Origin of the sequence: Croceicoccus mobilis (genome assembly GCF_001661965.1) — a bacterium.
GTDB lineage: Bacteria > Pseudomonadota > Alphaproteobacteria > Sphingomonadales > Sphingomonadaceae > Croceicoccus > Croceicoccus mobilis.
In genome coordinates this window covers 113,835-162,096 of sequence record NZ_LYWZ01000021.1, presented here as the reverse complement: position 1 = coordinate 162,096, position 48,262 = coordinate 113,835, and the positions used below count along the sequence as shown (strand labels likewise).

Sequence of the window (48,262 nt, the reverse complement as noted above, 5' to 3'; positions counted from 1 at the left end):
TGAAGCGTCCCGGATTTTCCGGAGGCAGTTTCAATTGAGTCATGCGACCATATCGAGGTTCCCTCTAGCTGCATAGTAATTGGCTTCGGCCTCAGCGGGTGGGATGTGCCCGATGGGGCCGAACAGACGCTGGTTGTTGAACCAATCGACCCAGCGTAGCGTTGCCATTTCCACGGCCGACACGCTTGGCCATGATCGCTGCCGCCAGATCACTTCCGCCTTGTAGAGGCCGTTGATCGTCTCGGCCAAAGCGTTGTCGTAACTGTCGCCAACGCTGCCAACGGACGGGACGAGGTTGGCCTCTGCCAAGCGCTGGGTGTAGTTCATGGCCAGATATTGGACGCCCCTGTCGCTGTGATGGATCAGGCCGTCATCAGGGCCAGGCCTGCGCGCATGGATCGCCTGTTCCAGAGCATCGAGCACGAAGCCGGCGGTCGCCGACGTGCTGACCTTCCAGCCCACGATCCGGCGGGCATAGGCATCGATCACAAATGCCACGTAGACGAACCCGGCCCAGGTGTGGACATAGGTAAAGTCGACCACCCACAAAGCGTTCGGCCGGCTGACGCGGAACTCGCGGTTGACCTTGTCGAGCGGGCACGGCGCCTTGGGGTTGCTGACGGTCGTGACCGTCGTCTTGCCTCGTCGCACGCCTGCCAGCGACATGGTGCGCATCAACCGTTCCACGGTGCACTTGGCCACAGCGATGCCCTCGCGGCGTAACTGGTGCCAGACCTTGCGGGAACCGTAGAGGCCAAAGTTGTTGTCATGGACACGCCTGATCTCTTCCTTGATCTCATCATCGCGCCGGGCACGGGCCGGACGCCTGGTAGGATCTGCAAGCCGGGCAGCATGCTCGTGGTAGGAGGACGGGGCGATCGCCAGTTCACGGCAGATCGGCTCGATACCCAGTTCCTCACGGTGCGTGTCGATAAACGACATCACCATTTGCCGTGGCGGTCGAGCTCCGCCTGAGCAAAATATGCGGATGCCTTGCGGAGTATCTCGTTGGCCCGGCGCAACTCCTTCACTTCGCGTTCCAGCGCCTTGACCCGGTCCCGGTCGCTGGCGGCCTGCGCCGCTGGTCCCGCTCGTCGGCTCGCCTCCTCACGGCACCAGCGGCGCAGCGTCTCGGTCGTGCAGCCAACCTTCCCGGCAATCGAAGACAACGCTGCCCATTCCGACGGGTAATCCCCCCGGTGCTCATCCACCATTCGCACCGCGCGGTCACGAAACTCTGGCGAAAACTTGTTCCTTGTAGCGCTCATTCTGGCTCCTTCTCACAAATAGGAGCCTCCGGAAAACCCGGGACGCTTCACTTCAGTGTTGAGGCTCACATCATTTCAGCTCTTTGGGTCAATTTTGTCGGCCATAAGTTCGATGCATGCCTTTCTTCGCACGCGCTTGCCGCACGCGTCCGGCGTTATCGAGAAGGCAAAGATCGAAAATGGATCGGAGACTATCACCGAGAAGCTCTAGGCTCGTTTGAGCCATACTTTGAGCCATATCGAAAATGGCGGGATGATGGTCTCAAAGCTATGCGCGATGCGGTTGATAGGGAGCAGCCAATCATCGCGATGACCCTCGACGTCGGCAGCTTCTATCACAACATCGACCCCAGCTTCTTTGTTCACCCGGAATTTCTCGAGGATCTGGGTGTTGAACTGAGTGCGTTTGAGTTGAGCTTTAGCCAAGTTATCAGTTCCGCGTTGAGCGCGTGGTCAGCCCTCTGCTGTGAGCAACTGAAAATATTAGATTGTCCGCTTGATGAAAATCACCAAGGTGGAATTCCTATAGGACTATCTGTAGTTAGAGTGATTTCGAATGTTCTACTTACTTTTCTAGATCGCCAGGTCGAGCAACAGCTGGGTCCGGTTTACTATGCCCGCTATGTAGACGACCTTTTCTTGGTCCTGCATGACAGCAAGGAAATCCGATCAACTCACGACCTTTGGAAATTCATTGTTAGACGAATTCCTGCCTTCAAGCGTACAGCTGACGGCAACGTCATTTTGGACTTGCCAAAATGGGGTGGGGCCACAACGATCACGCTGCAGGCTGCAAAGCAGAAAACTTTCTTTCTTAGTGGTCGGTCAGGAGCCGACCTGCTCGATCACATCGCAGCGCAAATCCGGGAAGTGTCGAGTGAGCGAAGGACCATGCCGCTTCCGGAGCAAATCGAACGGTCAGAAGCCGCACGCGCGCTTGCGGCAAGTGAAGCATCAGACGATGCTGACAGCTTGCGACGGGCAGATGGGCTAACCTTACGCCGACTAGGTTGGTCCGTTCTCCTACGTGCAGTCAATACGTTGGCACGCGACCTTCGGCCTGAAGAATGGAAATCTCAGCGGGAAGACTTCTATGAATTCGCTCACGAACATGTAATTCGTCCGGACAAGGTGCTTGAGCAAATTGATCATTTGCCGCGCCTTTTGTCGTTCGCTGTATCGCTCGGTGATTGGGCATCGGCGCGTAGAGTATATCAGGAAACGATCTCTGCTATCTTCAAACTTCAGGAAGCGACAGGCTCTGCTACGATGCGGATCAACGGCATCAAGGCTAATTCTGTCCCCGCTAAAGTTTGGAAAGACACGCGTTCTCAAGTCCAGCGCTTCTTTCGCGAAGCGCTAATTCGTGCGTTTCCAATATCCACCGGGCCTATCAGGCAACGGGCTCTGATTGGCTTGCTAAAGGATCTAGAGCTGGACGCGAAAGAGCTGGTCGATCTAGCCCTTAAAGCAAGAGAGGCAGATTGGGCGCGCACTCCGTATCGTGAACATCTCCGGACCGATGCAATTGGACAGCCGCCAGAGAAGTCGAGTGACGCAATTTTGGCAGATAGATATCCGTATTCTGATCTCTTACGCCAGTTTTTAGCCCGTACTGAGAAAACAGTAGAGGGGACGGCCCCAAGACGCGTGGCGTCGGTGGCGATCACGTCCGCCGATGATCGGTCACAAAATTCTATCCTCCCCTTTCTCTTTCCCACGCGACCTTACACGCCGGAGGAGATCGCACTTTACTTGCCCGAGGAGTGTGTTTTTGCCGAGCCAACAACCGCTGCGCATGCATGGGCAGATTACACGCGCGCAGTGCGTGGGGTCTGGGTGCGGAGCAACCTAGCGGATGAGTTGGAACCGTTGGAGAAAGGCGATAACGGAGAGGGTTTGCCAGTCGCTCCTTTTGAAAGCTCTGACAACGTTAAGCCTCCGCCAATTGTATTGAAACGTTCGGCACCTCTTCGCCCTGTGAGGCTGGGGCTGACGAGTTTCGAGGTTACTGACGAATGTTGGGAAAAAGGAGCCGCTGACGCACCAGATTTGTCGCTTAGTCGGTACCGTCAATTAGCTAGGATAGTGAATACCGCGATTGGAGCCTTCCCAAAGCCTGATTATTTGCTCTTGCCAGAACTTTCGGTGCCTGAATGTTGGATTAACACCATAGCAGGTCGATTGCGGTCGAATGGCATTAGTCTGATTGCTGGGTTGGACTACACGCACCATTCTAACAAGAGGGTAGATAGTTCAGCGGTTCTGGTGCTTTCTGATGATAGGTTAGGCTATCCGTCATCCGTTCAAATTCGTCAGCGCAAGACCCTGCCTGCTCCTCATGAGGAGGAACTTTTGTATACCAGCCACGGTCTGCAATGGGCGGAAGGGGCTGATAATAAGCGGGTCTACCAGCACAATGACCTTCATTTCGGAATTCTGGTTTGTAGCGAACTTTTGAACATGGGATATCGCGCGAATTTTCAGGGCCAAGTGGACTGTCTTATCACGCTCTCATGGAACAAAGATTTGGAGAGTTTCTCGGCGTTGATCGATGCTGCGGCTCTCGATGTTCATGCCTACATGGCGCTTGTGAATAATCGTCGTTTTGGCGACAGTCGGCTGCGTCGACCTGCGAAGCTATCGCGCGAACGTGACGTATGTCGGGTGCGCGGCGGATTGAATGACCAGTTGGTGGTTGTTGAAATCAATCCAAAGAAGCTACGACGCCAACAAAGCCGGGATAAGCGTTGGCCTCGTTCTACAGACGCTTACAAACCCGCTCCCGAGGGCTACAATATCTCCGAAACACGCAAGTGTATCCCTGATTGATAGGGTCTTAGGGTGTCAGGCAAACGCTATGCCTAGTTCTTATGAATTATCGGATCAGGTAAGTGCAACCCGTTGCATTTTTCTTCAAAACTGATGGCCTTAAGTGTCGTCACTTTTCGCATAGAAGTAAGGCTAAATGTCTCGAATTGGATTTTTTCCATTTCCCTATGCAGGAATTCGACGCGCCCCCTTAGAGCCGTACCCAGAGGCCACATTTCTGGTTGCCCACCCGCCCAAGGCCATAGCGAGGTCCTCGGATATTCCAACTTCGCGGCATGCGTCGCGAAAGCCGTGTCGGAAGCTATGAAAAACTAGTGATGGTTGATGGAGCCCTACACCTTTCTTGAAGCGGCCGAACCACTTTGAGAAATTGTGGGCGTAATCATCCTTGGAGCCGGGAAGCAAGTCGGGGAAGAGCCGGTCCGTGTCTGTGTTTTCAACAAACTCAAGGAAGCCAGATGCCAACAACTCGCTGTGCAAGGGCAACTGCCGTTCACTGGCATCGGTCTTCAAGTTTTTATCGTCAACGCGCAAGCCGGTGTCTGGGTTAAAAACGGAGAAGTCAATGAATGGGATTTCTTCTACACCGCGCACATCAGCCTTTTGAAGTTGGCAAAGCTCGCCAGCGCGTGCGCCGGAATAAAGAGCGAGCGCAGGTACCCAAAACTTCGTAGGGTTAGTCTCCTTAAAGCTGTGCAGGGCATCAAAGAGGAGCGTGAGTTCATCGGGAGTGAAGCCCCTGCGTTTAACGTTTGCACGTCGAGCAGGAGCAAGATCACGAAGGTAAAGTTTGACGCCCCAATTCTGCCCCTCGGCCCAGCGAAGCATGGCCAGAAGGTTTTGCAGGTATGAATTTACGGTGTTGGGGGCGAGGCCTGCTAGGTTCGTCCCCCTTGCGTGTTCAACGGCTTTCAACACCGAAAGCTTTGGGAAGCGCTTCATCGAGTTCGGCGGCAACGCTTCGAGTGTTTTCCTAATCGCGATGACCTTGGCGCGGTCGATGTCTCGGACCGCCATATCGGGACCCCAGACTTCCCGCAGAGTACGGAACAGGAGATCGTATTTGCGCTCAGTGCTTTCCTTGCCGTGTTGCAGTTCGCGTTCAGCTTGGAAAGCCGCAATAAGGTGCTCAAGGGTTTTGGGAGCGGAGCTACCGGCTTGGCCCATCTTGTCCCCCGAGGGGTTAAACAGAGGGTCGTAAGCGGCCCTGCGCTTGCCTTCTGCCTCATCCAGCAAAAGCTGCTCTTCAATACGAAGGCCCCGATCAACAATATCAATAAGCCTACGGTAGATTTGGCTCGAACGGTCCACGAGAGGGTATTCCACCGATGTGGTGAATTTCCCCATCTTCACTGGCGCACTTCGAACTCCGGCTTCTACCAAGAGCCGGTCAACCATTCTTGCGACGCTATCTGGCGTCGATTGCCGGTCAATTTCGCGGAGGTCGGAAATTTCCTGTGATGTAGGTAAAAAGCTGTCATCGAAGCTGCGAGCCGCCTCGCGCCTTTCCCACCATTGCCGCACCAGTTCTTCAAGGTCGGCTTTCGTCAAAGCGTCTAGATCACCGGTCAAGCGAACACGCTCAATGCGGGTGGAACCTGCCAGCCGGGCCTCTAGCCTCTCAAATTCGCCTTCAATCTCACCAAGTGCCTTGCGGTAGGCCTTGAGAGCGGCCTTTTGGTCCTTGGTCTCCAGACTTTTTCTTTTTGCACGCGTGCCCGCTAGCGGGATGAGGTGCTTTGGGACCGGCACACGAATGTACCATACGCCATTCGTTTTGCGCTGCTCCAGCCAGCGAACTTTTCCCATCTCGTCATCCATGTTGTCACAGCCAAGTGTCACAGTCTGACGAGAAAAGCCTTTGCACTTCAAATATGTACGCGTTTCCGCCGTTTGCGGAAGGGGGTGGTGGGCCCGGCAGGATTCGAACCCGCGACCTAGCCGTTATGAGCGGCCAGCTCTAACCGCTGAGCTACAGGCCCATCGCGGCCAAGCGGTTAGCCGCCACTTTCGCAGATGGCAAGCGAAGGAATGAAGATGTTCGCTTCTCAGGCAGCGGTTTCATGCAAATCGGGCGATTCATCCTGCGTCCGAGGCAGGCGGATGACGACCTGCTCGTCATCATGCGACAGCGCACCACCTGCTGCGCGCGCCTCTGCCGCGACCAGCCGCAGGGCGAAACCCGCACCCAACATGCCCAGAACCGGATCGCCGCGCTCGCTGCGACCGACCTCTGCGTTGAAAAGGGCTGTGCCGCGCAGGCTGGCGGGCAGGGTTACGGCCAGCTCGACCTGCCCATTGGCTGTCAGGTCCATGTAAAGCGTCTCGCCCGGCTGCGCTGCTGCCGACAAGGTGGCAAGAAGGCGCCAGAACATGCCCTCGGCCTCTACCTCGGCCACGGGGATCGCAACATCGGCGCCGGGCGCCGAAAGCACGAAATGGGCGCCGCTGCCCTGATCGATCGCCGCGAACTGGTCGGCCAGCTGACCGAGGAGATCGGCAAGCGCGGTCTCTCCGCCCGGCATCGCCATCTTGCCCCCGCGCATGCGGACCAGCCGCTCGACCTCTTCCAGCCCTGCCAGCAGGCGCGCGCTTTCGGCGGCAATGTCGGCAGCCTGCGCGCGATAACGGTTGGGAACGGGTCCGAACAATTGCTGCTGGATAATCTCCGCAAAGCCCTGCAGCGCGCCCAGCGGCGTGCGCAGCTCGTGCAGGGCCTGCCGTACCTCGTCGCCGCGCGGATCGCTCTCGTCACGCTTGGCGGGCTGGCGGGTGATGCGGGCATGGTGACCGAGAAACCGGCCGACGGTGTCGAAACGCGGCACCGCGTCCAGCCGCCAGCCACCGCTGATCGCGGGCGAGGCGGTGATCGTCACTGCGCCGCCGCGCACGACCTGCTGGCGGCGCAGCTTGGCGGCGGAGCGTTCGTCGATCAGCGCGGACGCATCCTCTGCCGGGGAAAGGCCGAGGCCTTTGAGCATGGGCGCGAAATGGCCGGCCCAGCTGATCCGCATGTCGCTGTCGATCCTGAGGTCGATTATGGCGGCCGTGACGGTGGGCTCGATCTCGCGGACAGGCTCGGCGGGCTTGTCCTCCGGCCCGCGGGTGGCGCGGTGCTCGCGATATTCCTCGATCCGCTGCACAAGGCCGGCAATGTCGCCGGGACGGGTATCGCCGCGCGGCGCGGCGCGCCAGCCAAAGGCATGGGTGCGAACCGCAGGCGCGCGTGCTGCGGGCAGGGTGCCGCCTTCGGCGCTGACATGCGAAGGCTCAGGAGCCGGCGCGGGCGCAGGGGTAGGCATGTCGTCGGCGGTCAAGATTTCCTCGGCAAGTTCATCGCCGCCATCATGCGCGAATTCTTGGCCCCGTGTCACTGCCGGGGGCGGAGCCGGTTCGTATTCGGACAGGTCGGCCGGTTCATCCGCTTCAGCCACACCGGGGCGCCGCGCGTTGAGCCGCAAAAGCTCTGCCCGGCGGCGCAGCCCATTGGCCAGCATGGGTACGATCGCATCCCAGCCATGGCTATCGAGATCGGCGGCGTTGAGCGCAGCTTCGGCCACGCGTTCGTCGCCCTCGCACAGCTGGGCGACCAGGGTCGCGGCGCGCAGACGCACACCCGGTTCGCCCAGGATCGCGACGCGTTCGGCCACCGGCAGGCGGCGGGAAAGAACGGAGATGCGCAGGAAGGCAGAGGCGATCAGCTGTCCGTCGGCCACCGCTCCGCCCGATCCGAGTAGGTCGACGAGCTGGCGAAACTGCGCCAGCGCGGCCCTCTCGCCATCGACGGACACGGCAAGCACCGTGCGCAAGCGATCGTCCAGCGTCATCAAGCCCCCATTGAACAGGCAGTCCGGCGGTTCCGGCCTGCGCCAAAACGGCCCTGGGCAGCGATGAAACGCATGGCCAATGCCGTCTTTGCAGGGGGTAAACAAAGTCCTAACGTTACAAAAGTGCGCCGGCGAGCACGTAGCAATCTGGAACAGACTTCACATAAATGGCATGGCGCCGAAAAAATTGCCGGGATAGAGGGTAAAAACTTTGTTATGTGTCGGGGCAGCCGTCCCCCAATGCGACAAGAGAGGTCGCGCCCCGCAAGAAGACGGTAAAGGAAGAACGCCTTATGATTCTGGATGAAATAGACCGTCACCTGCTGGCGGAACTGCAATCTGAGGGCCGCATCACCAACGTCGAACTGGCCAGCCGAGTCGGGCTGACAGCGCCGCCGTGCCTGCGCCGCGTGCGCGCGTTGGAAGAAGCGGGCATCATTCGCGGCTATCACGCAGAGCTTGATCCCGCTTCGCTGGGCTTCACGATCACCGTTTTTGCGATGGTGAGCCTGAAGAGCCAGGCCGAGGAAGCCTTGCGCACGTTCGAGGAGCACATGGGCACGCTGCCCGAAGTTCGCGAATGTCACATGCTCAATGGCGAGATCGATTTCATGCTGAAGATCGTAAGCCACGATCTGCAGAGCTTTCAGGAATTCCTGACCAGCAAGCTGACGCCTGCGCCGAACGTCGCCAGCGTCAAGACATCGCTGGTGATCCGCACGGCCAAGAGCCAGCCCGGCGTTCCGATCAAGGCGCGCTGAGCTGTCATCAGCTGGTGGGCGGACCATTCGCCCATCGGAACCTTCTACGGACGAGTCTCGTTAACGTCACATCAGGCAAGTATTTTCGTCTGGCCTTAACCGACTGGGGACAAGTCTAGCTGATGCAGCCAGTAAACCGGACCAGCCCAAATCTGCCCAGGCCGCTGATCGCGGGGGTGGCGGGCATGGTCTGCCTTGCGGCTTATTCCCCGGTATCTGCACAATCCGCCCCGACAGGCGCACTGCCCGATCCAGCCGCAAGGCAGGCGGCGGGGCTGCAGCCTGCGGGGGCGCTTGCTCTCGATTTCGACGTTACCGCCACCGACCGTAGCGCCGGCCTGCGCCCGCTTGCCGACGGGCCGGAGCTAACCGTTGCGGGCCTTGGCGGCGGGCGGAAGAAGGCGGGCAAGCTCGCGCAGCTTCTGGTCAATTGGGAGTTCTGATCGCCAGGGCTGCGGAGCGCGCTTCGGCGCGGTCGCGGACCACGGCCAGTATGTTTTCCTGCACATCCCCCAGCAGCACATCGCCCCACCAGCCGATATAGCCCGGCATTCGCGTGCGCATGCGATAGGAAGTGGCACGGCGCAGCCTGACCCTGTTTTTACCCACCGGTTTGAGCGTATATCCACCGCTATCTATCTTCAGCGTCGCGCCATCGGGTGAGATGTGGCGATCGGTATGGGCCTGAACCGAGTCGTCGGGGAAGGCAAAGTGCCATGTGATGGCGCGGCCTGCGTCGATCCGGGTAATCGATTCTTCGAAGCGGATGTCACTGCCCCATCGCGCCAGACGAACAAGATCTCCATCGCGGCGCACCAGCCGCGCCGAACTGGGGCGCGGCACTCCAAGAATGTCTTGCGTCAGGTTCGCCTTGCCTTCGTCAGGTGAAATCGCGGGCACGCTGACGAGCATGGGCCATATTGTCCGGGGATCGGCATCGACAATGACTTCGCGCACGACTTCGCGGTCTTGCCATTCGGGCGGATAGGCTGCGTCATAGCCGATCACCACCAATGGCAGCAGCAACCATCCCGCGGCATAGCTACGCCCCTGAAGGCGCGCTTCATGCTTGCGCCGAAGTCTTGCATTGAGGTGAGACACGAGTGCGCCGGTCATGGCGGCCGGAACCCACAGCGGCAGCGCCATGGCGAGGCAGATGGCGCCCTCGCCGAAAACGACATAACCGATCACGCTGAGCGCGATCAGGAAAAGCGTGGGGTAGAGATAGCAGCCCAGCATCGATTGCGTGCCGTCAGGGTCGACCAGATCGGCGGTTAACCCACCCATCGCGGCCGGCACCAGCAGCAACATTCCGAGACCGGCCCAGCTGGCACCGGCTCCGTCACTGACGCTAAAGCCGACCAGAAGGGCGACGAGAAGAAGAAGGAAAATAGCGCTGAGCGGGATGCGCCGTTGGCCGGGGAGAAAGGGTGTCAGGCCGTCCTGCGTCTCACCGGGGCGTTCGTTGTTCCCATTTTCAACCGCCATTGCAATGCGCCCCCATCCGCGCCCCGCCGTGCCCGCCGCATAAGGCAGGGTTTCGATCCAAGGGGCAGGCTGAGGCTAGTGGCGATGGGGTGGGTGGGCAAGCCAATGGGGCATTTGTAAGGCGGCATGTCCCCAGCCGCCAGCGGCGGGGGCGTTGGTCGCCCCCGCGCACTATGCCACGGCATCAGGCCGCGTTCTTGATCTCGACCAGTGTCAGGCCAAAGGTCAGGTCCTGTCCCGCCAGCGGGTGGTTGCCGTCGGCAACGACCTTGTCGTCCTCGACCTGCACGATGGTCAGGTTGACGGTCGAACCGTCCTGCTGCTGGGCGGCCAGCTGCATGCCCGGCTGCGGAGCGGGATCCGCGGGCAGCTGCGCGCGCGGAATTTCGATGATCATCTGTTCCTGACGCGGACCGAAAGCGTTTTCGGAATCGACCGTCACGGTCTTTTCGCCGCCGACTTCCATGCCCTGCAGCGCGTCCTCGATCTGCGGCATCACTTCGCCGCCGCCGATGGTGAGCGTCTGGGGACCATTTTCCTGGGTGCCGCCCACCACATTCCCGTCCTGCGTGCGCACGACGAAGTCGATGGATACGGTGTCACCGGTTTTTGCAATTGCCATTAATTTTTCCTGTGCTCGGGGGTGAGGGCGCGCGCAAAAGGCGCGCCGCGTGAAAAAGGCGCGATCAGAGGGATGCGCCGATGATTTGCCCCGATTGTCGCAAGTCGGGGCCCGTTCGTCAAACGAAGCGGGCCCCGGCAGGAAATAAGACAATTTCTTAAAGAGTTGGCGTAAAAATCAGACGTCTCTTTGCGCCAGCCACTCTTCCAGCCACTTGATCGAATAATCGCCGGACAGGAAGTCTTCCTGACGGACCAGTTCCTCGTGCAGCGGGATCGAGGTTTTCACGCCTTCGATCACCATCTCCTCCAGCGCGCGGCGCAGGCGCATGATGCAGCCTTCGCGGGTGCGGCCATAGACGATCAGCTTGGCGATCATGGAATCGTAATAGGGCGGAATGCGATAGCTGGCATAGATCCCGCTATCGACGCGAACATGCATGCCGCCCGCCGCGTGATAGCTGGTCACCTCACCCGGCGAAGGGGCGAAGGTGAAAGGGTCTTCAGCATTGATGCGACACTCGATCGCGTGGCCGGTGAAGCGCAGGTCTTCCTGCGCGACCGACAGCGGCTTGCCCTCTGCGATGCGGATCTGTTCGCGCACGAGGTCGAGACCGGTGATGGCCTCGGTTACGGGATGCTCCACCTGCAGGCGGGTGTTCATCTCGATGAAGTAGAACTCGCCGTTTTCCCACAGGAACTCGATCGTGCCCGCGCCGCGATAGCCCATGTCGGCCATGGCCTTCGAACAGATCTCGCCCATGCGCTCACGCTCTTCGGCGCTGATCACGGGGGAGGGAGCTTCCTCCAGCACCTTCTGGTGACGGCGCTGCAGCGAGCAGTCGCGTTCGCCCAGATGGATGGCATTGCCATTGCCGTCGCCGAACACCTGGAATTCGATGTGGCGCGGATTGCCGAGATATTTCTCGATATAGACGGTGTCGTCGCCAAAGGCCGATTTCGCTTCCGAACGCGCCGCGCTCATCTGCGAGGGGAGCTCTTCGGCATTCTTCACGACCTTCATGCCGCGGCCGCCGCCGCCGCTCGCCGCCTTGACCAGCACGGGATAGCCGATCTCCTCAGCCAGCTTCAGTGCTTCCTCGGCGCTTTCGACCGCGCCATCGCTGCCCGGAACGAGGGGGAGGCCCAGCGCGCCTGCGGTGCGCTTGGCTTCGACCTTGTCGCCCATGGTGCGGATATGCTCGGGCTTAGGCCCGATCCACGCGATGTCATGCGCCTCGACGATCTCGGCAAAGCGGGCGTTTTCGGACAGGAAACCGTAGCCGGGGTGGATAGCATCCGCGCCCGAGATTTCCGCTGCCGAAATGATCGCCGCGATGTTGAGATAGCTGTCGGTCGCTGACGGCGGGCCGATGCAGACCGAATGGTCGGCAAGGCGCACATGCATCGCGTCGGCGTCGGCGGTGGAGTGCACCGCGACGGTCTCGATCCCCATTTCCTGCGCGGCGCGGTGAACGCGCAGCGCAATCTCGCCGCGATTGGCAATCAGGATACGCTTGATGGCCATTATGCTGCTCGCGTCACTCGATCACGACGAGCGGCTGGTCGAATTCGACCGGCTCGGCATTGCTGATCAGGATCTGCGTCACCGTGCCCGAACGGGGCGCGGGGATGGCGTTCATCACCTTCATCGCTTCCACGATGACCAGCGTGTCGCCTGCCTTAACCTGCTGACCGACCTTGATGTAATCGGGCGCGCCGGGTTCGGGCGCCAGATAGGCCGTGCCGACCATCGGCGATTTAACCGCATCGGCATTCACGGCAGCAGCGGCAGGAGCAGCCTCAGCCGCGGCAGGCGCTGCTGCGGGAGCGGGAGCCGCCATCACCGGAGCAGCCGCAGCCACGCTGGCAATGCCACCAGCGCGCGAAACGCGAATCTTGCGTTCACCATCCTCGACCTCGATCTCGGTCAGGCCGGTTTCGCCGAGCAATTCGGCAAGTTCGCGCACCAGCGCGCTATCGACATTCATGCCGGATTTGTTCGATCGCTTGCGATCGTTCTGGATCATGTCGCCCATCAAACCCTCTTGGGAAATTCACAATGGGACGGGCCTATGCGCTTGTGATTGATCGAGGGCAAGGGGGGGCGGTCCGATTATTGGGAGAAGTTCGCCCCGTCCCCGGTTTCATTAGGGACTATTTCCTAACGATCTGTGCCCTTTGCCTTCCCCCACTGGCGCGCCACCGTATAGCCGAGATAACCGGTGCCGAAGAGCGCGTAGAGCGGTTCGGGCAGCGCGGCGAGATAGCTCGTCATGCCACGTCCGATGGCGTCTGCCGTTTCCGGGCGAAACGCGGAGATCACGCCCATGGGAATCGCAAACAGGATCAGCGAATACATGACATAGAGGAAGGCAGGACGCGCGCGGCTGGTCCACGGGTCCTTCGATTGCGCTTCGGTGACGATGGCCGACAGGCGTGCCTCGATCGTCTTCAGTTCCTGGCTGTTCTGAAGCTGGAGAAGCTCGAGCTTGGCTCGCTCGCGCGCGGCCTTGTCGGGGATGACCTTGTCGAGGATCGAGGTGATCGGACCGATGAGTGATTCGAGAATGGACATGGGGCTGGGAATCCTTCGCAGGCGGAATTGCGCGCGAGGGTGTGGCATTCTGGTTCGATGTAGGAAAATTAAAGAACCGTACCGGTTATAGGTCAGGCAGGCGCTGATCGGCGAAACCCCATCCCGTCAGCGCCTTCGTCCGCGATCGTTTCAGCAGTCTGTCTGCATCCGAAATCGAAAAAGGATGCGCATCCTCCATGTCCTTTAACTCCCCCCATCCGATGGGCACGGCCACCGGCGCACCGCTGCGGGCGCGCGCGGAGTAGGGGAGCACGGCGGTCGATCCGCGCTGGTTCCTGAGCCAGTCGATAAAGATCTTGCCCTTGCGCTTGGCCTTGCTCATCGTCGCGGTAAAGCGTTCGGGTTCGGCCATCGCCATGGCTTCGGCGAAGCGGCGCGCGAAATCCTTGTGCGCGTCCCAGCCGTGACCGGTGCGCAGCGGCACCACCACATGCACGCCCTTGCCGCCTGAAAGCATGGCAAAGCTGGTAAGGCCGAGTTCGGCGAGGCGATCCCGTATGTCGCTGGCGGCCTGCTTCACGCTATCGAAATCGAGCCCCTCATCGGGGTCGAGGTCGAATATCATCCGGTCAGGCTTCTCCACATCGCCCGACCGCGATGCCCACCCGTGGAATTCGATGGTGCCCATCTGGACGCATTGCAGGATGCCGGTGGTATCGCGAACGAAGAGATAATCCTCGGTCCCACCGTCTTTCTCCTTGATCGGCACGTGGTGCACCGCATCGCCCAGACCGCCGCTGTCGTGCTTCTGGAAAAAACACTTCTTCGCGCGCCCCTGCGGGCAGCGGACAAGGCTCACGGGGCGCTCTGCGGCAAAGGGCAGCATCAACGGGGCGATGGCCGTGTAGTAATCGGCCAGCTCGCCCTTGGTCTGGCCGCTGTCTGGGAAGACGACGCGTTCGCGGCTGGAAATCTCAACGATGCTGTCCGCCGGGGGCTTGCTTGCCTTTTCGGGTTTCACCTCGCCCGCATCCTTATCGCCACGCAGGCCAAGGAAACTGCCATGGCGCACGCGGCCGTCCGCCGTGAATTCTGCAAAGGCGACTTCGGCGACCAGCTTTGGCGTCAGCCAGACCGCGCCACGCGCATCGGCGCGCTCGACGTCCACGGGCGGGGTCTTGCGTTTGATCCTGCCGAACTTCGCGGCGAGGTCATCCAGCGTGTCGGCATCGAACCCGGTGCCGACCTTGCCCTTATAGGCCAGTTCGCCATCTTCCTCTTGCGCCAGCAGGATCGAGGCGAAGGGCCGCCCCTTGGCGCTGGATCTGGCAAAGCCGACGATCACGAATTCCTGCCGCCGCGTGCACTTGACCTTTACCCACGCCTTTGACCGGGTGGAGCGGTAGGGCGCGTCAATCTTCTTCGAGATGATGCCTTCCTGCCCAGCCTTGCACATCTGCTCATACAGCTTTTCACCCGCGCCGATAACGTGATCGGCGACATGGATCGGCGTGTTGGCATCGCGCAGCAGTGCCTCCAGCCTTTCCTTGCGCTCGATATTCGTGTGCTTCGTCAGGTCCTCGCCATCAAGTTCGAGGAGGTCGAAGGCGTGGAAACCCAATGCGTCTTTCTCTCCCTGCGATCCATGGCCGCGCTTCAGCACCTGCTGCAAGGACGAGAAATCGGGATTGCCGTTTGCGTCATAGGCGACGATTTCCCCGTCGATCAGGCAGGGCGGCAAGTCCAGGCCCTGCAAGGCCTTGGCAAGGGGGCCGAATTTCTCGGTCCAGTCCTTGCCGCTGCGAGTCCAGACCGTGACCTTGTCACCAGCGCAGGCGATCATGGCGCGATAGCCGTCGAACTTGATCTCGTGCATCCAGCCGTTTCCGGCGGGCACGCTGTCGACCAGCATGGCCAGTTGCGGCTTGCGGAATTTCGGTTGTTTCGCCGTGGCCTTGCGCTTTGGCTTGGCCGTCTTGCTCTCAGGCCCGGCGGCCTCTTTCATCTTTGCCGCGAAATCGCCGCCTTCGTCCGCCGCGATCTCCGCCATGGAGCGGCCCGTTTGCACGCTGGTCAGCGCCTGCTCCACCAGCGAGTCACCGGCTTCGGCGTATTCGTCCGAGATCTTGCGCAGCAGCCAGTTCTCGCGCTTCTCCTTGCCGCGCGGTTTCAGGCGGATCAGCAGCCATTCGCCCTTCATCCGCTCGCCGCTCAGCGTAAAGTGGAGATGGCCTTCCTTGATGTCGTCGGCGCTCTTGCCTTCGATCGGGGCCCATGTTCCGCTGTCCCACAGCATCACCGTGCCGCCGCCATATTCCTTTGCGGGGATGGTGCCCTCGAAATCGGCATAGGAGAGCGGATGATCTTCCGTGCGCACCGCCAGCCGCTTGATGTCTGGATCGGGTGAGGGGCCTTTGGTCACGGCCCAGCTTTTCAGCACGCCGTCCATCTCCAGCCGCAAATCCCAATGCAGGCGGGTCGCATCATGCTTTTGCACGATGAAGCGATTGCTGCCCTTTTTGCTCGCCTTGCCTTTCGGCGCGCCCTTGGGTGCGCCTCTGGGTTCTGGCGTCTTCGCGAAATCGCGCTTGGAATTATACTCGGCGAGAAGGTCGGCCACGGATCAGGCGCTCTTCTTTCGGCTGGTGGATTTCTTGGCGGGCGCCTTCTTTTTCCCGCCCTTGCCATCGACCGATTCCTTCAGCGCCGCCATCAGGTCGATCACGTTCGATTTGCCGCTCGGCGCAGGCTCGTCGACATCCTCGATTACCTTCTTGCCTTTCGACTTGGCCTTCTTGTCGATGATCTCCTTGATCGCATCGACATAGCGGTCATGAAATTCGCTCGCGTCAAAGGGGGCGGATTTCTTCTCGATCAGCTGGGTCGCCAGATCGAGCAGTTCCTTGTCCGGCTTGTCATCCGGGATCTCGGTGAAATAGCTTTGTGCTTTGCGCACCTCATCGGCATAGCGCAAAGTCTCCAGCACCAGCCCCTTGCCGCATGGCTTGATCGACACCAGCTTCTCGCTCCCGCGCACAGACAGCTGACCAAGGCCCACTTTCTTCGCCTTGCGCAAAGCGTCGCGCAGCACGATGAAAGCCTCATCCGCCAGATCGTCGGCGGGGACCACGAAATAGGGCTTTTCGAAATAGAACACGTCGATTTCATGCGCGTCGACGAATTGCACCAGCTCCAGCGTCTTGCGGCTTTCTACCTTGGCGGCCTCGATCTCTTCATCGTCGAGCAGGACGTAATTGCCTTTCGACAGCTCGTATCCCTTCACGATCTCGTCGCGGTCGACCGGGCCGATACCTTGCACCACTTTTTCATAATTGATCGGCTTGCCCGACGGTTCGTGGATCTGGCGAAAGCTGATCGATGCCCCCGATTTCGTCGCCGGATATATCTCCACCGGTATCGACACCAGCGCGAGCCTGATCTGACCTTGCCAATAGGCGCGTGCCGCCATTGCATTTCCCCTTTCAACTGGTGAAAAGCGCTTGAAACCGCATGCCGGTTCCACGCGTTGGCGAAGCCATTGGGATAAGAGGATTTGAATCATGGCCATAGCCATCCGCGCCTTGACCGGGGGGGAATTGCTGCAGGCCGTCGAAGCGCTGGCGGCGCTGCGCATCGCGGTCTTTGCGGAATACCCCTATCTCTATGATGGCGATCCCGCTTACGAGGCGCGCTACGTCCGCGAATTCATCGCCGAACCGGGCAGCGTGCTGGTCGCCGCTCTGGACGGCGACGACATCGTCGGCGTGGCTACCGCATCGCCGATGTCCTCGCAAAAGGAAGAATTTCGCAGACCTTTTGAAGAGCGCGGGATCGCAACCGCCAATCTGTTTTATTTCGGCGAAAGCGTGCTGCTGCCCGAATATCGCGGACAGGGCGTGGGTCATTCCTTTTTCGACGCCCGCGAAGGGCACGCGAGGGCAGCGGGGGCGGACAGCACCTGTTTCGCATCGGTCATCAGGCCAGCCGACCATCCGGCGCGGCCTGCCGATTATCGCCCGCATGACCGGTTCTGGACCAATCGTGGCTATGCCCCGGTAGAGGGGCTTACGACTGAGCTTTCGTGGAAGGACCGGGGCGAGGCGCAGGAGACTGCCAAGCCGATGCAATATTGGATGAAACGCTTTTAGCGCTGGGCAGAGGGATCACGCATCTGCCACCGGATCGTGCGGCTGGATCCGGCGGGAACGTCGATCCGCATCGCCTGATTGCCGCGATAGGTTTCGATTTTTCTGCTGGCCCTGCGGATCTCCACCACGCTGGCAGGTGACAGGACAAGCTGGAAGCTGATGGCCGAAGCGGTGGGGTTGGTGATCACTGCCTCCTGCGATGCCCATTTGCCGGCAGCCAGAAGTTCGTCGAAACGCTCCATCGCTTCTTCCCGGTCATCGCCAACGGGGCGGCAATCGACCAGCACCGGGGTCTGAAGCGCCAGCATGATCTCCACGTCCTCTCCCGTGGCAAAATCGCGCATCTGGTCTTCCGCTACCAGAAGCGGGCCAAAGCGGCTGGGCTCGAATACGGCCACCTGTCCTTCAGGCAAGGCCCGGCCAAGGCCGTTCGCCTCAAGGTTCTTCGCCTCCAGCCGGAGCATGGCGGGCGTTTCCGCCTCCCGGTCGCAGGTGGCGAAATGCACCATGCGGCCCTTCACCGCGCCCAGATCCAGGAATTTTACCTGCTTTTGCCCCTGCGCCGAGACATCGACCGGCACGGGCACGCGATAAAGCTTGAGATCGCCCAGTGCCTCCTCGCTCGCCTCCATGTCGGCGACTTCGTCCATCGCGAACCCATTCGCCGATTTGCGCTGCGCGGTGACGACGATGGATTCGGCCATCATCGCGGCTGGAGCAGGTGGCGGCACGCGGAGGCCGCCGCCATCATCATAGACCGTCGGCTGCGTGCCGGTCGCCGTGCTGCCCAGCGGATAGCATGTGAGGCGCAGCGGCTTTGCATCGGGCGCATCGGCAAGCTGTTCGTAATCGCTGGTCACATTGACCCGGCCCGCCACGGTCATCAGCTCGGCGCCCGGAAAGCTCTGCCCATTGCTATTGGCGACCGTCAGCCATGCCATCAGCTTTAGCGTGCGCTCTTTCTCGCGGCTCGCCCGGTCGAAAGTGGCGACGTAATTCGCCTGCCAGTCGAAATCGGTGGCGAGATAGGTGAGCGTCACCGTGTAGGTGCCGCCGCGCGGCGAAACCGTATCGACGCTATAGACTGGCTGCGGCGACAGACCGGCAGGAACGCGGTCGAAGGTCAGCTTTTCAGGCAGGCCTGCGCATCGCACCGCCTCATACCCATCTCGGGTTTTAAGCACGAGCCCGCCATCGGCGCGTGTCTTCACGACCGCGCTTTCGCTGACCGCTTCGCCCGTGCCGGGATTGGTGCGAGTAATCGTGACACGGTTGCCCAATGTCCCATCCACCAGCGAAGCGGGCGAGAGCACGGCGGCATTGCGGTTCTTTTCGATCGTGCCGCCGGGAAGGCCGGTGACGATGGCCGATACCGCGACCATGCTTTCGGCCACGCCTTCGAACCGGACGCGCGACGGCCCGGCAGGCAGCGTTACCGTGCGCGTTTCCGAAATCATCGCGAAGCCGCCCGCCCAGTCGGGATCGATGGGCCCGCCCATCCGGTCCTCGTCGCGATAGATCGTGACTGCAATGTCGGTGGGTGCGGAGGCATCGACGGCGGCGCGCGCCATCTCCTGCGCATCGGCGGGACCGGGCCGGGGCACGACACCCGCAATCCATGCGCCCACGCCAAGAAGCGCCGCCAGATGCAGCCCCGGCCTGAAGATCCTTTGCAGCACCGCGCCGCCCCGGATCAGTACCGCGTCTCGTAAGTGACGCTCAGCACCGTTTCGCCATTGGCGGGGACGGGCACGCTCCACACACGCTGGTCGAGGTTTTGCTGCTCGCCCTTGATGGTTTCATTGACCACGCGGAAATCGCGGCTGATCCACCCGCGGTCCAAACCCGCCTGCGTTACCTCGACCTCGACCGGCGTGTCCTTGGCGTTGGTGACCTTGTAGCGCATGGTCGTGCGCCAGAAGGTCTGGGCGCGCTGCACATCGATCTGGCGGACGTTGTCGCCCTCGATCACGCGGTACCGGGCGGAGCGGACATAATCCTCGGAATCGATTCTCGTGCGCGCCGTCACGGCAGCCTCCACCGCAACGTCGAAGGCATCGCCCAGCTTCAGGCTCATGGTGCTGCCCATCGGTGTGTGGCCGATCTGGTCTTCGCCGATGAATTGCGGGGTGCCGCCGGCATCGCGTTGATAGAACCGCACGGTTCCGGCAGGCAGGGCATCGCCCAGACCGCCATCGCGGGACGATGAAAAGGCGAGACGGCTCTCCGCCTTTACCGGCTGGCTGTCGCTTTGCAGCCAGTTCACCGTGCGGGCATAGATTTTCTGCGCGGGCACGCCCTGTACATCCATGAAGCTGACCTGCTTGGTCTGCGCATTGGCGATCGTGGTGCGCGCCGCCAGCGGGTAGAGGTAATAATCGGCGAGCTGCTCGCGGCCCGCGCTTTCCGTCCCGATGCTGCGCACCTGTCCGCGTGTCGGCGCGGGGCGATAACCGCCATTGCTCGCGCCAGCGGGCGATCCCGCCACCAGCACCGTGTTCGCGTCTTCGAACGTCGTGCCCGTATTGTTGGTCAGCGTGACCCAGCCCTGCATGTCGATCGTGCCCGCCACTTCGTCGTAAAGAGAGACGTAATCCGCCTGCCAGCCCAGCCCCCGCGTGAGATAGCGGATTGAGGCCGGGCGTGTTCCGGCGCGGGAGGAATCGACGGTGACGGACAGGGTGGGGCGGGCCCGCAGCCCATTGGGCACGCGGTCGAAAACGGCGCGCACGGGCAGGCCGTCATCGCGCAGCACCTCGATCCTGTCGCCGATCTGCACGACTACGCCGCCCGCGACCGAAAGCACCTTGGCGCGCTCGCGCGTTTCCTTGCCGGTGGCGGGATTGGTGCGGACCAGCGTGATCGTCTCGCCCACCGCCTTTTCCATCAGCTTTGCGGGGGTGAGGAGGTCAAAATCGAAATTCTGCTCGACGATACCGGTGCCGTCTGCGGCAAAGCTCAGCGTTTCGGGGCGGATGCGGCTGGAGACATCGGGGAATTCGATACGGGTGCGGCCGCGCGGGAAGGGCAGCTGGCGCACGTCCTGCACCAGCGCGGTATCGCCATTGTAGATCGTGACGGAGACATCGCCCTGCTGGCTCTTGCCGGTGGGGTCGGATGCCGCGCCCGGCGCGGGTGCGCTTTGGGCATAGGCGGCAGCGGCGATGGTGGCGCTGGCCGCGCAGGCGATGGCGAACTGGCTGGCGAAACGCTTCATATCTCTCCCCCGGTTTGGGCCGGGCGAAGACACGCGGCGACCCAAGACGCTTTCACGCATCAAACGTGACGAAGCGTTCCTAAATCGCGCCTGAATAACAAGAAATGATGACCGATTATGGGCGAGGCGCCTGAAATCAGACGGCAAATGTCATGGTTTGACGATGCCGCCCTTCAGGATCGACTGTGCGACCGAGGCGATATCGTCGGTCGTGCGCCCTTCCGACCAGATCGCGTATTTCAGGCCGAGAAACACGTTCATTCCCATGATCGCCCAGCCATGCGCTTCGTCGAGATCGGGGCGGAATTCGCCCTTTTTCATGCCGGTTTTCAATCGTTCGTTGATGCGCTGGGCGGCCGATTCGTAATGCTGGCGAAACGAGGCGGGATCGACGAATTCGGCCTCGTCGATGATGCGGTAGATTTCCTGATGCTCCCGCGCGAAATCGAGGAAGGCGGAGAAGGCGGCGCGCTCTGCGCCCAATGCATCCTGCGCCGGGTCCAGCCTCTCGCGCGCCTCAGTCCCGACGCGGGCCGACAGGTCACTTACCAACGCTCGGAACAGCGAATCCTTGCTGTCGAAATAAGTGTAGAAACTGCCCAGCGCCATGCCTGCGCGGCTGGTGATGCCGCTGATCGACGCTTCGTGGAAACCCTTCTCGCCAAACTCCAGCGCCGCGGCATCCAGCAGCTTGCGCAGGGACCGGCGCCCCCTTTCGGTGCGGGGCTGCTTGCCACCCGGAAAGGGCGGAAAGGCGGTGTCGGCTGGTTGGCTCATGCCCCATGGCTAGACCCGGAAATCGCCATTGGCAAAAAATAAAAGTTGAAAGCCGGTTCGGGTTTCAATATTGGTCGCGTCAATAACAAGGTTCACATGGGAGAATTTCGGATGCTCAAGGCACAGCTGCGCCTTTCCACCGCGTGCAAGCTCATTCTGTCCACCGGCACTGTTTTCGCTGCCACCGCTTTCGCCCCGCAGGCGATGGCGCAGGATTCCGACATCGATGCCGATGCCGTCGCGCAGCCCAACGTGGCTGACGCAGGCGATGGCGTGGAAGAAATCGTCGTCACCGCGCGTCGCCGCGAAGAGCGCCTGATCGACGTTCCGATCTCGCTGACCGCGATCGGCGGCGAAGCGCTGTCGAAGCAGGGCACGCAGAGCCTCGAACAGGTGGGCGAGCAGGTCCCGAACCTCACGCTCGAAGTGTCGCGCGGGACCAACACCACGCTCACCGCCTTCATCCGCGGCGTGGGTCAGCAGGACCCGGTCGCCGGCTTCGAAGCGGGCGTTGGCCTTTATGTCGACGATGTCTATCTGAACCGTCCGCAGGCCGCCGTGCTCGACGTCTATGATGTCGAACGCATCGAAGTTCTGCGTGGGCCGCAGGGCACGCTTTATGGCCGCAACACCATCGGCGGCGCGATCAAATATGTGACCGCCCGCCTGCCCGACGAAACGCAGGTCAAGGTGCGCGGCACCTATGGCTCCTATGACCAGGCCGACCTGATCGTCTCCGCCGCCACCCCGGTCAGCGATGCGCTGCGCGTGGGCGTTGCGGGCGCGCGGCTGTCGCGCGGCGGCTATGGGAAGAACCTCAACCTCGACGGGGTCGAGAACTACAACAAGGACGTCTGGGCCGCGCGCGGAACGGTCGAATATGAAAACGGCCCGCTCTTCATCCGCCTTGCAGGCGATTATGTGAAGGACAATTCCGATCCGCGTCAGGGCCATCGTTTCCTGCCTGGCAATCCCGCCCTCAGCGATGCGCCGGTGCTGAACAATGTTTACAACACCCGCGCCGGCCTCAACGTGACCAAGCAGGAGGTCGAGGCCTATGGCGGCTCGCTCAACATCGCCTATGAGATTTCGGACACGATCACGCTGAAGTCGATCACCGGCTATCGCAAGGACGAGTCCACCTCGCCGATCGACTTCGATTCACTGCCTGTGGTCGATCTTGACGTGCCTGCGATCTACAAGAACGACCAGCTCTCCGAAGAACTGCAGTTCCTGTATGAAGGCGATCGCCTGTCGGGCGTTCTGGGTGCCTATTACCTCGATGCGAATGCCTTTACCGCCTTCGATGTGGCGATCTGGCAGACGGGCGACCTGATCGGCCTGCCGGGCCTTACCGCGCAGACGCTGGGCGATGTCAACACGAAGACCTGGTCGATATTCGGCGATTTCACCTATGAGCTGACCGACCAGTTCAGCCTGTCGCTGGGTGGCCGCTATACCAATGACAAGCGCTCCTCGCGCGTGCTGCGTACGACTTATATCCTGAACTATTCGGACCTGTTCGCCGATGGCGGCGTGCCCATCGCGGTTACCTCCGATTTCGACGGCAGCGACACGTTCAAGGAATTCACCCCGCGTGCCTCGATCAGCTTCAAGCCGAACCGCGACCACAATATCTACTTCACCTATTCGAAGGGCTTCAAGGGTGGCGGCTTCGACCCGCGCGGCTACACCACCAATGCGCCTGATGCCGATGGCGATGGCACGGTGAGCGAGGACGAGATCTTCAACTTCATGCGCTTCAAGCCGGAGACGGTGGACAGCTTTGAACTGGGGTGGAAGGCATCGCTGCTGCAGAACCGCCTCAACGTCAGCCTTGCCGGTTTCATGAGCGATTACAAGAACATCCAGATCCCGGGTTCAAAGGGCTATGACGTCGACGGCGACGGCATCACCGAGACCTTTATCGGCGTGACCACCAATGCCGCCGCGGCCACGATCAACGGTATCGAGTTCGAAGCCAATGCCCTGGTCGGCCGGGATTTCGCCGGGATGGGCAGCCGCTTCAACGTTAATATGGCGCTGGGCTATGTCGATGCGAAATATGACGAATATTTCGATGGCGACACCGATATCTCTGGCATTGCCGCGATCCAGAACACGCCCGAATTCACGGCGAACTGGGGCTTCGACATGGGTATCCCGGCGGCATCGGGCATGGTCGACCTGATCGGTTCGATCTCGCTGCGTTCGGACAGCCAGCAGTTCGAATTCGCGACACCGTTCCTTGATCAGGACGGTTTCTTCCTCGCCAATGCGAGCCTTGTCTATACGGCGGATTCGGATGCCTTCCAGGTCGGGCTGCATGCGAAGAACATCTTTGACAAGCGTTACGTCGTGGCGGGTTATGACTTCGTCTACAACACGCAGCTGGGTCTCGAGAACAACGTGACCGGCTTCTACGGTGATCCGCGCCGCGTGTTCGTCACTGCCGAGGTCCGCTTCTGATCCCGCCGGGATCGGAACGCAGGATCATTCGCAGATGACCGACTACCGCGAACACCGCTTCCGCAGCGCGGATGGGGGGCTGGAGCTGTTCGCCCGGGATTATCCCGGTGCGAACGGCTCCTCGCCGACCCTCTTGCTGATGCATGCGCTCACCCGCAACAGCGCGGATTTCGAGCCCATGATCGACTGGCTGGCGGGGACCTACAGGCTGGTCGTGCCCGATGTGCGCGGGCGCGGCCTGTCGGGCCGGGACCCGGAGCCGATGAATTATCGCCCCGATGTCTATGCCGCCGACATGTTCGCGCTGATGGACGATTTGGGAATCAAAAGCGCCGGATTGATCGGCACCTCCATGGGCGGGCTTATCGCCATGGCCATGACCGCCATCGCCGAGGGCGGCGAATTCGGGCAGCGCATCGGCCCGGTCGTGCTCAATGACGTTGGCGCGCATATCGAACCCGACGCGCTGGAACGGATCGGCAGCTATGTCGGTAAGAGCAAGGGTTTCGCCGGTTGGGACGAGGCCGCCGCGACCGTTCGGCGCATCAATGGTCCTGTCTTCCCCGATTTCACCGACAAGGACTGGATGGATTTCGCACGCCGCACCTGTCAGGAGACAGGCGATGGTGTTGCCTATGCCTATGACCCGGCCATCGCCGTTCCCTTTGCGGGGGAGAGCGAGAAGGTCGACCTCTGGCCGATCTGGCAGGCGATGGGCACGCGCCCTGTGCTGGTGGTGAGGGGGGAGATGAGCGATCTCCTTTCCGCCGAAACCGTGGCCGAGATGGGGCGGTGCCACGAAGGGCCGTTCGCCCATGTCGATGTTCCGCAGCGCGGTCATACGCCGCTGCTGGACGAACCGGCGGCAAGGGCTGCGATCGAGACATTTCTGAAAGAGCATTATCCCGCATGAGCACGACAATCGCCAGCGCCGCCAAGCCGTCGAAGCCCAATGTGGTGCTGGCGATGTTGCTCGTCGTCTATATCTTCAATTTCGTCGACCGGCAGATCGTGTCGATCCTGGCAGGGCCGATCCAGGCGGATCTCGACCTGTCGGATGCGCAGATGGGGCTTTTGGGCGGGCTGGCCTTTGCGATCTTCTATTCTGTGCTGGCGGTGCCGCTGGCGACACTGGCCGACCGCACCAGCCGCAGCTGGGTAATCACCATATCGCTGGTGTTGTGGAGCGGCTTTACGGCCGCTTGCGGGCTTGCGTCCGGGTTCTGGCAGATCTTCCTCGCGCGGTTGGGCGTCGGGGTGGGCGAAGCTGGCGGCGTCGCACCTTCTTACGCGCTGATCGGGGATTACTTCCCGTCGAAACGCCGCGCCTTTGCGCTGTCGATCTATTCGCTCGGCATTCCGCTGGGGTCTGCGGTCGGGGTGATGGCGGGCGGCTATATCGCGGCCGCGGTCGACTGGCGCGCGGCGTTTCTGGTTGTTGGCCTGTGCGGCGTGCTGATCGCGCCGGTGTTCCGCCTGCTCGTGCGTGACAATCGCCCCGTGGCAGCCCCGGGTGAAGATGCGCCCGAACAGCCGCGCCTTGCCGTGACGGCGGGCGTGCTGGCGAAGAAACCGGCATTCTGGTTTCTGTCCTTTGGCGCGGCCTCGTCATCGATGTGCGGCTATGGCCTCGCCTTCTGGCTACCCAGCCTCCTTCAGCGCAGCTTCGGTCTCACGCTGATAGAGGCAGCCTGGTTTTTTGGCGCGGTATTGCTGATAGGCGGCGTGGCGGGAATGCTGCTGGGCGGCTGGGTCGCGGATCGCCTCGGCGGCAGGGACCGGGCATGGTTCGCCTGGGTCCCGGCGATTTCCTTCATTGTCGGCGCGCCGCTGTTTGCCGCTGGCATCATGAGCGGCAGCGTCACGCTGGCATTCGCGCTTTTCATCGTGCCGCAGGCGCTGGTCTATGTCTGGCTGGGTCCGGTACTTTCCGCCGTGCAGCACCTGGTCGCGCCGGCTGGCCGTGCGACCGCTTCGGCGCTCTTTCTCCTCATCAACAATCTGCTGGGTCTTGGCGGAGGCATCTACGCGCTGGGCCAGCTCTCCACGCTGCTTCAGCCGGTTTATGGCGATGAAGCCCTGCGCTGGTCGATGTTCTTCGCGCTCGCGCTCTATCTGGTGGCTGGCGTGCTGATGCTGTTCGCGGGCAAGCACCTGCGCAGCGGCTGGGTCGAGGAAGCGGCTTAAACGGTCTCGATACCGGGGACGCTGATAGAGCGCCCGCCGCCGTAATCCTCTCGCGTGACGACCAGCCCCTTTCGTTCAAGGTGATCGAGCAGCCGCCGGATGCGTCCCGGTGAGCTGGTGCCATAGGCGCGCCCCAGTTCGTCTTCGTCGGGGCCGGTGCCGCCCTGCGCCGCATCGCGGGCGATCAGCAGGAACGGGGCGAGCAGGTCATCATCCACCAGATCGCCCAGCGCCAGCACGCGGCCCTGCGTTTCATCGTCCAGCTGATGCAGCCCCGCGACCGCGATCGCGAAACGGCGGCGAAACGCGGTCATGTCGAGCAGCGCCGCGGTGGCCCCCTTGCGGCGGCAGGCCATCATGAAGCTCTGGAACTGCGAGGCGCTGGGCTGAAAGGTTATATGCGGATCGCTTGCCAGCTCGGCCAGGATCTCTTCCAGCATTTCCTCGTGGTCGCCGCTTGCCATGGCAGGCGCGCCGAAAGGCTGCCGGTCGCGCGTGGGCGGGGCATTCATCGGGGCGGGGCGCATGGACTGCTCCAACTCCTCCACGGCGCGGCGCGGCGGCGGGGGCGGCGGCGGCGGGGGCACGACCTTGTCCAGTTCCTTGTGCAACAGCGCCTGCATCTCTTCCCTGGGCGCGGTGGGCAGCGGCACCAAAGCGCTGGCATTGGCGCGCGACCCCGATTTCACCGCACCGATCCTGATCGCGACGGGCCGCCGCGTGATCGCCGGGCCAAGCCCGAGGAACCGCCCGCGCTCAAGATCGCGGATCTGCTCCGCCTGCCGCCGCTCCATGCCGAGGAGATCGGCAGCGCGAGCCATGTCGATGTCGAGGAAGGTGCGGCCCATCAGGAAGTTTGACGCCTCAGCCGCCACGTTCTTGGCAAGCTTTGCCAGACGCTGCGTCGCAACGATCCCGGCAAGCCCGCGTTTGCGCCCGCGGCACATCAGGTTCGTCATCGCGCCCAGTGACAGGCGGCGCGTGTCCTCCGCCATCTCGCCGCTGGCCGAAGGCGCGAACATTTGCGCCTCGTCCACCACGACAAGGGCCGGAAACCAGTGTTCGCGTGGTGCATCGAACAGGGCGGTAATGAATTGCGCGGCGCAGCGGATCTGCAGTTCGACGTCCAGCCCCTCCAGCCCCAGCACCACCGATGCGCGATGTTCGCGGGTGCGCGCGGCCAACGCCTCGATCTCGGCCTGCGAATGGCTTTCGGCGTCGATCACGACATGGCCGAAATGTTCGGACAAGGACGTGAAATCGCCTTCCGGATCGATGATGATCTGCTGCACCATGCCAGAGCTTTCCTCCAGCAGGCGGCGCAAGAGATGCGACTTGCCCGAACCCGAATTGCCCTGCACCAGCAGGCGGGTGGCGAGAAGCTCCTCCATATCGACGCGTACGTCTTCCCCGCGTGCGTCCTGACCTATGACAATATGCGAATCCACATATCGGGGGTAGCGGCTGGGCTGCCTGTGCCAAAGGGCGAGAATCAGGCTTTTGCCCAGCCACATGCGGCGCAAGCCCAAAAAAGAAACCCCGCCCGGCCAGATGGCGCGGGCGGGGCGTATGGCCGGCTTCCTCCCCGAAGCCGACCTGTTCCAGTGCTAGGGGGTATTATTCCCCCTTCGCCTCAAGCCGGATGCGGTGAAGCACGGGCTCGGTATAGCCGCTGGGCTGGGCGCGCCCTTCCAGTATCAGCATGCGCGCCGCCTTGATCGGCAGGCAGTCGGGACCGCGCGCCGCCATCGGGCGATAGGCGGCATCGCCCGCATTCTGGCGGTCGACGACTTCGGCCATGCGGCGCAGTGCCGCCTCGATGTCATCGCGGCAGATCACGCCATGCTCCAGCCAGTTGGCAAGATGCTGGCTGCTGATCCTGAGCGTGGCACGGTCTTCCATCAGGCCGATGTCGTGAATGTCAGGCACCTTCGAGCAGCCGACGCCCTGGTCGATCCAGCGCACGACATAGCCAAGGATACCCTGGACATTATTGTCGACTTCCTCACGGATTTCCTCGTCCGACCAGTTCTTTCCGTCCGCCAGCGGCACGGTCAGCAGGGCCGAGAGCGGGGCGATGCCTTCGCCTGCGCGCAAAGCTTGCCGCGCCTTGACGTCGCAGCGGTGGTAATGCGTCGCATGCAGCACCGCCGCCGTGGGCGAGGGGACCCATGCGGTCGTCGCGCCGCTTTGCGGGTGGCCAATCTTTTCAGCCAGCATCGCCTGCATCCGGTCCGGCGCGGCCCACATGCCCTTGCCGATCTGCGCGCGGCCGGCAAAGCCGCAGGCTAGACCGATCTGGACGTTGCGGTCCTCGTACGCCTTGATCCACTGGGCCTGCTTGATCTCCGCCTTGCGAAGCATCGGGCCGGCCAGCATGGAGGTGTGGATCTCATCACCCGTGCGGTCGAGGAAGCCGGTGTTGATGAAGAACACGCGGGTTTTCACCGCCTCGATGCAGGCAGCCAGATTGGCGCTGGTGCGGCGTTCCTCATCCATGACGCCGACCTTGATGGTATTGCGCGTCAGGCCAAGCATGTCCTCTACCGCGTCGAACAGATCATTGGTGAAGGCGCATTCGGCGGGGCCATGCATCTTGGGCTTCACGACATAGATCGAGCCGGTGCGGCTGTTCTTGTTGCGGCCAAGGCCTTTGAGATCGTGCATCGCGATCAGCGCGGTGATGGCGGCATCCATGATGCCCTCGAACACCTCAGCGCCATCGGCGGTGCGGATCGCGGGGTTGCGCATCAGATGGCCGACATTGCGGACGAGCAGCAGCGAGCGGCCCGGCAGGACCAGTTCGCCGCCATCGGTGACATAACGCCGATCGGGATTGGCCGAACGCACCATGCGCTCGCCGCCCTTGGAAAATTCCGCCGTCAGGTCCGAACGCACGATGCCCAGCCAGTTGCGATAGGCGTCCGCCTTGTCGGCGGCATCGACCGCCGCGACCGAATCTTCCAGATCGACGATGGTGGTGAGCGCCGCTTCCAGCTCGACATCGGCGATGCCGCCTGCGTCCTTGCCGCCGATCGGGCTCGAACGGTCGATGACGATCTCGATGTGGAGGCCATTGTGGCGCAGCAGCAGATTATCGCCGCGCTGGCCAATGAACTGCGCCGGGTCCGCCAGCTCGGGGTTGCCGCCGGTGAAGTCGGTCCATGATCCGCTCTTCAGCGGAACCGTCTCGTCGAGGAAGGCCTTGGCCCAGGCGATGACCTTGGCGCCGCGTTCTTCGTCATAGCCCTTGCCCTGCGGCAAAGTGCCATCCAGCGCATCGGTGCCGTAAAGCGCGTCATACAGGCTGCCCCAGCGCGCATTCGCGGCATTGAGCAGGAAGCGCGCATTCAGGACCGGAACGACCAGCTGCGCGCCAGCAACCTCGGCAATCTCGCTGTCGGTATTGGCGGTCGTGATTTTGAACGGCGAAGGCTCGGGCACGAGATAGCCGATCTCGCGCAGGAACGCTTCCGGTGCGCCGGTGCCGGCGCTGGAGTTGGCGCGGTGCCATGCATCGATCTTCGCCTGAAGCTCGTCGCGCGTGTCCAGCAGCTGCTGATTGCGCGGGCCAAAGCGTGCGATGAGATCGGCAAGGCCGCTCCAGAAAGCGGCAGGCTCGATCCCGGTCCCCGAAAGGGCCTCGGCTTCCACGAAGCCAGCCAGAGTCCGGTCGACCCGCAGGCCGGCGCGTTCTACGGTTTCATCTCCACCGTCGGGGGATGCGCCCTGGGCTTGCAGATCGGTCAGCATGGGGTGTCCTTCTTGAATTTGATGCCCCCTTCGCGGGGGTAATGCCCCGGAGCCTATCGGGCTCCGGGGCGGTATTGTCGGTAATGATCGTGTGGCTGTTGCCTTAGCGCAGACGGCCGAGGCGGTGGTGCAGGTTCACGAACTTGGGCGTGTCGATATCGTCCTGGTTGTTCTTGATGAACTCCACCACGGCGCGGCGGATCAGGCGCGAATCTTCGGTCGAGAAGACCGGACGAGCAAGTGCGGGTTCGGGCATTGGTAGTCTCCTTCCTTTTCTCTTCGCGCGGTTTTTACGCCGCGAACTGGTTCATCGTATTGTCCTTGCCGCCAGCCTTCAGGGCTGCTTCGCCGGCAAAGGCTTCCTTGTGGTCGTCCCCGATGTCGGAGCCGGCCATGTTCTGGTGCTTCACGCAAGCGATACCCTGGCGGATTTCCTTGCGCTGGACCCCGGCGACGTAGCCAAGCATCCCTGCCTCGCCGAAATATTCCTTGGCGAGATTGTCGGTGCTGAGCGCTGCCGTGTGATAGGTCGGCAGGGTGATCAGGTGGTGGAAGATGCCTGCCTGTGCCGCCGCGTCCCGCTGGAAAGTGCGGATACGCTCGTCGGCTTCGGCAGCCAGCTCCGTGCCATCGTAATCGACACTCATCAGCTTGGCCCGATCAAAGGCCGAGACATCCTTGCCTTCCGCTTCCCAGGCGTCGAACACCTGCTGGCGGAAATTCAGCGTCCAGTTGAAGCTGGGCGAATTGTTATAGACCAGCTTCGCATTCGGAATAACCTCGCGAATACGGCTCACCATCCCTCCGATCTGGGCGATATGGGGCTTCTCGGTCTCGATCCACAGCAGGTCCGCACCGTTTTCAAGCGCAGTGATGCAGTCGAGCACGCAGCGGTCCTCACCCGTCCCCGAACGGAACTGGTAGAGGTTCGACGGAAGACGCTTGGGCGCAAGCAGCTTGCCGTCGCGGCTGATGAAGACCTGACCGTTGGTGATGTTCTCCGGCGCGACTTCGTCGCAATCGAGGAACGCGTTGTACTGGTCACCAAGGTCGCCCGGCTCCTTCGAGAAAGCGATCTGCTTCGTCAGGCCAGCACCAAGCGAGTCGGTGCGGGCAACGATGATGCCTTCGGGCACGCCCAGTTCGAGGAAGGCGTAACGGATCGCGCGGATCTTCTGGAGGAAGTCCTCGTGCGGAACCGTGACCTTGCCGTCCTGGTGGCCGCACTGCTTTTCGTCGGACACCTGGTTCTCGATCTGCAGCGCGCAGGCGCCGGCCTCGATCATCTTCTTGGCGAGCAGATAGGTCGCCTCGGCATTGCCGAAGCCTGCATCGATGTCGGCGATGATCGGAACGACATGCGTCTGGTATTCATCGATCTCACGCAGCAGGCGGTGGGTATTGACCGCATCGCCCGTTTCCTTGGCGGTATCGAGTTCGCGGAACATCATGCCCAGCTCACGCGCATCGGCCTGGCGCAGGAAGGTGTAGAGCTCCTCGATCAGCGCGGGCACGGAGGTCTTCTCGTGCATCGACTGGTCGGGCAGGGGCCCGAATTCGCTGCGCAGCGCGGCGACCATCCACCCGGAAAGGTAGAGGTACTTGCGCTTGGTCGTGCCGAAGTGCTTCTTGATCGAGATCATCTTCTGCTGACCGATGAACCCGTGCCAGCAACCCAGCGACTGGGTGTAATTGGCGGGATCGGCGTCATACGCTTCCATGTCGGCGCGCATGATGCTGGCGGTGTAACGGGCGATGTCGAGACCGGTCTGGAAGCGGTTCTGGACAGTCATGCGTGCAGCCATCTCGGGATCGATGGCAGCCCACTTCTGGCCAAGCTCGGCGATGTTGCCTTTCTGGCGCTGGATTTCTGCGGCGTAAGTCATGGCTGGTAACCTTCGGTGTGTTTGAAACGATTCGCCCGTCTGGCTGGGCACACCAATCGTTTCGCACCAAAATCCGAGTCGCGGAATTGCGCGCGGTGTATTGTTGTCAAACTTTACAAAACATGCTTGTATAGTTGTAAGGACGTTTACAGCGGGATTGTGAAGGCATGGCGCGCAAGGCGATCTACCTGGGGCCAAGGCTCAAGCGCATGCGGCGCGAGCTGGGGCTGACGCAGGCCAACATGGCCGAGGATCTCGACGTGTCGCCCAGCTATATCGCGCTGATGGAGCGCAACCAGCGCCCCGTGACCGCCGATTTGCTGCTGAAGATCGCGACCACCTATCGCATAGACATTTCCGATCTGGCGGCTGGCGACAGCGAAGAGGTGACGACCCGGCTGCAGGCGGTGCTGCGCGATCCGATCTTTGCCGACATCGACCTGCCTTCGCTGGACGTGGCCGATATCGCCACCAGCTATCCCGGCTTTGCCGAAGCCTTGATGCGCCTGCACACGGCTTACGGCGAGGAGCAGCTGGCATTGGCGGCACGGCGCGAAACAGAGCGCGGCGGCGGCGGCGCGGCGGCGGCGAGCGTGATCGACCCGGTGGCCGAGGCGCGAAACTTCCTCGCCGCGCGCCGGAATTGTTTTCCCACGCTGGACGATAGCGCGTCGCTGGCGGCGCAAGACCTGCCGACGATCTCCTCGATGATCGCCCGAATAAAGGAGAAGCATCGTCTGGAGGTGACTTTCGCTCCGCCAGAGGTGCTGCGCGGGGCGATGCGCTGGTACGATTACCACCGTCGCCGCGTGATGTTCTCCCGCCAGCTCGACCATAAGGCGCGGCGTTTCCAGCTCGCCCTGCAACTGGCCGTGCTGGAACGGGGCGAGGAGATCGAGGCGGCGATCGGGGAGGGCCGGTTCGAAAGCGACAATGGCAAGGTGCTCGCGCGCCGCGCGCTGGAAAGCTATTGGGCCGCGGCGCTGCTGATGCCTTATCGCCCTTTCCTCGATGCGGCAAAAAGGCTGCGATACGACATGGACGCGCTGACCTATGAGTTTCAGGTCAGCTATGAACAGGTCGCGCACCGCCTGACCACGCTGCAGAGGCCGGGGGCGGAAGGCGTGCCGTTCTTCTTCATCCGCGTCGACCGCGCGGGGAACGTGTCAAAGCGTCTCGACGGTGCGGGCTTTCCCTTTGCACGGCATGGCGGGGCCTGTCCGCTATGGAACGTGCACAAGGCTTTCGACCGCGAAGGCGAAGTGCTCGTCCAGCGGATCGAACTGCCCGATGGCGAACGCTATATGTCGGTTGCGCGCACGGTCATATCAGGGGGGGGCAGCTTTCACGCCCAGCGCATTACCCGCGCAGTCGCACTGTGCTGCGCCGATGCCCGCAAGGGCGAGCTGGTCTATGGCGACGCGCTCAAGGAAGACGAGGTTACGCCGATCGGCATCGCCTGCCGCTTCTGCCATCGCCCGCAATGCATCGCCCGCTCCGCCCCGCCGATGGGCCGCGAATTGCGGTTCGACCATTATCGCCAGTCGGGCGTGCCCTTCGCCTTTGCCGATGAGTGAGGCTTTCGGGCCGCATTGCCCGATGCCGTGATAACTCGGACCTGCGCATTGCTAAGCGCAGGGCGAAGTGTTTTAATTAAGCGTTAGCTCTGAATTAATAAACTTTTGCAATATTAAATATAAACCCGATCCATGGCTGAGTTTTTGAAACTCCGAAGCGAGTCCATATGATGGGATATGAGCAGAAAATAACCGATTATTACGAGGTGTTGAAAGTAAATCCGAGGTGCGATGCCCGCGTCCTCGAACTTGCCTATCACCACTTCGCCAAGATGTATCATCCCGACAATCGGGAGACATCCGACCCCCGCAAGTTCAGCGAGGTAATCGAGGCCTATCGCGTGTTGCGCGACCCGCAGAGGCGATCGGAATACGACCGCCGCTATCAGGCCGGTGAACCGCGCGTTGCCGCCGCGCCCGACACCTCTGGCATCGTCGATGAGGAAACCGCCATCAGCGATGGCGAGGTGCATGCGAAGATTCTGCTCACGCTTTACAAGCGGCGGCGGGAGAACGGTTCGGATCCCGGCATGATCGGCTGGTTCATTCAGGAAATGTTGGGCTGTTCGCAGGACATCTTCGATTTCCACATCTGGTACCTGAAATCGAAGGGCTTCATCGAAGTGACCGAGCAGGGGACCATCGCGGTCACCGTCGATGGCATCGACCACGTCATCAACACATCGAAAGCGACGCAGGCCGAGACGCTGATGCTGCAGGAAGCGAAATTGCGCGGGTCTTGAGCGGGGCACTGCCGTCAAGGCGGTAAGATCGCTGGCATGAATGCGTTGGCGGATGGGGCGAGGGGTACTGACCGCGCCGCCATCCCGGCCTTATCCGCTGTTCATGCCTTCGCCTTTTCCTCCGCCACATGGGCGATCAGCGTGTCGATCACGCTCGCATCCTCGATCGTCTGCGGCACGATGATCTCGTCCCCATTCTCAATCGCGCGCAGCAGGTTCCTCAGGATCTTGCCGGACCGCGTCTTGGGCAGGCCGTCGACGAAATGGACCGTGCTGAGACAGGCGATGGGCCCTATGTCCCCGCGGATCGAGGTGATGAGGTCCTTTCGGATCTGGTCATGGTCGCCGGTGCCTGCTCGCGCCACGACAAAGCCGACCGGCGTCTCGCCCTTCAGCGCATCGGCTGCGCCCACGACGGCGCATTCGACGACGGCGGGGTGGTTGGAGACGACCTCCTCCATCTGCCCGGTCGACAGGCGATGGCCCGCGACATTGATGATGTCGTCGGTGCGGCCCATGATGTGGATGAAGCCGTCTTCGTCGATCATGCCCGCATCGCCGCTGGTGTAGTGACCGGGGAAATCGGCAAAGCCTGCCTTGAACCGTTCGGGATTGTTCCACAGCGCGCGAAATGCGCCGGGCGGCAGCGGCTGTTCGATCAGCAGATTGCCGACCTTGCCGGGCTCTACTTCCTGATGCGCGTCATCCTGAACCTTGAAACGGAAGCCGGGCACCGCGCGGCCCGCGCTGCCGACGCGGATCTCGGTCTCTCCCCGGCCAAAGCAGGTGGCGATGGCGGGCCAGCCGATCTCGGTCTGCCACCAGTGGTCGATCACCGGCTTGCCCAGCATGTCGGCGATCCACAGCAGCGTGTCGGGATCGGCGCGTTCGCCGGCAAGGAACAGGGCCTTCAGCGATTTCAGGCTCGCTTTCCGGATGAATTCGCCATCGGGATCGGCGCGGCGAATGGCGCGGATCGCGGTGGGCGCGGTGAAGAGGACCTTCACCTTATGCTTGTCGACGAGGTTCCAGAATATGCCTGCATCGGGCGTGCCGATGGGCTTGCCTTCGAACAGGATCGTCGCGCAGCCTGCCAATAGCGGGCCATAAACGATATAGCTGTGCCCCACGACCCAGCCGATGTCGGACGCGGCCCAGTAAACATCGCCCGCCTCGACGCCATAGATATGCTCCATCGACCAGGCGAGCGCAGTGGCATAGCCGCCATTGTCGCGCACCACGCCTTTTGGCGTGCCGGTCGTGCCGGAGGTGTAGAGGATGTAAAGCGGGTCGGTCGATTTGACCGGCACCGGATCGACCGGCTTTGCGGCGTCATAGGCCGCGTTCCAGTCGATGTCGCGATTGGGGATCAGATCGGCGCGCAGTTCCTCGCGCTGGAGAATGATGGTCGTTTCGGGCTTGTTGGTGCAGCGTTCGATCGCGGCATCCAGAAGCGGCTTGTAGGCGATGGTGCGATTGGGTTCGAGGCCGCAGCTGGCTGACAGCACGGCGACCGGCTGGCAATCGTCGATCCGCTTGGCGAGTTCGGGCGCAGCGAAGCCGCCGAACACCACCGAATGCACGGCGCCGATCCGCGCGCAGGCCAGCATGCCGAACACGGCTTCGGGGATCATCGGCATGTAGATGACGACGCGGTCGCCCTTCTTGACGCCCGCATTCACCAGCATGCCGGCGGTGCGCGCCACGCGCTCCTGCAATTCGGTGAAGCTATAGGTCGCGTCGCGCCCGGTGATCGGGCTTTCATAGATTAGCGCGGGCTGATCGCCGCGGCCCGCCGCGACATGGCGGTCGACCGCATTTTCGCAAACATTCAGCTCACCATCGGGAAACCAGTGGTCGTCATCTTCGTCATGCGCAATTGCAGGAAAGCGCGCCCAGTCGAGCGCGCGTGCCGCATCCATCCAGAACTGTTCGGGATTGGCCGTCGCCTGCTCCAGCGCCTTGGCGTAACTCATCACTTCGGTCTCCCCATTGGGAAGACCGGGCGGGGCCGCGCCAGCCCGCCCGGTCCTCGTCATCGTCAAAAAGCGTATTTCGCGGTGGCCTGCACCTTTTGCAGATTGCCGCTCGCGCCCGCTTCGTTTTCGCGTTCGGCATACATGTATTCGATGCCGAGATCAAGTTTCGGAACGGGTGAGTAGATGATGTTGGCCATGGCATTCCACACATTGTCGGTGGGGCTGCCGCTCGTCAGGCTGACCGGGTTGTCAGCCTTGAAATAGCTGCCCGCGATGGTGGAGCGCATCTTGTCGGTCCAGACATGGCGGAACGCGGCATAGCCCGAATAGGTGAAGATCGGGTCGAGATTGCCATTGGCGTCGATCGCCGCGTCATTGACGATATTGGCGCCGATATAGCGGCCAAGCCCGTCGCCGACCGTCCCCATGAAGCGGAAGTCGTCCTTTTCGCCGATCGGGATCTTGCCCGAAACGGAAACGCCATAGCCCCATGCGCTGTCGGACCCGCTGGCGAGCACATTATCAGAGGCATTGAGCTGGCGCGCGATGGCAGCGACCGTGACCGGGCCATCATAGCGCACGATGACGTCGGGCATCTGGTCGTCGGAAGGCAGGATGCGTCCGCCGACCGAATTGGTGATGGTCGTTTCGGGCTGCTCCACCGCGATCGAGATGCCGCTCTTCGTCTTGTAGCGGATCATGGCCTGGCGGTTGAACACGGTGCCCGGCATCACGCCCACGAAATCGACGCTCTCAGGCAGCGCGCCCACATTCTGGAATGTCGACCACGCCTGGCCGAACGTCCAGCCGCCATAGGTCAGGAAGGCTTGCCGCATGCGCGGGACATAGCTGTTCGACACGCGCTGGTCGCCGCCCGATGTGACGAGAAAGTCCATCTCGATATGGCTGCCCAGCGTCTTGTCGCCGACCGGCGTCGCGGTTTTCAGGATCATGCGCGTCTGGCGGGCGTGGAAATGGGTGTCCCATCCCGATGCCGATCCGCCAACGGGGATCAGGCTGGGGATCAGGAAGTCGCGATTGATGCTGTCGCCCGGCACCTGCCCGCCGCTGGTGCGCTGGCTGATGGCGTCCATCTTGACGTATCCGCCAAGGCTGAACTGCGTGCCGCCGATGCGGAAGCCTTGCGTGTCCTTTTCCTCCATCGCGGCAACGCGGGTTTCGATCTGGCCTTGCTGCTCGGCCACCGCGCGCGTCTCGGCCACGGCGGCGCGCATTTCCTGCGCCATCGCGGCGTCTTCGGCGCTGGTTGACTGCGCCGCATCGAGGCGGGCCTCGAGCCGCTCCATCATGGCCTCCAGCCTGTCGAGGCGGTCCTCGATGCTGGCATTGTCCTGCGCGGACGCCGACGCGGGCACAAGCGCGCTCGCCGCCAACAGCGCGGCCACCAGCGCGCCGGTCTTCCTCCCGGTTCCTGATCGTGACATCATTCCCACTCCCCATTTTATCGTGTTTTTACGGCCCGTCACGGCGGGTCCGATGGGGCAAAACTTGCAGCGCGAGAGGTCACTTCCCAGCTAGCGGATGGTCTATAAGACTTTCGTCGCACAGACCGGCCACTGCGAATCGGGCTAGTTTTCCGCGCAAGCGAACGCGCTGCGTGGAGGAGAGACCACGCAGGAGAGCGGGGAGTGGGCCCCGTCTCGGCGCGACAAGATCACGATGGGAGACGACATGCAGGACACACTCGAGCACGCAGGCGAAATCGTTCCGGTTCCGGCCGCCGCGATCGAAGGCACCAGCTGCACCGGCGGGCAATATGACGCCATGTACGCGCGGTCGATGGACGACCCCGACGCTTTCTGGCTCGAACAGGCCGAGCGGCTCGACTGGTTCAAAAAGCCGACCAAGATCTCGGGCTGGAGCTTCGATCCCGTCGAAATCAAGTGGTTCGAAGATGGCGAGCTCAACATCTGCCACAACGCGCTCGATCGCCATGTGGCAAACGGTCGCGGCGACCAGACCGCGCTGATCTTCGAACCCGACAGCCCCGAAGATCCGGTGCGCAAGTTCACCTATGCCGAGATCCTGGAAAACGTGATCCGCATGGCGAACACGCTCAAGAAGATGGGCGTGCAGCGCGGCGACCGCGTCACCGTCTATATGCCGATGGTGCCCGAAGGCGCCTTTGCCATGCTGGCCTGCGCCCGCATCGGGGCGGTGCATTCGGTGGTGTTCGGCGGCTTTTCGCCCGATGCCATTGCCAACCGGATCGAGGATTGCCAGTCCGACTATGTCATCTGCGCCGATGAAGGCCTGCGCGGATCGAAGCGCGTGCCATTGAAGGCCAATGTCGATGCGGCCCTGGAAAAGATCTCGGTCAAGGCGGTGCTGGTCATCCGCCACACTGGCGGCGATGTCGCCATGACCGAAGGGCGCGACCACTGGTTCCACGAATATTCCGAGGGCGTGTCCACCGAATGCCCGTGCGAGGTGATGAACGCGGAAGACCCGCTATTCATCCTCTACACTTCCGGCTCCACCGGTAAGCCCAAGGGCGTCGTGCACACCACCGGCGGCTATTCGGTCTGGACCGAGACGACCTTCCGCTACACCTTCGATTACCGTGAGGGTGAGGTTTACTGGTGCACCGCCGATATCGGCTGGGTCACGGGACACTCCTATATCGTCTATGGACCGCTGCAGGCTGGCGGCACCGCGCTGATGTTCGAAGGCGTGCCCAACTATCCGGCGCATGACCGGTTCTGGCAGGTCGTCGACAAGCACAAGGTCAACATCTTCTACACCGCGCCCACCGCGATCCGTGCGCTGATGCGCGAAGGGAACGACCATGTGACCAAGCATGATCTTTCCTCCCTGCGCGTGCTGGGCACGGTGGGTGAGCCGATCAACCCGGAGGCATGGCGCTGGTATCACGAATTGGTCGGCCATGGCGAAGCGCCCATCGTCGACACCTGGTGGCAGACGGAAACCGGCGGCCACATGATCACCACCCTGCCGGGCGCGCATCCGATGAAGCCGGGCAGCGCGGGCCGGCCGTTCTTTGGCATTGCGCCGCAGCTGGTCGACAATGACGGCACGGTGCTCGCCGACGAATCGACCGGCGGCGCGGCAGAGGGGAACCTTTGCATCATCCGCAGCTGGCCGGGGCAGGCGCGCACGGTCTATGGCGATCATGAGCGTTTCATCCAGACCTATTTCAGCACCTATCGCGGCAAATATTTCACCGGTGACGGCTGCCGCCGCGACGAGGACGGCTATTACTGGATCACGGGCCGCGTCGACGATGTCATCAACGTGTCGGGCCACCGCATGGGTACGGCCGAGGTCGAAAGCGCGCTGGTCCTGCATGAAAAGGTCGCAGAGGCCGCGGTCGTCGGATATCCGCATGATATCAAGGGGCAGGGCATCTATTGCTATGTCACGCTGAATGCGGGCGTGGATGCGGATGATGCACTGACCAAGGAGCTTCGCGCGTGGGTCCGTACCGAAATCGGTCCGATCGCAACGCCTGATCACCTGCATTTCACGCCGGGCCTGCCCAAGACCCGTTCGGGCAAGATCATGCGCCGTATCCTGCGCAAGATCGCCGAGAACGATTATGGCTCGCTGGGCGATACCTCGACCCTTGCAGACCCATCGCTCGTTGATGGCTTGATCGAAGGCCGCCTTAATCGCTAAGCTCGGCCCCGCCGGATGGGAACGACCGTCCGGCGGGGAGAGGGTTCAAGCGAAAGGGGGCCAGTCCATGGCCAGTTACCCGAGTACGGCAGATAGCCAAACGGGACGTATCGTCATTGCCGACGACCACCCGCTGATGCGCACCGCCATTCGCGCATCGGTTGAGAAGGTCTGGCCCGGATCGCGGATCGTCGAAGTCGCCGATGCCGCCGCCGCGAGGCAGGAGGCCGAGGTCGGCGGTGTCGCGCTGATGACGTTGGACCTGCACATGGCGGACAGCGCCGGATTGCTCACGCTGATGGAGCTGCGGAAGGATTTTCCGTCCATGCCCGTCGTCGTCGTTTCGGCGAGCGAGGAAAGCCGCATCCGGCAAGGCACGAAATCGCTGGGCGCTTCGGCCTTCATCCCGAAAAGCGCGCCATTGGACCAGATGCGCGAGGCGCTGGCGGCCGTGGCTGAAGGTGATCTCTGGTTTCCGGATGACAGTACCGACCAGCCCAGCGATGAGGACGCCGAAGCACTGGCGCGGCTGGCCAAGCTGACGCCTGCGCAGCGCAAGATCCTCGCGCTGGTCGCAGAAGGCAAGCTCAACAAGCAGATCGCGCATGAGATGCAGATTTCCGAAGCCACGGTGAAGGCGCATCTTACCGGCATCTTCCGCCGGTTGAACGTGATCAACCGCACGCAGGCGGTGCTTCTTGCGGGCAAGCTCGACGATCCGGGGCTGCCGCCACTGGAAGACGACGTGCGAGCCGCTTCCGCCAGCTAGGCCCCGGCCAGCGCGTTCACCAATGCCCGCAGCGCCGGGGGCGAGGGCGGCTTTATCATGCGCTGCGCCGCGATCTTTTCCGCTGCCGCCTTGGTCGCGGCGGTATCTTCCGCCGTCAGCAGGATCGCGGCACACACTTGCCCCAGCGTTCGAACAATTGCTGCGCGGCACGTTCGCCGGTCAGCCCGTTGTCGAGGTTGTAGTCCATCAGCAAGAGATCGGGCGCACGGGTCAGGCGCACCTTCGACGGATCGCTTTCCGCCGTAACCGCATAGCCCCAGCGCATCAGCAGGCTTTCCAGCGCGGCCAGCGTGTCGGGGTCATTGTCGATGCACAGCACATGGCCGCCGCTCTCCGTCCTTGCAGCTTCGCGCATCGGGGTGGCAGCGGCGGTGGCCTTGCCCGGCTTTGCCATCGGCAGGCGAAAGGAGAAGCAGCTGCCCCTTGCCAATTGGGAACTGACCGTGACTTCCGTCCCCAACATGGCCGCAATGCGCCGCACGATAGCAAGTCCCAACCCGAGACCCACGCCGCCCCCCGATCCGCCATCGCCGCCCGTTTCATTGTCGCTGCCCGGCAGGCGGTGGAATTCGGCAAAGATCGCCTCGCGCTCCTTTTCCGGGATGCCGGGACCCTGGTCGATCACCATGATCTCGACATCCGCGCCGCGCCGCTTCGCGCCCACCAGAATGCGCCCCGCGCGCGAATAGCGAACGGCATTGGTAACGAGGTTCTGGAGGATCGAGATAAAGAGCCCCCGGTCGGTTTCCAGCCACAGGCCACAGGGTAGCACGGTCAGCACCAGCCCCTTGTTCTCGGCCTGGATCTCGAATTCGTTTGCGATCTCGGCCAACGCGAGATCCAATTGGAACAGTTCGGGTTCCACGCGTGCCTTGCCGCCATCGAGGCGCGAGATGTCGAGAAGAGCGCGCAGCAGGCGGTCGGCGGTTTCGATGGACCTGTCGATCTGGCCCAGCAGTGCACGTTCGCGGCGGCGGTCGGGGGCAATGTCGTCCGCCAGCGCGCTGGCAAACAGGCGCGCGGCATTCATCGGCTGGACGAGATCGTGGCTTGCCGCGGCAAGGAAGCGGGTCTTCGACGCGGTCGCGGCCTCCAGCGCGGCGTTCGCCTCGGTCAGCTGTTCGGTGCGTTCCTGGATCTTCGCTTCCAGCTTCTGTTCGGCCATGCGGTCGACGGTGATGTCGGTATAGCTGGTCACATAGCCGCCGCCCGGCACGGGATTGCCGACGATCCTCAACACCCGGCCATCGGGCAATTCGCGTTCGGTGTTGTGGCGGTGCCCTTCGCGCAGATGATCACGGCGCTTGGCGATCTCGCTGGCGATCGCATCTTCGGGCACACCCAGCTTGCGCATGTTGAAGGCGAGCAGGTCCTCGATCGGACGGCCGACTTCGACCAGTTCGGCGGGGTAGCCGAACATGCTGACATAGCGGTTGTTCCAGGCAACGAGGCGCTGCTCTGCATCGACCACCGACACGCCCTGGTCGATGTTCTCGATCGCGATCTGAAGGAGTTCGGCACCGAACTGCAATCGCTGCGAGGTTTCGTCGAACATGGCCACGACCTGCTCGACCGGGACGGGGTCGCCTTCCAGTGTTGACTGGATCAGCGTGCGGGCGGACGAGGCGCCGATGATCGTGCTGATCATGCGTTCGCTCGCATCGATCAGCGCCTCGTCCGGGGTTTCGGCATCGCCATAGCTCTTGCCCGTGACGAGGCGCAGACGGTTTATCGCCTCGCGCGCGCGGTCGGGGCCGACGAATTGTTCGATAAGCACGCGGAAATCGGCGACGCGGGTGCGGGTGGCAAGGCGCACATAGCCAAGATCCGCCTGCCCGCGATCGACGAAGGCGACAGCCTGCACCCTGTCAATCAGCGCCGGTTCGCCCGCCAGCGAAAACAGGATGAAGAAAAACAGGTTCGCCGAAAGGCTGAGGAGGATGCCCGAGACCAACGGATCATTGCCCGGCAGTGGCGGCGCGAACTGCACGCCAGACACCGGAAGGGCAAGGAACAATAGCCACAGCGCAAGGCCGATCAGCAGACCGGCGATCATGCCGGCGCGATTGGCCTTGCGCCATGTAAAGCCGAGGATCAGCCCCGGCGCGAATTGCGCGACCCCGGCAAAGGCGATTTCGCCAAGGCCTGCCAGCGTCGCCGTGCGGTCGATGGCGGAGAGGTAGAACAAGGTCAGCAGGAACAGCGCCGCGATGGTGCCCCGGCGCAGCATGACCAGCGCGCGCCCCACCGATCGCGCCGCGCCGCGCTGGCGCATCTGTTCGCGGAAGATCAAGGGCACGAGAAGGTCGTTGGCGATCATGTTCGACAGGGCGATGCCGGTCACGATTACCATGCCGGTCGATGCCGAAAGCCCGCCGATAAAGGCAAGGATCGCCAGCCAGCCGGCATCGAAATGCAGCGGCAGGGCGATCATCAGCATGTCGGGGGATGTACCCTGCGGCCCAAGCACGCCACCAGCCAGCATGACCGGCACGATGGCCGCGCAGATCAGTGCGAGATAGATCGGAAACAGCCAGCGGGCCGCACCGCGCAGGCGATCTTCGCGTGCCTCCACCACAAGCATGTGGAACTGGCGCGGGAGGCAAAGCACGGCGATGGCCGACACGAACAGCATGACCACGAAATGCAGGTCGAACTGCCACGGCTGAAAGGCGGACACCGAATAGGCCGCGATGAGATCGTCGGGCGCATCGGACAGCAGCACAACGGCGAAAATGGCGACGGCGGCAAGCGCGATGAACTTCACCACCGCCTCAAGCGCGATGGCAAGGACGAGACCGCGATTGTGCCCGGTCAGCTCTGGCCTGCCGGTTCCAAACAGCATGGCGAATACGGCAAGCGTCGCCGCGACGGCAAAGACCACCTGATCGGGCCCGAGGATCGCGGCGAGTTCGGGCGACAACGCGCCCAATGTCTGGCTCACCGATTTCAGCTGCAGCGCCATATAGGGCAGCGCCCCGAACAGGCAGATCAGCGTGACGAGCGCGGCCACCCATGCGCTTTTCCCATATCGCGCGGAAAGAAAGTCGGCGATCGATGTCGAATGCTGCGCCTTGGCCGTATGCAGCAGCCGGTCGACGAACCGGCCGAACAGGGTGAACAGCAGGATCGGACCGAGATAGATCGGCAGGAATTGCCAGCCCGATGCGCTGGCAGTGCCGACCGCGCCGTAAAAGGTCCAGCTGGTGCAATAGACGCACAGGGCAAGGCCGAGGATGACGCGTTTATGCCGTTCGGCAAAACGGGCGAGCACGGGGCGGTCGCCCGCGTCCGCTACCCAGAAAAGCAGCGCGGCATATAATATCGCCACCAGCGGTACGGCCCAGATCGACATGGCCAGAAACTCAGCCCCTCCAACGTGATCGCGATCAGCGATAGCCGAAAAGATCGAGGGGCGACAGTTGCCTGCCGCCCCTCTTTCTCAGGTTTGCCGCCGCCGCTTCCGATGGCGGCGGCAAGATTGTCAGCCCTTAGTGGGCATGGGCGCCTGCCGCACCGCGCGGGACGCGGATGGAATCGACAAGGCGGGCCACTTCCACCGGCGGCTTCGAAGTCATCTTCATGACAACGATGGCCACGGCAAAGTTCAGCAGCATGCCGATCACACCGATCCCTTCGGGCGAGATGCCGAAGAGCCAGTTTTCAGCGACGTTGGCATCCGGGTTCATCAGCTTGAAGTAAGCGATATAGCTGAAGGTGAAGACAAGGCCCGTGACCATGCCCGCGATCGCGCCTTCCTTGTTCATGGCCTTGGTAAAGATGCCCATGAAGATGGCCGGGAACAGCGACGCTGCCGCCAGGCCAAAGGCGAAGGCCACGACCTGCGCCACCCAGCCCGGAGGATAGATGCCCAGGAAACCGGCAACGACGATGGCGCAGGTTGCCGCCACGCGCGCTGCCAGCAACTCGCCCTTTTCGCTGATGTCGGGCTTGAACGTGCTCTTCAACAGGTCATGGCTGACCGCGGTGGAGATCACGAGCAGCAGGCCCGCCGCCGTCGACAGCGCCGCGGCAAGACCGCCGGCTGCCACAAGGGCGATGACCCAACCCGGCAGGTTGGCGATTTCGGGATTGGCCAGCACCATGATGTCCTTGTCGACATAGACCTCGTTGGCGTTGTCGGTCAGGACTTCATTGTTAAGCAGGCGCTGCCCTTCGGCACCGGTGCCTTCGGCATAGTCGGGCGCGCCCTTGAAGGCATCGCCCTTGGCGATTTCCATCACGCCGTCGTCGTTCTTGTCGACCCAGGCGATCAGGTTGTTCTTTTCCCAATTGGTGAACCAGCCGGGTGCTTCGGCATAGGCGGTGCCATCGACCGTCGCGTTGAAGTTGATGCGCGAGAACGCCGCGACCGCCGGGGCCGTGGTGTAAAGAAGCGCGATGAAGATCAGCGCCCAGCCGGCCGACTTACGCGCGTCGGACGCCTTGGGCACGGTGAAGAAGCGCACGATAACGTGGGGCAGGCCAGCCGTGCCGATCATCAGCGCGGCGGTGATGCAGAACACGTCGATCATCGACTTGCTGCCGTCGGTATAGGGGCCGAAACCCATCTCCTGAAGCGAGCTGTCGAGCTTTTCGAGCACATACATGCCCGACCCGTCATTCACGGTCGACCCAAGGCCCAGCTGCGGGATCGGGTTGCCGGTGATCAGCATCGAGATGAAGAACGCCGGGACCATGTATGCGAAGATGAGCACGCAGTACTGCGCCACCTGCGTATAGGTGATGCCCTTCATGCCGCCCAGCACCGCATAGAAGAACACGATGCACATGCCGATGATCACGCCCAGTTCCACCGACACGTCGAGGAAGCGCGAGAACACGATGCCCACGCCGCGCATCTGCCCGGCGATATAGGTGAACGAGATGAAGATCAGGCAGATCACCGCCACGGTGCGCGCGACTTTCGAATAGTAACGCGTGCCGATGAAATCGGGGACGGTGAACTGGCCGAACTTCCTGAGGTAAGGCGCAAGCAAGAGCGCGAGGACGACATAGCCGCCCGTCCAGCCCATCAGATAGACCGAACCGTCATAGCCCATGAAGGCGATGAGACCGGCCATGGAAATGAACGACGCCGCGCTCATCCAGTCGGCGGCGGTGGCCATGCCGTTGACGACGGGGTGAACGCCGCCGCCTGCAACATAGAATTCCTTGGTGGAACCAGCGCGCGTCCAGATCGCGATCCCGATATAGAGCGCGAAGCTGACGGCGACGAAGATATAGATCAGGGTCTGTGTCGACATGTCCGCCCCCTCAATCGTCAAGGTCGTAGTGGCGTTCGATCCGCTTCATCTTCCAGGCGTAATAGAACACCAGCAGGATAAAGACGTAGATCGAGCCTTGCTGCGCGAACCAGAAACCCAGCGGGAAGCCGCCGATCATGAACTGGTCGAGGAAGTCGCGGAAGAGGATCCCGCAGCCGAACGATACGATGAACCAGATCGCCATGAGCGATACCAGCAAGCGGATATTCTCTTTCCAGTAGGCCTCGCCGTGTCCGTTTTCGGATGGCGGCGAGCCGAGATTTTCGTCGGACATTGTCAGTCCTCCCCCAATGTCTCTTGTTGCACTAACTGCCACCGTCCAAGCCGGGTGCAGCCCATGTTCAGGGTTAAGGAAGGAGGGCCGCTTTCACAGAGCGACTTTCGTCTAATGCCGTAAATGGCGGATTTCTGTGGCCCGATCAGCGGCGAACGAGATCACCCAATGTGAGCGCAGTGCAGCCGTGATGCGCGATCTGCGCCATCAGCAATTCGGCGCAGGCCAGCGCATCGGTGAGGCCATCATGGGCGGTATAGGCAGGCAGGCGGTATCCGGCGCGCAATTTCGCAAGGCGTAGCCCGTCAGCGGCGCGGGTGCGCGGAAACCAGCGGTTTTCAAGGCTCATGGTGCAGATGAACGGCGCGACGAAAGGCGTGCCATAGACCCGCCTGCACGCGGCATCGAGGAAGCCCGCCTCTATATCCGCGAAATGGGCGACCAGCGGCTTTCCGGCCAGCAGCGGCAGCAGCAGAGCCAAGGCCTCTTCCTCGTTCATGGCATCGACCAGCGCATCGTCGGTGATGCGGTGGACGATGACGCTCGATGGCGACAAGGCATCGGAGGGGCGGATGCGGATGCGATGCGCGCCATGAGCGGGGATCGCATTGATCCGCGTCAGCACCACGCCTGCTTCCAATATGGCGCTCTGTTCGAAATCGAGGCCGTCTGTTTCGAGGTCGATCGCCATCATCTCCAGCCCGCTGACCGGGAGCGAGAAAGCGGGGAGGCCAGCGGCATAGTAATCGCGCAGCGGCCCCTCTGGAGCGAGAGCTGCTGCTTGCTCGAATTTGCGTTTGAGCCGCCGTTCGCGGCCCGGCAGGAGCCATTCGATCATGTTACCCCGCCCGCATATTTGCTGCGCGCCTTGTCCAGCTGATCGCGGATCATCTTGAAGGCATCGCGCAGATGTTCGCGGTCAAAGCGTGACAGGCTGGCAGGCGGCAGCTTGTTGGTGGGCGCTTCGCCTGCTTCCACCTGCTGGGCCTGGTGGCGAAGGCGCACATCGCGCACGAATTCGAATGCCGCGGCCAGATCGCGCGCGGCATCAGCGTCAAGGCTGCCGGCATCGCCTGCGGCGCGCAGCCGTTCCAGCGTATTGGTCGCAGGTGTCGCATTGGCGAGCGCATGCAGGCGCGCAATGTCGACGATCGGCGCGATGGCCTGCGTCTTGAGGTCGAGGACCTGCCCTTCCTTGGCATCGTCCTGCAGCAGGAAATTGCGGAAAAAGCCGAGCGGCACCCGCGTCGTCGCCGCTGCCCGCGCGACGAAGGAGAGGAAGATCTTGTTGACGCTGGCGGCAGCGAAGACATCGCGGCGCAATTCATCCACCAGCGAGTGGTCCCCGGCAAGGCAGCGCATGTCGAAGAAGATGGTGCTTTGCAGGATGGCATCGGGATCGGGCTGGCCGATCCACTGGAAGAAGCGCATCTCCCACTGCGGCACGCTTTGCCGATAGAGCCGGTTGGTGGCCATGATCTCGCCGGGGCAATAGCGATAGCCTGCCCCGTCGAGACCATCGGTCAGCCGCTTCGCCATCTGTTCGAAATAGGGTAGGCGGCCTGCTTTCTGGTGCCCTTCGGGAAAGATGAAGCCATTGTCCTGATCCGACCCCAGCGCCTGTTCCGCCCTCGCGAGCGAGCCGAAACAGACCAGCGCATAAGGCACGGGCGGGGGCCCAAGCTCTTCCTCCGCCAGCCGCAAGATCCGGCGATGCGCGCTTTCCCCGATGGTGGAGACATAGCGCGAGACATGGTCTGCATCGACGCCCGCCGATACCAGCCCCGTTACGGCGCCCGGCAGCAGCGAACAGGCGCGCGCGACCTCTATGTCGCTGCTCGCCGAGCTGATCTCCTTTGCGATCAACAGCGAGTTGGAGCCGAGGCGGGCGAGAATGTCGTTGGACGAGATCACCGATACCAGCGCCCCGCTCGTATCGGTGACCGGAAGATGATGGATGTGACGTTCGGCCATCATGACCAGCGCGGTAAGTACCGGCGTATCCTCAACGGCGGTAATCGGATGTTCGGTCATGATCTCGGAAAGGGGCAGGGCAGTGTCGATGCCCGGCGCCAGCACGCGGCGGCGCAGGTCCTTGTCGGTCACGATCCCGACCAGCATGTCGCCATCGGCGATCGGCAGGGTGGACACGTCATGCTCGGCCATCAGCTTTGCCGC

General features: G+C 62.2%; 36 protein-coding genes, 1 tRNA gene and 1 other annotated feature (1 of these 38 running past the window's edge). Of the genes, 11 read left to right on the top strand and 26 right to left on the bottom strand.

The annotated features are described in order from the left end of the window. Positions 1-39 precede the first annotated feature (39 nt). Positions 40-1,268 (bottom strand): IS3 family transposase gene (locus A9D13_RS07525; RefSeq protein ID WP_373288794.1). Its coding sequence is split into 2 segments (ribosomal slippage): positions 40-977 and positions 977-1,268, totalling 1,230 coding nucleotides; the frame shifts between segments, so codons are not numbered across the junction. Beyond that, positions 873-987: a sequence feature (AL1L pseudoknot), on the bottom strand. (Overlaps the previous gene by 115 nt.) Positions 1,269-1,538: 270 nt before the next feature. Here A9D13_RS07525 and A9D13_RS20455 point away from each other — a divergent pair. Continuing rightward, a complete protein-coding gene (locus tag A9D13_RS20455; RefSeq protein WP_156521958.1) occupies positions 1,539-4,100 on the top strand; it encodes an RNA-directed DNA polymerase in 2,562 nt (853 codons plus the stop codon). A 165-nt stretch (positions 4,101-4,265) separates the two neighbouring features. On the opposite strand, the gene A9D13_RS07515 is transcribed toward A9D13_RS20455, so the two are convergent. From A9D13_RS07515 to A9D13_RS07505, 3 genes are all read right to left on the bottom strand, one after another. Then, positions 4,266-5,921, bottom strand: a complete 1,656-nt coding sequence (locus A9D13_RS07515; RefSeq protein WP_066772119.1) for a site-specific integrase — start codon at positions 5,919-5,921, stop codon at positions 4,266-4,268. Positions 5,922-6,006: 85 nt separating this feature from the next. Further along, positions 6,007-6,082, bottom strand: a tRNA-Ile gene (locus A9D13_RS07510). Between the two features lie 66 nt (positions 6,083-6,148). Beyond that, positions 6,149-7,927, bottom strand: a complete 1,779-nt coding sequence (locus A9D13_RS07505) for an ATP-binding protein (protein ID WP_066772117.1) — start codon at positions 7,925-7,927, stop codon at positions 6,149-6,151. A 293-nt stretch (positions 7,928-8,220) separates the two neighbouring features. Here A9D13_RS07505 and A9D13_RS07500 point away from each other — a divergent pair, with 293 nt between their 5' ends. Next, the gene (locus A9D13_RS07500; RefSeq protein ID WP_066772115.1) at positions 8,221-8,688 is read left to right on the top strand and encodes an Lrp/AsnC family transcriptional regulator; all 468 of its coding nucleotides are present in this window, start codon (positions 8,221-8,223) and stop codon (positions 8,686-8,688) included. Between the two features lie 122 nt (positions 8,689-8,810). Further along, a complete protein-coding gene (locus tag A9D13_RS07495) occupies positions 8,811-9,131 on the top strand; it encodes a hypothetical protein (RefSeq protein WP_156521957.1) in 321 nt (106 codons plus the stop codon). Here the strand turns inward: A9D13_RS07495 and A9D13_RS07490 are convergent. The 7 genes from A9D13_RS07490 to ku all read right to left on the bottom strand — a co-directional run bounded on the left by A9D13_RS07490 (position 9,115) and on the right by ku (position 16,805). Then, the gene (locus A9D13_RS07490) at positions 9,115-10,176 is read right to left on the bottom strand and encodes a hypothetical protein (protein WP_066772108.1); all 1,062 of its coding nucleotides are present in this window, start codon (positions 10,174-10,176) and stop codon (positions 9,115-9,117) included. The genes A9D13_RS07495 and A9D13_RS07490 overlap by 17 nt on opposite strands. A 184-nt stretch (positions 10,177-10,360) precedes the next feature. Next, the gene (locus A9D13_RS07485; protein ID WP_066772106.1) at positions 10,361-10,798 is read right to left on the bottom strand and encodes an FKBP-type peptidyl-prolyl cis-trans isomerase; all 438 of its coding nucleotides are present in this window, start codon (positions 10,796-10,798) and stop codon (positions 10,361-10,363) included. Between the two features lie 177 nt (positions 10,799-10,975). After that, positions 10,976-12,325 carry an acetyl-CoA carboxylase biotin carboxylase subunit gene (gene accC / locus A9D13_RS07480; protein ID WP_066772104.1) on the bottom strand — a complete coding sequence of 450 codons (1,350 nt, stop codon included), beginning with the start codon at positions 12,323-12,325 and terminating at the stop codon, positions 10,976-10,978. A 13-nt stretch (positions 12,326-12,338) separates the two neighbouring features. Further along, positions 12,339-12,788: an acetyl-CoA carboxylase biotin carboxyl carrier protein gene (gene accB / locus A9D13_RS07475; RefSeq protein ID WP_172808122.1), complete on the bottom strand. Its 450-nt coding sequence runs from the start codon at positions 12,786-12,788 to the stop codon at positions 12,339-12,341. 173 nt (positions 12,789-12,961) lie between these two features. Then, on the bottom strand, positions 12,962-13,375 hold the full coding sequence (locus A9D13_RS07470; protein ID WP_066772102.1) for a holin family protein: 414 nt from the start codon (positions 13,373-13,375) through the stop codon (positions 12,962-12,964). 85 nt (positions 13,376-13,460) lie between these two features. Continuing rightward, a complete protein-coding gene (gene ligD / locus A9D13_RS07465) occupies positions 13,461-15,956 on the bottom strand; it encodes a DNA ligase D (RefSeq protein ID WP_066772099.1) in 2,496 nt (831 codons plus the stop codon). Positions 15,957-15,959: 3 nt separating this feature from the next. Beyond that, positions 15,960-16,805 (bottom strand): non-homologous end joining protein Ku, encoded by an 846-nt coding sequence (ku, locus tag A9D13_RS07460; protein ID WP_066772097.1) that lies wholly within the window; start codon positions 16,803-16,805, stop codon positions 15,960-15,962. Positions 16,806-16,896: 91 nt separating this feature from the next. Here ku and A9D13_RS07455 point away from each other — a divergent pair, with 91 nt between their 5' ends. Beyond that, the gene (locus A9D13_RS07455) at positions 16,897-17,484 is read left to right on the top strand and encodes a GNAT family N-acetyltransferase (protein ID WP_066772095.1); all 588 of its coding nucleotides are present in this window, start codon (positions 16,897-16,899) and stop codon (positions 17,482-17,484) included. On the opposite strand, the gene A9D13_RS07450 is transcribed toward A9D13_RS07455, so the two are convergent. The 3 genes from A9D13_RS07450 to A9D13_RS07440 form a co-directional block, all read right to left on the bottom strand. Further along, positions 17,481-19,163, bottom strand: a complete 1,683-nt coding sequence (locus tag A9D13_RS07450; protein ID WP_066772093.1) for a DUF4139 domain-containing protein — start codon at positions 19,161-19,163, stop codon at positions 17,481-17,483. The two genes, A9D13_RS07455 and A9D13_RS07450, sit on opposite strands and share 4 nt — an antisense overlap. 14 nt (positions 19,164-19,177) lie before the next feature. After that, the gene (locus A9D13_RS07445; RefSeq protein ID WP_066772091.1) at positions 19,178-20,701 is read right to left on the bottom strand and encodes a DUF4139 domain-containing protein; all 1,524 of its coding nucleotides are present in this window, start codon (positions 20,699-20,701) and stop codon (positions 19,178-19,180) included. A gap of 150 nt (positions 20,702-20,851) precedes the next feature. Further along, entirely contained in the window at positions 20,852-21,478 is a 627-nt protein-coding gene (locus A9D13_RS07440) for a TetR/AcrR family transcriptional regulator (RefSeq protein WP_066772089.1), read from the bottom strand. A gap of 111 nt (positions 21,479-21,589) precedes the next feature. On the opposite strand from A9D13_RS07440, the gene A9D13_RS07435 reads away from it, so the two are divergent. From A9D13_RS07435 to A9D13_RS07425, 3 genes are read left to right on the top strand one after another with little or no spacing between them, the layout of a single operon-like run. After that, positions 21,590-23,947 carry a TonB-dependent receptor gene (locus A9D13_RS07435; protein WP_156521955.1) on the top strand — a complete coding sequence of 786 codons (2,358 nt, stop codon included), beginning with the start codon at positions 21,590-21,592 and terminating at the stop codon, positions 23,945-23,947. Positions 23,948-23,981: 34 nt separating this feature from the next. Beyond that, positions 23,982-24,860 (top strand): alpha/beta fold hydrolase, encoded by an 879-nt coding sequence (locus A9D13_RS07430; RefSeq protein ID WP_066772087.1) that lies wholly within the window; start codon positions 23,982-23,984, stop codon positions 24,858-24,860. Further along, complete coding sequence (locus A9D13_RS07425; protein ID WP_066772086.1) at positions 24,857-26,134, top strand: spinster family MFS transporter; 1,278 nt, start codon at positions 24,857-24,859, stop codon at positions 26,132-26,134. The genes A9D13_RS07430 and A9D13_RS07425 overlap by 4 nt, the downstream gene beginning before the upstream one ends. Here A9D13_RS07425 and A9D13_RS07420 read toward each other — a convergent pair. The 4 genes from A9D13_RS07420 to A9D13_RS07410 all read right to left on the bottom strand — a co-directional run bounded on the left by A9D13_RS07420 (position 26,131) and on the right by A9D13_RS07410 (position 31,773). Beyond that, positions 26,131-27,582, bottom strand: a complete 1,452-nt coding sequence (locus tag A9D13_RS07420; RefSeq protein WP_066772152.1) for a helicase HerA domain-containing protein — start codon at positions 27,580-27,582, stop codon at positions 26,131-26,133. The two genes, A9D13_RS07425 and A9D13_RS07420, sit on opposite strands and share 4 nt — an antisense overlap. A gap of 169 nt (positions 27,583-27,751) precedes the next feature. Then, positions 27,752-29,887: a malate synthase G gene (locus tag A9D13_RS07415; protein ID WP_066772081.1), complete on the bottom strand. Its 2,136-nt coding sequence runs from the start codon at positions 29,885-29,887 to the stop codon at positions 27,752-27,754. Positions 29,888-29,990: 103 nt separating this feature from the next. After that, a complete protein-coding gene (locus tag A9D13_RS20805; RefSeq protein WP_172808121.1) occupies positions 29,991-30,143 on the bottom strand; it encodes a hypothetical protein in 153 nt (50 codons plus the stop codon). Between the two features lie 34 nt (positions 30,144-30,177). Next, positions 30,178-31,773, bottom strand: coding sequence for an isocitrate lyase (locus A9D13_RS07410; protein ID WP_066772079.1), 1,596 nt, complete (start codon positions 31,771-31,773; stop codon positions 30,178-30,180). 167 nt (positions 31,774-31,940) lie between these two features. Between A9D13_RS07410 and A9D13_RS07405 the strand changes: the two genes are divergently transcribed. Beyond that, entirely contained in the window at positions 31,941-33,350 is a 1,410-nt protein-coding gene (locus tag A9D13_RS07405) for a helix-turn-helix domain-containing protein (RefSeq protein ID WP_066772077.1), read from the top strand. Positions 33,351-33,517: 167 nt separating this feature from the next. Continuing rightward, positions 33,518-34,093 carry a J domain-containing protein gene (locus A9D13_RS07400; RefSeq protein ID WP_082922199.1) on the top strand — a complete coding sequence of 192 codons (576 nt, stop codon included), beginning with the start codon at positions 33,518-33,520 and terminating at the stop codon, positions 34,091-34,093. Between the two features lie 101 nt (positions 34,094-34,194). Here A9D13_RS07400 and A9D13_RS07395 read toward each other — a convergent pair whose 3' ends face one another. Continuing rightward, positions 34,195-36,069 (bottom strand): AMP-binding protein, encoded by a 1,875-nt coding sequence (locus tag A9D13_RS07395; RefSeq protein WP_066772148.1) that lies wholly within the window; start codon positions 36,067-36,069, stop codon positions 34,195-34,197. A gap of 65 nt (positions 36,070-36,134) precedes the next feature. Next, positions 36,135-37,517: a DcaP family trimeric outer membrane transporter gene (locus A9D13_RS07390; RefSeq protein ID WP_066772147.1), complete on the bottom strand. Its 1,383-nt coding sequence runs from the start codon at positions 37,515-37,517 to the stop codon at positions 36,135-36,137. A 247-nt stretch (positions 37,518-37,764) separates the two neighbouring features. On the opposite strand from A9D13_RS07390, the gene acs reads away from it, so the two are divergent. Both acs and A9D13_RS07380 read left to right on the top strand, forming a co-directional pair. Next, the gene (gene acs, locus A9D13_RS07385) at positions 37,765-39,732 is read left to right on the top strand and encodes an acetate--CoA ligase (protein ID WP_066772145.1); all 1,968 of its coding nucleotides are present in this window, start codon (positions 37,765-37,767) and stop codon (positions 39,730-39,732) included. A gap of 67 nt (positions 39,733-39,799) precedes the next feature. Then, entirely contained in the window at positions 39,800-40,501 is a 702-nt protein-coding gene (locus A9D13_RS07380) for a response regulator transcription factor (RefSeq protein ID WP_066772075.1), read from the top strand. Here the strand turns inward: A9D13_RS07380 and A9D13_RS20450 are convergent. The 6 genes from A9D13_RS20450 to A9D13_RS07355 form a co-directional block, all read right to left on the bottom strand. Continuing rightward, positions 40,498-40,638 carry a hypothetical protein gene (locus A9D13_RS20450; protein WP_156521953.1) on the bottom strand — a complete coding sequence of 47 codons (141 nt, stop codon included), beginning with the start codon at positions 40,636-40,638 and terminating at the stop codon, positions 40,498-40,500. The genes A9D13_RS07380 and A9D13_RS20450 overlap by 4 nt on opposite strands. Next, positions 40,617-43,877: a PAS domain-containing hybrid sensor histidine kinase/response regulator gene (locus A9D13_RS07375; protein WP_066772073.1), complete on the bottom strand. Its 3,261-nt coding sequence runs from the start codon at positions 43,875-43,877 to the stop codon at positions 40,617-40,619. The genes A9D13_RS20450 and A9D13_RS07375 overlap by 22 nt, the downstream gene beginning before the upstream one ends. A 136-nt stretch (positions 43,878-44,013) precedes the next feature. Further along, positions 44,014-45,789 (bottom strand): sodium:solute symporter family protein, encoded by a 1,776-nt coding sequence (locus tag A9D13_RS07370; protein ID WP_066772071.1) that lies wholly within the window; start codon positions 45,787-45,789, stop codon positions 44,014-44,016. A gap of 10 nt (positions 45,790-45,799) precedes the next feature. Beyond that, entirely contained in the window at positions 45,800-46,084 is a 285-nt protein-coding gene (locus A9D13_RS07365) for a DUF4212 domain-containing protein (protein ID WP_066772069.1), read from the bottom strand. Positions 46,085-46,229: 145 nt separating this feature from the next. Then, positions 46,230-46,922 (bottom strand): exonuclease domain-containing protein, encoded by a 693-nt coding sequence (locus A9D13_RS07360; RefSeq protein WP_066772067.1) that lies wholly within the window; start codon positions 46,920-46,922, stop codon positions 46,230-46,232. Further along, positions 46,919-48,262, bottom strand: partial view of a putative nucleotidyltransferase substrate binding domain-containing protein gene (locus A9D13_RS07355; RefSeq protein WP_066772065.1) — the 3' portion only. 543 nt of this gene lie beyond the right edge of the window; 1,344 of the gene's 1,887 nt are visible here — the last part of the coding sequence; its start codon lies beyond the right edge, outside the window; its stop codon occupies positions 46,919-46,921. Before A9D13_RS07355 ends, A9D13_RS07360 begins: the two co-directional genes overlap by 4 nt.

What these genes read in the sequence shown, in the direction of transcription:
- A9D13_RS20455 (WP_156521958.1), top strand. Translation starts at nt 1,539, where the DNA reads ATGCGCGATGCGGTTGATAGGGAGCAGCCAATCATCGCGATGACCCTC.
- A9D13_RS07515 (WP_066772119.1), bottom strand. Translation starts at nt 5,921, where the DNA reads ATGGATGACGAGATGGGAAAAGTTCGCTGGCTGGAGCAGCGCAAAACG.
- A9D13_RS07505 (WP_066772117.1), bottom strand. Translation starts at nt 7,927, where the DNA reads ATGACGCTGGACGATCGCTTGCGCACGGTGCTTGCCGTGTCCGTCGAT.
- A9D13_RS07500 (WP_066772115.1), top strand. Translation starts at nt 8,221, where the DNA reads ATGATTCTGGATGAAATAGACCGTCACCTGCTGGCGGAACTGCAATCT.
- A9D13_RS07495 (WP_156521957.1), top strand. Translation starts at nt 8,811, where the DNA reads ATGCAGCCAGTAAACCGGACCAGCCCAAATCTGCCCAGGCCGCTGATC.
- A9D13_RS07490 (WP_066772108.1), bottom strand. Translation starts at nt 10,176, where the DNA reads ATGGCGGTTGAAAATGGGAACAACGAACGCCCCGGTGAGACGCAGGAC.
- A9D13_RS07485 (WP_066772106.1), bottom strand. Translation starts at nt 10,798, where the DNA reads ATGGCAATTGCAAAAACCGGTGACACCGTATCCATCGACTTCGTCGTG.
- accC (WP_066772104.1), bottom strand. Translation starts at nt 12,325, where the DNA reads ATGGCCATCAAGCGTATCCTGATTGCCAATCGCGGCGAGATTGCGCTG.
- accB (WP_172808122.1), bottom strand. Translation starts at nt 12,788, where the DNA reads ATGAATGTCGATAGCGCGCTGGTGCGCGAACTTGCCGAATTGCTCGGC.
- A9D13_RS07470 (WP_066772102.1), bottom strand. Translation starts at nt 13,375, where the DNA reads ATGTCCATTCTCGAATCACTCATCGGTCCGATCACCTCGATCCTCGAC.
- ku (WP_066772097.1), bottom strand. Translation starts at nt 16,805, where the DNA reads ATGGCGGCACGCGCCTATTGGCAAGGTCAGATCAGGCTCGCGCTGGTG.
- A9D13_RS07455 (WP_066772095.1), top strand. Translation starts at nt 16,897, where the DNA reads ATGGCCATAGCCATCCGCGCCTTGACCGGGGGGGAATTGCTGCAGGCC.
- A9D13_RS07445 (WP_066772091.1), bottom strand. Translation starts at nt 20,701, where the DNA reads ATGAAGCGTTTCGCCAGCCAGTTCGCCATCGCCTGCGCGGCCAGCGCC.
- A9D13_RS07440 (WP_066772089.1), bottom strand. Translation starts at nt 21,478, where the DNA reads ATGAGCCAACCAGCCGACACCGCCTTTCCGCCCTTTCCGGGTGGCAAG.
- A9D13_RS07435 (WP_156521955.1), top strand. Translation starts at nt 21,590, where the DNA reads ATGCTCAAGGCACAGCTGCGCCTTTCCACCGCGTGCAAGCTCATTCTG.
- A9D13_RS07430 (WP_066772087.1), top strand. Translation starts at nt 23,982, where the DNA reads ATGACCGACTACCGCGAACACCGCTTCCGCAGCGCGGATGGGGGGCTG.
- A9D13_RS07425 (WP_066772086.1), top strand. Translation starts at nt 24,857, where the DNA reads ATGAGCACGACAATCGCCAGCGCCGCCAAGCCGTCGAAGCCCAATGTG.
- A9D13_RS07415 (WP_066772081.1), bottom strand. Translation starts at nt 29,887, where the DNA reads ATGCTGACCGATCTGCAAGCCCAGGGCGCATCCCCCGACGGTGGAGAT.
- A9D13_RS20805 (WP_172808121.1), bottom strand. Translation starts at nt 30,143, where the DNA reads ATGCCCGAACCCGCACTTGCTCGTCCGGTCTTCTCGACCGAAGATTCG.
- A9D13_RS07410 (WP_066772079.1), bottom strand. Translation starts at nt 31,773, where the DNA reads ATGACTTACGCCGCAGAAATCCAGCGCCAGAAAGGCAACATCGCCGAG.
- A9D13_RS07405 (WP_066772077.1), top strand. Translation starts at nt 31,941, where the DNA reads ATGGCGCGCAAGGCGATCTACCTGGGGCCAAGGCTCAAGCGCATGCGG.
- A9D13_RS07400 (WP_082922199.1), top strand. Translation starts at nt 33,518, where the DNA reads ATGATGGGATATGAGCAGAAAATAACCGATTATTACGAGGTGTTGAAA.
- A9D13_RS07395 (WP_066772148.1), bottom strand. Translation starts at nt 36,069, where the DNA reads ATGAGTTACGCCAAGGCGCTGGAGCAGGCGACGGCCAATCCCGAACAG.
- A9D13_RS07390 (WP_066772147.1), bottom strand. Translation starts at nt 37,517, where the DNA reads ATGTCACGATCAGGAACCGGGAGGAAGACCGGCGCGCTGGTGGCCGCG.
- acs (WP_066772145.1), top strand. Translation starts at nt 37,765, where the DNA reads ATGCAGGACACACTCGAGCACGCAGGCGAAATCGTTCCGGTTCCGGCC.
- A9D13_RS07380 (WP_066772075.1), top strand. Translation starts at nt 39,800, where the DNA reads ATGGCCAGTTACCCGAGTACGGCAGATAGCCAAACGGGACGTATCGTC.
- A9D13_RS07375 (WP_066772073.1), bottom strand. Translation starts at nt 43,877, where the DNA reads ATGTCGATCTGGGCCGTACCGCTGGTGGCGATATTATATGCCGCGCTG.
- A9D13_RS07370 (WP_066772071.1), bottom strand. Translation starts at nt 45,789, where the DNA reads ATGTCGACACAGACCCTGATCTATATCTTCGTCGCCGTCAGCTTCGCG.
- A9D13_RS07365 (WP_066772069.1), bottom strand. Translation starts at nt 46,084, where the DNA reads ATGTCCGACGAAAATCTCGGCTCGCCGCCATCCGAAAACGGACACGGC.
- A9D13_RS07360 (WP_066772067.1), bottom strand. Translation starts at nt 46,922, where the DNA reads ATGATCGAATGGCTCCTGCCGGGCCGCGAACGGCGGCTCAAACGCAAA.